We start from the raw sequence: 57,671 nt of genomic DNA, 5'->3' as shown, positions 1-57,671 counted from the left end.
AGTTGGTAACAGTCGCTCAAGGGCTTGTATTATTTCCATTTCCGACATGGGACAGTCCTGGTAAAAAGTCCTCAGAGTGACAGTTCTTCAAAGCCGTTCAGGGGCACTTCCACACCCACACCGAACGGGGCGGCGTTGAGGGAGGTCAGGTTGAGTTCGCCGTTGGTGATGTCGACGCGGGCGAAGCCGTTGTCCATCTCGGTGTAGAGATCGCCGTGCTGCTGTAGAATCAGTTGGCTGATTTGTTTGGGGAACGGGGTCAGACCATGGAAGTAGTGGTGGCCGTTGCGTTCGACGGAGGTAATGCCCAGGGCTGCCTGGGCGGCGAGGTCCTGCAGCAGGGCGACCGGGCCGATATTCACCAGGTCTTCGCCGCTCATCTGGTAGCGGTTTGTGTTTTCGGTGGCGTTGCGGTGATTGATCAGACAGCGATGGGCGGTTGCCTTCAGGATGCCTTTGCAGTTCTTGTGGCTCGTCCCCGCGTAGCCGAGCTGGAGTGCCTGTTCGAGTGCGCTGAGTTCGGCGTCGGATTCGTCAATGATCACCGGCGGCCCGTTTTCCCAGTCGGCAATGTGCGCGATGGCCGGGTCCAGGGCCACGCTACGATGCAGGGGCTGCTCGATGAAGATCAGGTTTTCGAAGAAGTTCGACAGAGCCGCGTCGGCCTGAATGCCGTCCCAGAGTTCGACGAAGCGGGGGAACTCGCGGTACTGCTCGTTGCCGTCCAGCGTGAAGGCGTAATTGTTGCCGCAATGCGCGGTGATGACCTGAGCGACGGCGCGGAGCCGATCCAGATCGAGGTCGACATCCCCCTGGGCCTTGAGTTTGAAGTGTTTTAGTCCGTAGGCGCGGATGCAGTCTTCGAGCGTTTGCGGCAGGCCATCGTCGATGCGGTTTTCGGGAGTGAGGTCGGCGGCGGTCAGGGGATCGGACAGTCCGACCGTGTGGCGGGCTATGATTTTCGTGAGCGGTTGTGCGGGGAGGAACTCAGCCGGCATGCGGCCTTTCAGTTCGGGATGGATGGCAGCCAGATCGAGGCCGACCCGGTTCTCCCGTAACAGCGTGGCCAGATTGCACTGTTCGGCCCGGGCGAGTGCGTCGAGCAGAGTGCGTTCGACCATCGTGACGCCGAACTGGGCCAATAATGAAGGGAAGCCCTGCTCCGCGGCCCAGGCGACCTGTGACTGATAGACCTGTCGCCAGAAATCAAACGCGGGCGCGGGTTCCGCCTGGCGGGCGAACGCGACGGCCTGCCGAATGACCTGCAGCATTTCGTCGATTTCCTGATCGGCCTGTTTTTCGGGGGACTTGTCGAACCAGCGGGGCAAAAGTCCCTCGGCGGCGATGCCGGTGACGACCTGCCCGCCGATTTCATAGCGACACTTGAGGAAGACGTGCGGGGCCGCGGTCATGACGGCGATGCCGAACCGAAAGGGCATGCGGGTCTGGGTGTCCGTGCGATGGAGTGTGGCGTCGAGGAGTTTGAGTTCGGAAAGCATGGGCGCGTTTTCGTTGGTGGTTGCGGAAGCCGTTGTGATGTCGTGGGTGCATTATGATTGATTTGCGAGGAAATGTAAAAAGAGTGCAGGTTGAGACTCCCCAATGCGAGTTGAAGGTTCCTGAATTAGCTGTATCCCCTGCTGGGTGACCGTGTAGAATACAGGAATGAACCTCAAGAAAGATTTAATGATCCTGACAGCGTTTTCCTACTCCCGGATATAGACGTAAGACATGAAACACGGACAAATCAACGCCACGGATCTCAAGGGCACCTGGCGGATCATTGTGATTGTGATCGTTTGCCAGTTTGTGGGAGGTGCGGTTTGCCTGGCGCTCTCCCTGCACCATTTCTGGTTCATGAACTTCTGGCTGGGAGCTGTCGCCGGCACGTTGCCGGGGTTCATCATCGGTGTTGTGTGGCAAATCAAGTCGGCGCCCACCAGTCGAGCGTGGATCGGAGTCGCCTGCCTGATGGGGCTGCTCGCGGTCATCATCACCGGCATGGCCTTTGGCGTTGCCCTGCCCAGAATGCAGCGCGAGATGGCGAACCTGAAAGCCCTGAACCAGTTGCAGGATGAGCAACTCAAACAAATCACCGTGTTTGATCGATCCGGAAAAAAACGCATTGCCCACTTCAAGGATCCCGAAACAATTTCGGCCTTCGCAACGGGCATCGCTGATGCTGTGGGGCACGCTCCGAACCATCCACGCTACACCGCTTCGTGGTACACTGTGGTGGATGGTACAACGCGACATGAATTTGAGCTGCACCTCAACCCCCGCTTCCCGCAGAGCGTGATCGGATACTTTGTTAAGAAGTCAGGCAATTCAACGTCCTACCAGGGATCGTTCGAAAGCAAGCGGCTTCGTTCCTGGGTGGAAAAGCACTTGCTTCAGGACAATACCGATTCCTGATTCCACCAGAATTATTCAGCGGAAACCTGCAACGGGGGTCGGTAGATTCGGAAGGCTTTGACGGGGAGTTTGCCTGGGGTCTGCGGCTTGAAGGTCAGTCTGTGGTCGCCGTTTTTCATGCCCTGGGCGAGGACCGTGGGATATTCTTTGGATGAGTCTGTGACCGCCGGGGATTGCCAGACGTCTACGAACAGTGGTCTGGTTTCCCAAGTGACTTTGTAATCTTTGGGCAGACTCTGTTTGCGATAACGCAGGGACCAGTTGACCATCCACATACGGGGTTCGATCACCACGCGACCGGAGTTGGAAACGAAACGCTGTTTGTGGTCGCCGGTGCCGTCGGGGCCCGTTTTGGAACCGCTGACTTCGTACCGCAGCACATCCTTTTCCAGATCGCATTCGAGGATGCGGGCGGTCCAGGTTTCCACCTGCAGCGGGCTCTGATGATCGATGCGATTGAAGGCCGGCCTTCCCGCGACGGGCGTGGGGCTGGGGCGACTGTGATAGTAGAGCGCGGGGAATTGTGAGGGGGATTTCCCGTCCAGCAGCACGTCGGCTTTCGCTGCGTCACCGGGAGCCACGATCACGTCGATGCGGTTGCCTTGAAACTTCAGCGTCAGGGAGCCGTCGTCTTTGTGCTGAACCCGCGGGTCATTCACGGGGACATCGGTAACGAGGTCTTTCCATTTGTCATTGGGGAAGCTGGGATCATAGCGGAGATGTGGTTTGACCAGCTCGGCGATGAGGAAGTTCCCTAATTTGTTCGGGTGCACCGTGTCGCGGAGGGTGTCTTTCACAACCAGGTTATTTTCTTTCAGATAACGTTGCATACCGGTGCGGACATCGGCCACTTCGCAATTGAGTTCCCGGCCCAGGCGAAAGTAGAGATCGGAAATCGCCTGATCCTGCGCGTCTTTGGCCAGCACGTCGGGATGTTGCGGGTCGCCGTCCGGCGGGACGGTACTCGGCCAGCGCAGGTTACTGGTCCAGAGCAGGACCTCGGCGGTGGTCCGCTCACGGATGCGGCGGATGATTTTTTCCTGGTGGCCGGTTTCCACCCCGGACCAGACGTGAAAGATCACCAGATCCGGGTAGAAGGGGTAGAGATCAAATTCGGCGGTGTTGATCAGGACCGGTCCGCCATAGCCGCCGATGGCACGATTTTCGATTTCGAGGTCGGCGTGCGGAAACCGTTGGCGGAGGTCATCCGCCACGTCTTCCCACCACGGATTGCGGGTAACGGACTGGCCGTAGAACAGGATGCGGACCCGATGGCGTTGTTCCGGCGTGCTGGTAGCCAGCAGTGTCATGGTCCGCTGAATGTTCGCACCGAAGGTGGCCGGATCGCCGGCGGGTTTCACCGGAGCGAATTTCGGGGTTTGCTGTGCGAAGAGGTTTGAACTGCAGGCGACCAGGGCCAGAGACAGGATCAACGTGAACCGTAACAGCTGCATCAGAATGTTCCTCAAGGCGCGTCGATTAACAGGGGTGCAGAGACGCACGGAGCAGGAAGTCGCCACGTGGTTTCTGACTGGGGGAATTACTTTGGCTGTGGTTCTATGAGAATCGAATTTGGTGTTGGGGGCAACTGTGGGGAGGGGATTTGGGCTGATTAATTGAATTGCTTTAGCAGTTCTACCATTACCGATTGAGCCCCATTAATGTCGATCACATCTTCTGCAATCGACCATTCGAGAAGCTGCTCAGATAAATATTCGTCATATTTTCGCCGAAACTTGGGCTCCACCATTTTAGCCAGAACCCTGGGTTCTTGTTTTGTTTTTGCAAGTTGATGTAAAAGGTCTATTGTTTGATTGAAAGACAAATCTAATTCGATTGCCACTCCATAATCTAGTAACTTTATTTTGTGTCTCTCAAGCATTGCCAGAATTGTTTGGTGAATTCTGGTGCCTGTCCAGGTAAACCAAAGTGTTTTGGTGAGAGATAATGCAAAAAGATCTTTGTGGATCAAATCTGCGTTGCTAAATGTCGTTCGCGCCTGTTCCAATAGTTGACTTGCTGACGGGTTTAAATAGCCAAATTGCTTATTTCCAGCTAATACCTGTCGCATCTTCTGTCGAACTTTTTGATGAACATTGGGACCAAGTGAATCCCATTTTGGTCTTTTTCTTCCTCGAGCAGGTATAACGCCAATTTCCCGTCGGTCGTAATCGATACCAACTACCTGCCAGCGTTTTCCCGCTAATAGAAAATGCTGATTTTCTGAGGGAAGATATGTCGTAGGCAGCATGCCAATTGCTTGCCCCTGATACACAACACGAAATTCTGGAGGAGTCGCGAAAGCAGAATAGAATTCATAAGAGCGAACAATCTTTTCACCTTTCAAGCCAAGTATCAGCTCACCTTGCTTAGTCTGTTCTATTAAATCTTCCTGTCCGATTTGGCGTAAAATATCAACAAACAAAGTTTGATTAATATGCCGGAATGCACCAGATACAATAAGTTGCTTAAATAATTCTGCAGCTTGAAGTCCTCCTGTCTCTGCAATGACACTGAGGATTTGCTGCACTAGAGTGCTCAAATCTCCCGAATTGGATTCGCATGGTTCGACCCAGGATTCAAGCATTAATTCGGTAAGTGCAATTGCCTGGACAAGTGGAGGATAAAGCTGGCCACTCAGATGTTGAGTAAATGAAAACAGATCCTCCGGTAGAAAAATGCGCATAATTTGCGGCTGGTCTTCCTCACGGCCACTTCTACCCAATCTTTGGACAAGCGAATTGACTGACCAGGGACATCCTATCTGGCCAACTGCACGCACATTTCCAATATCGATTCCTAACTCTAGTGTCGCAGAACAGACTGTGGAAAAAGGGATTTTCCCCTGCATCATCTTTTCGGTATGCTCGCGAATATCACGACTCAGAGCACCATGATGAATCAAGAACTGGTCAGGACGCCCCTCTTGAGCAGCCAGATGATTCAATTCATCCGTGTACCATTCGACATCCGGTCGTGTATTGGCAAAGATAAGATTCTTTCCCTTTGAAAATGAATTATAGAGATCCTGTGATAATTCATGCGAGTATTGAGAGTCCTGTTCTTCATCGTCCTTCGATGACTGATAGGCGAAGATGCCATACTGGATTGACTTTTTTGATAGATCATCCTTGATCAAATCAACTCGCTCGGTGGCATTGGGGCGTACCCATTCAGCACTGAGCTCTTCATCCCCGATAGTAGCTGATAAACCCACAATGCGTGGCGGATTGATTGCACACTGGTCAACCCGAAACAGAAGACTGCGAAGATGGGTCCCCCTTTCAGTTCCCTGCAAGGCATGAATCTCGTCGATGACCACAAACGAAAGGCTGTGAAAAAGACTATTGAGTGCTGTTGAGCGATTTACAAAAAGTGATTCAATTGATTCTGGGGTAATGAGCAAAACCCCTCTTGGATTGCTCACGAATTTCTGTTTTTTGGAAGCCGACACATCTCCATGCCAGCGATGGACCGGGATCTGGGCATACTCACAAAGTTCTTCCAAACGGCGAAACTGATCATTGATGAGTGCTTTAAGCGGACCGACATAGATCGCCTGAACTGAGCTGGCAGGATTTTGACAGATTACTGAGAGAACGGGTAGAAAAGCAGCTTCTGTTTTACCCGATGCAGTTCGAGCAGAGATGATTAAGTCATTCTGCGAATTCTGTATAAACTCAATCGCCTGTTCCTGGATCGGCCGAAGACTCTCCCAGCCAAGTTTCCACAGTGCTTTCTGAATCGGTTCAGCCAGCAGGGCATAACTACTTGAATGGTTCACAGACGGAACTCCGAAAGGCCATCTGGAGAATCACTCCCCGTTTCACTGACCTGTTGATTTGAGTTCGTACTCTTTCGCTTTAATATATCTGCCCACCCTGTCCCCGGATTTTGCTCCAAGACTCTCAGCAACCCAGTAAAGTCTTTAACGGTATCTCGAGGAGTCTGATAATAAGCCGCTCCCATTCTTTCGCTACACATCTGAAGATACTCAGCGATTCCTTCATCTGGAATCAGGTATTTATCGCGATCACCTGAAGCAAACACATTCCGGATATTGTGTAACAATACAAAACAGTCTTCGGGAGTCAGGCTATCTAGCTTAATTACTGGCCCTGAAAGGTCTTTTTGAGTCTCTGTGGCGAATCGATTTGAAGCCAGCCGAGTTGCTAATGCTTCATAGCTGAACAGGCCACGGCGGCGATCCTCCAGACAGTCATCGGTCCCTGCAAACAGAAAAGAAAGACCTTCTGTTTGCCCCTGCAGACAATCGTTTAGAATCCGCAAAATTGCTTCATAGTTATTATTTCTAGCCTGAGAGTTGTTCAATCGATGTGATAAAACTACAAGTTCGTCGAGAGAAACAAGCAGCCCTTTATAACCTGCCAGCCGCACGAACTGAGACATCAGTTTCATTGATTCATAAATATCAGCATCTTCAATAATTGCCCGTACACCGAGATCATTTCGAGCCTCAGTTTTGGTCCCATACTCTGCTCTCAACCAGCGCAATGCAGCATGTTGAAGTTCATCGTTTTGCGTTCGATAACCTTCGTAGTAAGCCGAAAGTACCTTGGCAAAATCATAACCATTCACCAGTTCACGCAATTCAGATAGCTGCCTTTGAATCTCTTTGGCAACGTCTTCCTCATCTCCGCCAGAGCTGGTAATGTTGTATTCCACATCTCCGACCCAACGTTCTACCAGATTAGGTAAAGCGCCTCCTTCTGGACGCGAAGGGGTTGCCAGATTTTTCATGAGTTCTGAATAGAGTGACCTTGGCTGCCCACCCGAGCCGTGTAATCTGCGATCTGTTGTGATGTCTGCCTGAACGACAACAAATTTTCGTTTCAGTGCCACGTTCTGAATCAGGTTCAGGAAAAATGTTTTTCCCGATCCAAAACGCCCAATAATAAAGCGAATGCTCGATGCGCCTTGTTCAACAATCTGTAAATCCCTGATGACAGCCTCAACCTCATCTTTACGGCCCACCTGAATGTGTTGAAGACCAATAGAAGGTACAACGCCAGCCCCGAGAGACTGAATAACAGCTGTTCGTTCTCTTGCACGTATCATCAAATATTGCCTCTGCTGATTGTCAGGATGATTTATTAGTATTTATGAGATCTGTGTAGACCTGCACTGTGTCGCCGGTTTCTTCAATCAACCAGTCACCTAAACTCTCCAGTGACCATTCATTGATTGCTTCTATAGCTCCCATTAACATCAAACCGTCTGTTCTTGCTTGCGTTTCAAGCTCTGAAAGTTGCCAGTGATTGCGAGACAGCAGCTCTTTTAAAAAGGCATGGTATCTAGCATCTAACCCATCACAATCGACATCAGAATCGTCAGCTGATTCGAAATGTACTGTAACTTCAGCTTCGTCAGATTGCCTCACCTCAGTGCCAGAATCAGACTTCTGTTCAACTTCCTGTTCAATCACTTCTGAAGAGTTAATCGGTTCAATCTCATCTGCCTCATCTTCCACCATCACCGTATGCAGAAACTCTGATACTTTTGATGTCTCAGCCATGATTTCACGTATTCGATCATGGTTCAGCACAAGTTCAGTTTCCGTTGAAGAATCATTTTCGACACTGACAACACCCTCGGTGAGCCGGTCAATTCGGTCAGGATCTAGTTTGAGATTTCTAAATGCCTTCTTCAGAGCCTTCGTTTCATCAGGAGTAATAATATCGTCTGCGGATGCAATCCCCACCAAGAGATCTCCGATAACATTCCGCTGATCTTCAGGCAGTTCATGCAGTTTCCTTGCCAGGCTGGTATCGTCTACAGGATGACGAGAGAGCAACAAAGCGAGATGTTCCAGACGGACGGATTCCTGTGGTGACAAATTAAACTGCTGCTCGAGATGAGCAGTAATCATCTCCAGTTCTTCCTCATCCACTGTTCCATCTGCAGCCGCAATAGACATTCCAAGCCGAAGAAGAATGGATGCAGCGTGATATGATTTCAGATCTTCTTCACTCTCCTCTTCCTCTTTAGGAAAGACGCTCACATGCTCATCCCAGCGATAGTTCTGGCCAGTTTCTCTAGAATCGGGCTCCAGGCATAAGTCCATACAATCAGCTGTAGTTAAAATTTGTTGTGATTGTTTTTTGGTCAGTCTTGAACGCTCAGCAATTCCTCGGGCATTTGCCAGTTCTGAAATGGGAATAAAAGACATCCCGCTTTCATCGGTAAACTTATCTATAATCTGATACCAGGTATCGAAATCTGGATGATCATCATTTCGCAGTTCGACTGGTAAAGCTTCATATACATCTGCAGTTAATACTTCATCGCCACTATACTTTTTCTGGACGCGATCAAAAGCTTTCAAGTCATCGATCACGGCTGACCAGATCTGTATCAGTGGTTTAAACTGAGACGGAATCCCGAGCGTATTTGGAAGCAAAATTCGATTCCTGCAGATACCGCTGCTGATCCCCGAAAGAGATTCACTTGCTGGTCGATAATCGAAATAATAATCCCGCTTTGATGTTTTGAGTCTAAAACCAGATTGATACATTTCGGAAAATCGAGAATTGAATAATTCTCGAAATTTCTCAGGGTGACGTTTGAAAACTACACTTCGAGGTGATCGAGAATCATGTTCTGTCACTAGAAATGCCACATCAGGTGGTAAAGGTAAATTCTGTTTCTGATAAATCGACAACAGCGCAGACAGGTTTGCTTCACTCCAGAATTCAGTTGCATCAATTATTTGTTTAAGAATTTCGTCAGTAAGCTCTCTGACATCTGAAGCAAGTAGAGCAGACATCCAAAGCAAACTTGAACAATAACGCTGGAATGATCTGGAAGATTTGTAGATTGGAAATAATCGAAGAAGCTCTTTGATTACTGCTAGTGAATCCTGGCGGTCAACTACAATACGTCGTTCCAGGCCATAGAAATAGATAAAGACGTAACCCAGTTCTACAAAAGGGTCTCTTCTTCCGCTGGTTAGCCAATTGAGGTAATTCCGACGCTGTTCCGGGGAGCATTGCCTATAACTGGGCCAATATGGCAACTGATATGCACCTCTCCCAGATTTTGCTACGGGCAAGCCCGTTTCTATTAAAGATGAATCATATGGCTGATTAAGAGTCCCTGAAACAAAATAGATTAAAGCACTGTCGAGAAGCTTGTCATCGACAATTGAACTTGAACCGGGACCGTAAAATACAACGTCATCTTCTGACGGACCAGAAAACCAACGGGATACTTTTTTAATACCTTTCACTTGAGAAGTCTGGGAGACTCTTACTACGTCCGTAGAAGAGTTACTTCGTTCTTGAATTTCGAAAAGATGATCAATGTCAACTGCTGCTTCACTGTTAGTCGTAGGGCTGGGTCTTGGTTCAGGAACTGGTTTTTGAATTTCTTTCGTCTTATTTTGTGACTCTTTCTGTTTAATTGATGCTTCAATTTGGGATTCCTGCTGCCACTTTTCAATCTGTGACGATACGAACTCTCTTTTCCAGATCAATACCGTTAATCCACCTGTAAGTAAGAAGAGGAAAATGGCTAGATTCTTACCAATAGCAATACTCATTACTCCAAAAAATAAGAGAACGATTGGTAGAGCCACAATCAACTTGAGCCAATCTGGAAAGTATTCATTCTCAGAATCTGAACTTGAATCAAGCGCTGGTACCTGAAGAGGTGCCTTACATTTTGGGCATCGAACTCTCCGTCCCGACAGTGTCGACGCAACACGCAAGTTACGGTTGCATTTCCCACATTTAAGGAAGACCATTTCCGTATCTGTTTGCGACATTGAACACCTTAAATAAATGATCAAACACTACTATATCCAGGAAGCATTTCGTCCACGTAGCACATGGCCACCACTGAATTCCAGTATCAGGTAGCGAAGCTTTTTTTTCAATCACGATCTCAATGCTTTTAAAAGAAAACAGAATCAATAAGAGTCAGAGTGTTGATGGAGAACCAGAAAATCACTTAATAGGGGTTCTGTTCGCTCAGCCTCGTCGCGGCGTTTTGATTAATTGCCAGTTGCTTCTGTTGCTGCTTTTCCCAGCGGTTAGTGCCTTGCCGCTCAGGGTTGGTGGGGGGTTGCTGAGTACTGGTGGTGAGGTGCGTGTGCCATCTGCTAGGATCGTTTCAACCGCGTCTAACGCTCTGCGGCTGATTGGTCTTTCCGGTTGGTAAGTCCCCCCAAAAACCAGATCCGTTGCCTGGCTGTTGGTTGGGTTCATCTTGTCTTACTCAGGGCTTCGCTTTTCGTTCGAGCAACAACCCCTGGTAGCCAGCGGGGATCAGGAGTTGGTTGTTCCAGAAGCGGCAGGCGCCGGGGTGGCCTTTTAGATCATATTCGCGGAGGGGTTTGGGGTGCTGGATGTCGGTGATGTCGAAGAGTTCGACCTTCTGATCGGGGCGGCGGGAGAGGGCCAGTTGTTTGCCGTTGGTGGTGGGGCGGCCGCGGAGACTATGGCCGGGCACTGTGATGGCGGGCAGCTGGCTGACTTCGCGCTGGTCGCCGGGATTTAACAGTTGCAGCTTGCCGTGTTTGATGAGCAGCAGTTTGTCATCCAGCAGACAGACGCCGTCGGTAAAGCTGTAACGCCGCTCGTCGGGGGTGTTGCCCTGGTAAACGGGTTTCTCGCCGGAGACGTCGTACCAGGCCGGTCCGCTGCGGTGCCAGTAGGCGACCAGGTAACGGCCCCCCAGCAGTTCGGGGACCAGCTGATCGCCGTAGAACAGGCCGACCTGGGAATCTTTCAAGACGACTTTGGGGTGGGCGGGATCCTGGAGGTCGGCGATTTCGACGGCGGAGCTGCCCCAGTGGTATAAGGCGAACCGCCCGGGGGCGGGACAGGCGACCTGTTTCACATTGCGGTTCTTCAACTGGAGGCGACCGATTTCGGTCAGTTTCCATTCGGGGCCGATGTCGTAGATGGCGAGCCCGGCGTCGTTCTCGGCGGCGTAGAGTCGCGAACCGGAGACGGCCAGGTGCATGACTTCGCCTTTCCCTTTGGTCACGCTGACCGGCTCCAGGGTTTTGCCAAGCCGCACCGCATGAATGCCGGCACTGCCGCAGGCGGCCCAGGCGATGTCGCCCACGACGGTCGCAGAGCGGACCTGACCGCCGGGCTGGTAGGTGAGGAAACGGGGATCGCCGGCCTGGCCTGAAGCGGGTTTCAGTTCGGGTGCCCGGTCCTGTTCGGGGATGACCGGAGTGGCGAGGCCGGGCGCGGGGACGACGTAGAGTCCGGTGAAGATGCCGGCGGCGTAGATCACTCCCTTGCCGAGGGCGATGCCGCCGACGGGGTCGGGGGTGTTGTCACTCTTTGACTTTGGTGGCAGGATGGCGTGGGCGACGATCTGCGGTTGCTTGATGTCGTGAATGTTGACGACGAAGAGTCCGTTCCAGGTGTCGGCGACGACACAGTGATCGCCGGCGACGCGGGCGGTCCACATGTCGTTCGTGATGTGATAGGAGGCCGGGAACTTGACGCGGGAGACGAACGTCGGCTGTTTGGGATCGGCGACATTGAAGATTTCGAGTCCGTGCCCTTGGCCGTCATCGCGGCTCCCCTGTGAATGGTGTCCGGTGGCGGCGAAGCAATAGTTGCCACGGAGACAGCCGCCGTCACCAAAACCGTCGAGGGGGGCTTCACTGATGATGGTGGGCTGGCGCGGGTTGCGGACGTCGGCGATGACGAGTTTCCGGGGCGCCCAGTCGCCGATATAGAGGATGCCGTCGCGGGACCAGCAGGACTGGGCTTCGCCCGTTTTCAGCATGCTGACATGTTGCGGGGCGCGGGGGTTGGAGACGTCGATGATCTCGACGCCGTACTGTCGCGTGGCGACGAAGGCCAGAGAGCCGGAGACACTGATGCCGGTGGCCATTTCGACGGTGTCGTAGTGGCTCAGCAGTTGTGGTTTGTTCGCAGCGGAGATATCGACGAGCCAGAGACCATCCTGGCGGGCGGTGATATAGGCGATGTTGTCTTTGATAAAGAGCTGGCGGGTGTTGCCCAGGCCGGAGAGTTCGCCGAGCGGGACCGGTTTTTCGGGCTGGGTGATGTCGAGCACGTGGAACTTGCCGCGCCCGGTGGCATAGAGGCGGTTGCCGGCCACGGCGACGGCCTGGCAGGCGCCGATGCCGTTGAGCTTTATGGGAGTCAGTGCGGGGCCGTAGGTTTCTGCTGGTGGTGCGGCGGGGAGGGAGTTGGTGGCGGTGATAACCAGGAGGCAGATGAGGAGTGCGAGGCGTGTGGGCATGAGTGTTTGCTCTGCGGGAGGGTTGCGGCTGGTGGGTGATATCTGGATTTGATTATGCGGGGCTGGGGGTGTGATGTCAATTTGTCTGGAGGTGGGGATTTTCGAGGGAGCGTTTGGATGAGTGCCCTGTCAGTTTCCTGTTCGCTGCGCTCACCCCGAATTGCATTCGGGGCTACCCGTTTGACGTGGGAGAGATGGATCTGATTGGCACAGTTGGGCAAGCCAACTGTGGCATTCGAGTTGTTCTGGTGGTTGGCTAACTGAAGCCTGACTGAGGGTGCCGTGTTGACTCTCTTATCTTAAAGGCGTTCATTCTGATCTGGCGTGTATCGAGCCATGATCTTGCTGGCGATGAAACCGAAACTGGAAGTCATCTTATCCATCGCTGACCGATATTCGTCAGGGAGCTTTTCGTACCGTCCAATTTCTTTTGTAAGATCACTGATTTCATAGAGAAACCAGAGTCGGGCTTTCTCACCTTTCCTGAATACGTTTGCCCCCTTAGCGTATTTCGTGAGCCAGAAATCAGAAGTGTCAGAGAAGCGATGTATTCTGGTTACCTTTCCCTCGCGCTTCGGCTCGATCAGGTCCGTGCAGGCATTGAAGCCGGTGCGGTCGGTCTGCAGGCTTTCCAGGTCCCGCCGCTGGCCGTCATTGTGCCAGGCAAAAACGATATTCCCGCCGAACATTGTAATTCTGGTTAAGACAACAATGTAATAATAGTTTCCGTCATGCTCGATCTCGAGCAGATCACCCGGCTGCTGCCTGATCATCGTTGTGTAACCTTTACCGTAAATTCAATTTGTAAATAGAAAGCCTGCTCATTGATCAGCTTACCAGTTTTCATCTCTGTGTGGCAGAGGCGATCGGGTAGAATGGCTGGTTTTGTGGTCGGGGTGTTCTCCCTGGCGGGCGGACACATGGGGCCGCGGTATATGGTTCTCTTATCACTGTTGGGCAAGTATTTAGACCGGACACATGGCACCCGTTTTTTTCAGGTGGGGATTTTTGAGGGAGCGTTCGGAGGAGTGCTCTGTCAGTTTCCTGTTCGCTGCGCTCACCCCGAATTGCATTCGGGGCTACCCTTGATTGCTGGTGAAGATTAGAACGGTTCATAAAAGTGACTCAGTTTTGTGAGTGCGTTGTCCAGGGCGTGTTGTTCGCTGTCGAAGAATTCTGCTTCCGTCTCTACCAGCTCTTCGACTGAGCGGATCATCTCGGTGGCAGTCGTGTTGTCCGAGAGGACATGCAGATCGCAATAAAAGGATCGTTCGACTGTGGCAAAGTATTGTGAAGTCCCCTGCTCTTTCCAGATTTCGATGCGGAACCGGTATTCCTGATCAAGGTTATTGATGGGGTGCATGCGGGGGGTGCTTACCGTTTGCATGAGGAGGTTTAAGTTCATCTTTGTTTTCCTGGGTTGGTGGTGTTTTTACCGGCGGGCGAACACATGGGGCCGCCCCTATATGGTTGAAAGTACCAGGCGTTTTGAATGTGAGGCGTTTGCTGATGAAGGAGATCATCGTGAATGGCGGGGGGAGGTCAAGGGGTTTCTGCTTCAATTGTGCTGTGAGTGGTGGTGAGTTTGCAGTGAGTGGGTGGCGAGTCTGGTTGAATGTGCTGCGAAATGATTTGAAATCATACGGGACAACGGGAACCGGTTCATTTTGTTCTGGTGAAAAACGGGAAAAATCGACGGCGATTCAGGTGGATCTGAGTCACTTAAGCGTCGTGTTCCAGTACACGCATCGTCCGCCTCGCGCGCGAAGCACAATTGCAATAAAATATTCAACGGGGAGAGGGGATCAAGGTCAGTTTGAGCACTTAGAGGTGGTGGAGGTTCAGTGGTTTGTTGTGGGAGAAGTGGGTTCGATCGTCACTGTTGGGCGAGCCAACAGTGCCTCCCGGAGTTTGGTGATAGTCAGGAGGTTTTTAATGATTCCATGCGCGCGAAAACAGGGAGTACGACATTCGCACTCCCTGTTTTGCTTGAGCAGATCTAACCGAAGCTCTGTTCTGGTATCAGTCTCCGAAGGCGCCGTCGAAGGCGATGTCGGAGGGGGCGAAGTCGACGTTCTTGGTGAACTGGCAGGCTTCGCGGGCGCCCATTTCGCGGTTCATGCCCATGTCTTCCCATTCGATGGAGAGGGGGCCGGCGTAACCGATGTCGTTGAGGGCGCGGATGATTTCTTCGAAGCGGACGCCACCGCGGCCGACGCTGCGGAAGTCCCAGCCGCGACGCTGATCGCCGAACGGGAGGTGACTGGTCAGGATGCCGGTGCGACCGTTGAGGGTGACCGAGGCGTCTTTCATGTGAGCATGATAGATGCGATCGGGGAAGTAGCGGATGAACTCAACCGGATCAACGCCCTGCCAGATGAGGTGGCTGGGGTCGAAGTTGAAGCCGAACTCTTCGCGGTTGTCGAGGGCCTTGAGGGTGGCTTCAGCGGAGTAGATGTCGAAGGCGATTTCCGTGGGATGTACTTCGAGGGCGAACTTGATGCCGCATTCCTGGAAGACGTCGAGAATCGGATTCCAGCGATCGGCGAGGAGCTGGTAGCCGGCGTCGATCATTTCCCGTGGTGTGGGCGGGAAGTCGTAGAGCAGATGCCAGATGCTGGAACCGGTGAAGCCGTTGACCACGCTGACGCCGAGCTTCTGAGCGGCGCGAGCGGTGTTCTTCATTTCCTCGATGGCGCGTTCGTTGACCCCGGCGGGATCGCCGTCACCCCAGACGTATTCGGGGAGGATGGCCTGGTGCCTTTGATCGATGTTATCGAGGACGGCCTGTCCGACGAGGTGGTTGGAGATAGAGAAGAGCTGCAGGTCGTATTTTTCGAGCAGTTCCCGTTTGCGGTTGCAGTAGGTGTCGTCGGAGAGTGCTTTGTCGACTTCGAAATGGTCTCCCCAGCAGGCCAGTTCCAGACCGTCATAGCCGAATTCCTGGGCTTTTTTGCACATTTCTTCAATCGGGAGGTCGGCCCATTGTCCGGTGAATAGCGTTACAGGGCGTGCCATAAGAAGATCCTTTCAAAATGTCACAACTGGGAATGGATTAATCGCTCTTCACACTAGACCAGCGGGGTCAGAAAGTCAAACGAACACGCACTTGTCGGAAAGAGGGGGTAAAAAAAGGGGATGGCAGACTCCAACCGGGTGAGAAAATTGATTATTATCGGGTCCACTTCCAAGCCGAATAACACAAGCTTACTTAGAAATTCGCTGCCCTGTGGGTGGCGTATCATCTCGAATACGAAGGTTCCATTATGTCAGAACAGAGTCCCCCGCTGGTGGGCGTGATCATGGGTAGTCAATCCGACTGGGATACGATGAGGGAAGGGGCCGCGCTGCTGGAGCAGTTCGGCGTGGCGCATGAGTGCCGCGTGGTCTCGGCTCATCGGACTCCTGACTGGATGAACGAATACGCCAAGACCGCGGAGGAACGGGGGATCGAAGTGATCATCGCGGGTGCCGGGGGTGCAGCGCATCTCCCGGGGATGGTTGCGGCGCAGACCGTACTGCCCGTACTGGGCGTGCCGGTGAAGAGCCGGGCCCTGCAGGGGCTGGATTCGCTGCTGTCGATTGTCCAGATGCCGGGAGGTGTGCCGGTAGGGACGCTGGCGATTGGAGAATCAGGGGCGAAGAACGCGGCGCTTTTGGCGATTCGGATCCTGGGTAACTCGCGGCCTGAGCTGCGGGAGAAGATGAAGGAATTCTGTCAGAATCAGACCGACAGCGTACTGGAAAATTCAGAACTATGAGTGAGCTGATTCCCCCCGGAGCGACCCTGGGCATGCTGGGCAGCGGCCAGCTGGGCCGGATGTTCGCCATCGAAGCCCGCCGACTGGGTTATAACGTGCACGTCTTTTCTCCCGAGCGCCTGACGCCGACCGGCCAGGTGGCCGATAAGGAAGTGGTCGCCGAGTATGACGATCTGAACGCGGTCGCGGAGTTCGCGAAGAACGTGGATGTGATCTCGTTTGAATTCGAGAACGTGCTGTCGGTGACGACCGATGCCGCTTCACAATATGCGCCGGTACGTCCGGGCGCGCATGTGCTGCATGTGGCCCAGAACCGAATCCGGGAAAAGTCGGACCTGCGGGACGCGGGGATTCCGGTGACGCCTTTCAAGGTGGTGAAGTCGGTGGAGGAACTGAAAGCGGCGATTGACGAACTGGGGTGCCCGGCGGTGCTGAAGTCGGCGACGTCCGGCTATGACGGCAAGGGGCAGGTGAAGATCGACGCGCGCGAGGAAGCAGAGTCGGCGTGGAAGGAAGTCGGTGCGGACGAGACGATCCTGGAAGCGTTCATCGATTACACGTGCGAGCTGTCGGTGGTGGGCGTGCGCGGACTGGACGGCGAGTTCGCCTGGTATGGCCCGATGAAGAACGATCACGCGAATCACATTCTGGATATCTCGGTGTTTCCGTCCGGGCAGAGTGAGAAGGTAAACACAGAAGCGGTTGAGATCACGCGGGCCGTATTTGAGCGGCTGGATGTGGTGGGCGTGCTGTGCGTCGAATTCTTTCTGACCGCAGACGAGCGGTTGATGATCAACGAGATTGCACCGCGGCCTCATAACTCGGGGCACCTGACGATTGACGGACACGTGTCGTGTCAGTTCGAGCAGCAGGTGCGGGCGATCTGCGGACTGCCGCTGGGTTCGACTCAATCACTGGGACCGGCGGCGATGGCGAATCTGCTGGGCGATCACTGGGAGCCGGGTCCGCCCGACTGGAGTGCGCTCAAGCAGTTCCCCGATGTGAAAGTGCATCTGTACGGCAAACGGGAATCGCGAATTGGTCGCAAGATGGGACACCTGACGGCACTGGGTAAGACGCCTGAGGCAGCCGTCGAACGGGTCAAGCAGGCACGGGCCGCAATCTTTCACGGTTGAAGTTGTGGGCGCGGAAATTATTTCCCGCGGACGTTGCCCCAGAGTTCGATGTGCATCCGGCGGGTGACCTGACAGCCGAGCTGTTTCGCGATCTCTTCGATCCAGGGCATGCGTTCGGCGAGCATCTCGGCGGTGGTGCCCTGGGGCATCAGGTACACATTTTCGCGGTTGATTTCGGGGTAGCGCTTTAGATAATCCTCGATCTCGCTGAGGTCTTCCCGATGATCGACGACGAACTTGATCTGGTAGGGATGGCGTTTGATCAGTTCGTGAATGACGGTAGGCTGATCGCGGCGGGCGTCGTGACGGTGTGCCCACTCGGGGTTGTCGACGGGCGTTGAGTTCGAGAGCTTGGGACTGATCGACATCAGGTCGGCGTGAACATCGCTGAGGATGGTGCCTGCGGTTTCGATGGTGATGATCTTGCCGTCCGCGTGGAGCCTTTGGGTGAGCGATTCGATTTCGTGGCTCAGCATCGGTTCGCCGCCGGTAACGACGACGTGTTCGCAGTCGTACTGCTTGATGTGTTCCAGGATCTGATCGACGGACATTTTTTCGCCCTCGGGATTCCAGGAGGTGTACGGGGTATCGCAGAACCAGCAGCGGAGATTGCAGCCACTGGTCCGAATGAAAATCGAGGGAACCCCGATCCAGTTCCCTTCGCCCTGGGGTGAGTGAAATATTTCCGAGATCAGCAAGAGAGACGCTTCCTAAATTGAACGTGGTTTGAGTATGACGTCTATCTTATCGGAAAGCGTGAGATCTTGCATTGAAATCTGCGGTCAAAGCGTGGTAACTTTAGCGAAAATTTCAGCTGAACACCGATTACAATGACACTTCAAGCAGACAGGATTCTTCCATGCGACACGATTCTCGCCAGACCGATCAACTCCGTCCCATCAAAGTCGAACGCCGGTATACGAAAGCGACCCCCGGCAGCATTCTGATCTCTGCGGGAGACACTGTCGTACTCTGTACAGCGAGCCTGGATAACAGTGTGCCACCGTGGAAGAAGAACGACGAGAACCCGAGCGGCTGGGTGACCGCGGAATACAACATGCTGCCGGGCAGTACGTCACCGCGCAAACAGCGGCGGGCGGACGGACGCTCGAGCGAGATTCAGCGACTGATCGGTCGGAGCCTGCGGGCCGTGGTCGACTTTGAAGCACTGGGGCCGCGAACGATTACCGTGGACTGCGATGTGCTGCAGGCGGACGGGGGAACGCGGACGCTGAGTATCACAGGCGGGTTCCTGGCGCTGCTGGATACGGTGCTGGCGATTCCGGAAACGTGCGAACTGGCCGAGGGGGAAGTCTTTGATCCCAAGAAGGTATTCACAAACAGCGTGGCCGCGGTGAGCGTGGGCGTGGTGGAGGGCGAGCCGGTACTCGACCTGGATTACGTGGAAGACAGCACCGCGGGCGTGGATATGAACGTGGTGATGACGGGTGGCGGCGACTTCGTGGAAGTTCAGGGAACGGCGGAAGGGCTCGTGTTCAATCGGGGAATGCTGGACGCACAGCTGGAACTGGCGACGCTGGGAATTAAACAGCTGACAGCGATTCAGCGGGAGTGCATTGGAGGGGACTGGCCTCTGTAGGGGGGACCGCGAAATGTTTTTTTTGCTACCACGAAAGGCACTAAAGACACGAAAAAAGGGAGTCCAGGATTTAAGCCGGAGAAGGAATCAGTGAATCGGATTCAGTACTTAATTTTTGTTTTCATGCTGATAGTAACGGCTGCGGGTTGCGGCGGAGAAGTACCACCACAGGTGGAAGCCGTGGATGAACCTTCGATGCTGGAATTGACCGATCACGATGAAATTGCAGCCTGGGAGGCGAGTCCTGAAAACTTCGATCATTCAAAAATCAAAGTTGTCGAGCTGCGATATTTTTACGGCACACTGGGAAATGACGAACCAAAACCACTTCGCACCGTCGCTATTGAGATTTGCGAAGCCCAAAAAAACGGTATCACTCCAGAACAACAGCAGGCGCTGGATGATTTCGTAACAAATGAAAAAGCCATTCACGCTGTGGTCCGCGAAGCCATTTATCAGGATTATCAAAAGTGGTATTCAGTCAACAAGGAAGCGTACCAACATGCGGCTGCGCTCTACGGTAGCCTGGAGAATATCGAAGAAGAGCTACCTCCCATCGTTGACGGAACAGAACTGGATGAGATCACTGATTTTTCTCAGATTCTCATTCACCCTGTCATTGATGGTCAAGTTCAGATTGGCATCGAACTGTTTGGTAAGTGGGATCCGTTAGAGGGTATTGGGCTTCGATTACAGAATGGGCAAATTGTGGACATCGGCAATGCTTATGAAGCGCTTCCCGCCCCAAAGCAGAAATAAGGTGAAAATATGAGACAGACTGGCCTTTGTGAAGGTAGCCGGGAATCGCTTTTTTTACTACCACGAAGAGCACGAAAGCATACGAACAGAAGTGGGAATGAGACATGAAAAAATCCCGACCGGAAATTCTTCGTGGAATTAAACGCTATCATCTGGAAGAATTCCAGGATAAGATACTGGACGGTTTGTTGCCAGCCATCGATCTGGTACCGGGTAAACCAGTGAAACGCAAGCTACCTGCCGGTCGTTCCAAGTTTGGTGGCGAGCCTGACCTGCATGATCCTGAAGACTGGCCCTACGAACCTGCGGGACGACCGTTACACTTCCTGGCTCAAATTCGCTTAAGTGACCTGCCGGCAAAACATATTCCCCGTTCGATCCTGCCGGCAAAAGGCTGGCTCTGGTTCTGGTATGACAGCCTGGGAATGTGGGAAGAACATTATTCGCTGCGGACTGACTGGATGACGCACGGTTTTCAAGTGACCTTTTCGCCTTCTGAGAGAAAACCGGTGCAACGCTGTTCCTTTCCAGATTTTTTAGAGCGGAAAATTCCGAAAGCAATCACCCGGAAAGGATACTTCAGGCCAGCTGCGGAAATTTATCGGCCTGACCCTGAAGCATCGCTCCGTTTCAAGCCTATGTATTCCTTAAATAGCCGGGCTCTGGATACACTCTATGAAGCAGCAGATGACTGTGAAACAGAAGAGCTTGAGAATCTGATTACCGGGTTTATCTATCCTTTTTTTAAAACCAATCACCAGTTGCTTGGAGATTATGACGACCGTTTTGATGGAGACTGTCGTGAAAGTTGCCATCTGGCCATGAAAGCAAAAGCCAAAGGAGAGAGCGTGCTTCATTTCCGTCAAGATCCTGAAAAACCAGTCACCAACAGACAAAAAAAAGACTGGCGGTTACTACTGGATTTAGGGAGTGATAATCAATTCAACTGGTGCTGGAGCGATTTTGGTAGTTTATTATTCTGGATCCGAGAGCAGGATCTAGCTAAGCAGGATTTCTCTAAAGTGCATGGTATGATCTGCTCCGGCTGATCCCGCACCGAAGAAACCTGACCTATTATCTTTCTACCACGAAAAGTACGAAAGACACGAAAAAGTTGATCTCCGGGGTTCTCTCCCGCGTTGTGAATGTTGAAAGCAGTGCAGACAACACTATTCTTACGTACCCTGCCCTTGTTTCTGGAGTGGAGAAATGCCGATGCTGTTGACGCTGGGGAAACGACTCGCACAGGGCTATGGACTGTTGCTGGCGATGGCTGCTGGCGGGCTGGTTTTTGCGAATCTGTTTGGACTGGGGGCCTTTCTGATTCAGGAAATCGGTTCTGACAATCAGCGTGCTGCGTCTCTGGAACTGTATCGCTGGTGGATGCATTGCGGCTGGTGGGTAGGCGTGGGACTCGCGCTGACAGGAGCAGTCACCCGAAAGCGGGCGACACAAACAAAGACCGCCGGTGAACAGACGACCGCAGATGCTGATGCTGAGTCCGCAGATCTGGCGACGCCGGAATCGGGGAAATGGAAGACGGTTGGCAAACGGAGCGGTGTGCTTTCTTCGATCGCGTTCTTTGGTTGCGCCGGTGGATTCGCGGGGCTGATGCTGGGAGGCTCGCTGCTGCTGCTCTGGTTCTCGCTCGCTTACAGTCCGTTTGCCCCCGCGGGCTGGGCCGGTTCCGTCAAAGTGGAACAGAGAGCGAATGGGCATCTGATTGAAAATGAAAGGGTGATGACGACGACTCACCCGGTGGCCCTGTATGCGTTTGGCGTGCCGATCGGACTGGGAGCGACTGCGGGTGCGATCATCGGTGGTGTGGGAGCAGCGCTGGGTAAGGTTGAAGATGTGGAATGAAGCGGGAGAATATCGCTCGACTACCTTTTGTGAGGCAGGTCATTTCAATACTAATGGGAAAGTTCTGGCAGAGGCGAAGAAAAACGAGGTTTAACCAGTATCTCTTTTCCCTCATTTTTCTTTGCTCTCAGTTCTAATGCGATTCGCCAGATGTGTTGCTCGTTTTCTGTAACATTCGTGCCATCGAGATACAGTCCCTGCAATTGACTGAGCCCATTCAGATTAGAAAGGGCAGCATCTGTTACGCTGGTATTATTCAGATTGAGAATGGTTAGGTTTTTCAAGCCCTTTAAATGTACCAGCCCCTTGCCGGTAATCGCAGTTTTTGCGAGAGAGAGATTACGTAAATTTTTGAGTTCCGACAGATGGATGAGACCTACATCAGAAATTTCCGTTTCGCTGAGAATGAGACGCTCCAGATTCGTCAATCCTTTTAAATGAACCAGCCCTTTATCTGTAATCAGGTTGTCATGCAGATTCAAGATCCGGAGATTCCTCATATTTTTCAGATAAGCCAGTTCAGCGTCTTCTATGTTCGTATCGCAAAGCGTTAACTGATCCAATTGAGTAAGATCTGACAGGTAGACGAGTGCATCACCCGAGAAGCGGCTGAAAGAAAGATCCAGATGAGTCAGGCTGGGAAAAACATCAATCCCTCGCAGTGTATCACTAGATGTTGAATTATATATAAATTTGAATCGAACCTCTTTGAGTTCTTGAGAGTGAAGCCAGTCTGGAAGCTCATTAGATCCTTTGACAGACACTGGAATCAGTGGTTTTCGTTGAAAGGTCAGTTCTGCATGAGTTGTATACTTTAGCCGTAGAACAAACTCATCTCTGACTTTCCTTTGAAACGAACTTTTGATCCCATGAAACAACAACAGAAGAAAGATGAGAATGCATCCCCATCGCACATAATGTAAGGGAGTGATTCTTTCAGGCTTTATTTGAAAATACTTGCCCATGATGATCGCCAGATCAAATGTTATCGGGGCAACTGGCTGACACTCCCACGACTAGAACTGTTCTTAAAGGGATGTGATGTGTCAGACTCTGACTTCTTTAAATACATTTTACAATAAAAGACACCAGGTGCACTATTTAATTACTAACCAGTCGTTGCCAGCGGGCTTTGAGGGAGGAGATCTGGAAGGCGTGGCCGGCTTCGTGTTCGATGAGGTGGAAGACGGCCCATTCGGGAGTGGTTTCGTAAGGCTGGTCATTGATGGGAGGTCGGAGCCGGTGCCATTCGTCGGGGGTCATCGGTTGAAATCGGGAAAGTGTGATTTCGCGTGTGGTCGTGAGCCGGTGCAGGTGTTCTTGCAGAGTGACGCCGGAAACGTGACTGACTTTGCCGGCGTCGTCCGCCATCGGAAAGGGAAAAAGATCGTTGACCTCAGGTGGAAACTCCTGCTGCAGGAGGTCGAGATAGAGCCAGGACATTTCGACGAGGGCGATGTGATACAACAGGGAGCCGACGGAATTCTCAGCACCATCAGAGCCACGCCAGTCGAGCAGGCGTTGATCGATGTCGGCGACCACGCGGCGTGTCTGCTGGCGGACTTCAGCGAGAGCCCAGAGCCAGCGACCGATTTCGGGGGTTGCAGCGAGGAGCGGGTTGATTTTCAGTTCGGTGGTCATGGTGGGCCTCTCTGGTCTGGGGGGAGTTTGTTTGATTCTACCACGAAAGGCGCGAAAGACACGAACAGAATTGATCTCGTAATACTGAACCTGATTTCTTTCGCCGGTGTCGTCTTTTCTGATTGAGAACAGGAACAGACAAGATGACACTCCAATATCGAGTCAGATCTCAACATGAAGAACAAATCTGGGATCGTAGAATCTACCTGACGGAAAGGTTATTGCTGGACGCGATTGATTTCTGGGTGTGTTCTACGGAAGATTTCCCCTCTGAAACAGTCATCGCTGTCACGCTGAATATTTTCTCAGAACGCTGTAATCCAGATGAGGTGAATGAGCATAAATTTCTGACTCGCCTGCAATCTTCAGTCGATCAACCATTAAGAGAATACTTGCTCACATGGCCCAAAAGAACCGAGGAGGATGGCCTCGCATTGATCGAAGACCTCCTGGATCTTATCGCTTCTGCAGTCGCTGTGTGGGAACAACAGAGTGTTCAAAGTCTGTCAGCCCAGTTAGTCGCCAGTCAAATCGCGAGGCTGATCGTCAAGTACCAGTATGTCGTGTTTCATCATCATGAAAGTACCTTGAGAGACAAAGGTGGTTTTGGTCGATTTGGACACGTGAGCTGATGAGCAATGAATTATGCTGGATACATCAAATCGAATCACATGTAATTTGACCGGGAGAACACAATGCGGGCGTATGTGCAACAGGCACAAAAGGGGGATCCGAATTATCTGAACCTGGAGCGAATCGCGTATACGTTTTGGGAACGGGGTTACGAAGTCACCCGGTTTGATGCGCCCTCATTATTTGATGGCGCCCTGGATCGAGGGCTGCTGTCTTTTCCCGATGAAACCATCGTTGCGGGTGGCGTGGGAACGGTGCGTTCTGCAATCAAGCGGGCCCAGCGTCCGTTACCGGACCTGCAGGATCTGCCTGACTGTCTGAAAGAGTGGATCGGTCGCGACTTCTGGATTTCGACACTGGAAGAAGTGCGCCAACCATTCGAGAAGGAAGAGGAAACCCGGGCACTGCACGTGAAACCGCTGTGGGAACATAAACGATTTACGGGAAAGGTTTTCAAGGAGTTCAAAGATCTGATCCCCTCCGCAGCGGTCGACGGTGAAACAGAAGTCCTGGTGCAGGAAGTCGTGGAATTCATTTCGGAATGGCGCGCGTACATTTTTCGCGGTGCAATCAAAACGGTTGCTAATTACCAGGGTGATCCGCTGGCTTTCCCCGACAGAACGCGGATGCAGTCTGCGCTGGATGCGTTCGAGAGCTGCCCCATCGCCTGTAGCATGGACTGGGGAATCACTTCGACCGGTGAAACGTTGCTGGTGGAAGTGAATGACTGTTATGCGCTGGGTAACTATGGAGCCGACATGTATCTCTATACGGCGATGATTGAAGCCCGCTGGCGAGAAATCATGGGGCTGGAAGATAACGGAATCGGAATCAATCTCTGAACCGGAATCGACTATCGTGAGAGATACGGTTCCGTTTTTTTACTACCACGAAAGTCACGAAAAACACGAAAAGAAAGTGCGTTGAATCTTAGTCGGTGTCCTCGTACGTCCCTGCAACCGGTCTGCCCCAGAAAGGGACTTTGGAGTGATAGCCCGGGCACCAGAAAAAATACTGGCGGCCGGGCCCCGGACAGATATCACAATGTCGCATATCGACTTCCAGACTGACGATGCCCGGACAGGGGGCACAGGGATAACCGATCAGATACCAGTTGCTCTCCAGATCTGCGGGACGGCGATCCGTATAAATGCGGGCGCTGGCAGGCAGCCCTTTGCTGTTGAACTTCACATAAGCCTGTTGCACCTCAGTCGTGCCCCAGAACCAGGTCAGGACCCAGTAAGCGATCAGCAGCAGAAACGGGATCGTAGAGAGCTGCATCAGCCGCCGGCTGTAAGACCGTTCTGTTTTGTTTTCGGAATTCATGAATGCGGTATCCCCTGTACCGTGCCTGCAGTTTTGATTGTAACCGGTTCTGTGATGTTCGCGAGCGGTTATCTGTAATCCTTCACCACGAAAAGCAGAAAAGACTCGAAACAGGCACCTTGATTTCCTCGCGTATTCCTTAGAACATGAAGTGAGAATCTTTGAATTTCTGCCATTCATCTCTCGAGGGGAGTTTCAAATATGAAAGCCGTTGGTTTGACCCGTTATCTGCCGATTGAGGATCCCGCATCATTAATGGATGTCGAACTGGATCAACCGAAGCCGGGTGGGCGGGACCTGCTGGTTGCGGTGAAAGCGATTGCCGTCAACCCGGTGGATACCAAAGTCCGGGCTCCCCAAGAGGGGGAGGAACCTGCTCCCAAAGTGCTCGGCTGGGATGCAGCGGGAGTCGTCGAAGCGGTCGGACCGGAGGTGGAACTGTTCCAGCCGGGTGATGAAGTGTTTTATGCAGGTGACATTACCCGCCCCGGATGCAATGCCGAGTACCAGTTGATCGACGAGCGGATTGTGGGAACGAAGCCGAAATCACTCGACTTTTCTCAGGCAGCCGCTATTCCCCTCACAGCCATCACCGCGTATGAATCGTTCTTCGATCGGATGGGCATTGACGTGGAAGGGGGGAATGCGGGTGAGACGATTCTGATTACAGGCGGTGCCGGCGGCGTCGGTTCGATCGGCATCCAACTCGCGAAGCTGGCGGGACTGACAGTGATCACCACCGCATCCCGGCCGGAGTCGATTGAGTGGGTCAAGCAACTCGGGGCCGACCATGTCATCAATCATTTCGAGCCGCTGCGTCCGCAGGTGGAAGCACTGGGTTTAACACAGATCGATCACATCGCGCTGTTCAACAATACCGACCAGCACTGGGATCAGGCCGTCGATCTGCTGCGTCCCGAGGGCAAGATTGTACTACTGGTGGATAATAAGCAGCCGCTGGATCAGTCGCTGATGAAACGCAAGTCAGCAACGATGGTCTGGGAGTTCATGTATACGCGTTCGATGTTCGCGACGCCGGATATGATCGAGCAGCATCACCTGTTGAATCGGGTCTCGGAATGGCTGGATGCGGGGAAACTGCAATGTACGGTAAACGAGGTCCGCTCTCCAATCAATGCAGAGAACCTGCGCTGGGCGCATCAAACCCTGGAAGCGGGGCACACGATTGGGAAGATTGTTCTGAGTGGCTGGGAGTGAACCACGAACGTTATAGCAAGTACGTTTTTGCTACCACGAAAGGCACGAAAAACACGAAATATTTGGACAAAGACCGATCGATCTACAGTAAAAAACGTTAACAATTAAATTGTAATATCGAGAAATCAATTATGTTTAATACCAATAATCAAACTGACCCCGAGTGGCTTACAAACATCAACCCGCTGGATAAGGGAGTCGGTGTGTTTGCAATAGCTGATGTGGAAAGTTCCGAATTTGGCGCAGCCAAAATTATTAAAGTTCCAGAGATCACTTATCCAGATTGTGTTAAACGAGGTATTTTCACACTGGGCTTCAAATGGATTCCAGATACTCTGTCTGATCAGATTCGTAATCACGAATGTGCAGAAGAATTTGGGATCGATACTCAGCCGACACCGGGCGAGTGTCTCATTGTCATGGGACAATGCGTGAAAGCATAATTGGGGAAGCCCCTTTCTAAAATACCGCAAAAGGCAAGCATTTTTGACTACTTTAAGTCGTCGATGATCTCCTGTTCGCCGGGTCGGAGTTCGCCTGGTGGAGTGCGGTACCAGCCGACGAGATAAGCGGAGAGGGCGAAACAGGCAACAGCGATCACGATAATGACAATCGCAGGCGCGAGAATGATCTGTCGGGCGACGAGCGGCGGGACGACGACGATCAGCAGGATCTCCAGAGGTGAGATGCCAACAAAAGCGAGGCCGTAGTCCTGCAGGGTTTTGGATTTGAGTTGCGGGTCGACAATCCGCAGTAGCAGCACACCGATGCCGACGACACCGGTCATCCAGCCGTAGGCGAAGATGCTGCGTTCAAACCAGAAGTTGTGAAACAGGTGTCGACCCAGAAACCAGAGCATGCCGATCGCGTAGAGAAAACCGAGCAGCGACATGACAATCAGCGGGGCCATGTATTCAACAACGACGCTGATTTTGATCGAGGCGACCGCGAAGGCAATCAGGTAATCGGAGACCGAAGAACCAATGCGGGCCATCACCTGACGATCGACATATTTGCCGATGTGACAGAGTTCGAGTACCAGTTGTAATACCGCACTGACCAGCAGCGCCACTGCGAACAGGGGCAGAATGATTTTGGATTCGAGTACGTGCCGAAACAGGTAATCGATGCCGTGTGCACCACCGAACGCGGTCATCACGATCGCGAAGTGCCAGGTAAGTGGATCGAGGGACATGGCACTGACAGTGCTGGTGCCCATTGAGGTCTGTTCTTCCGGAGTGAGGAAACCGGAGCGGGTACTCTCGGGCAGTTCCTGTGCGGAAGAGACCAGATGCGTCCAGCCCCGTCGGGTAGCGATGTTGATCAGAGTCAGACCGCCGAAGATTCCGATCAGCAGACCAATCGTGGCAAACGTGAAGCCCAGGCTTTGTGCGTCATTGAAGCCACCTGCCTGCAGGGATTCGCTGACCGCGGCTGCAGTGCCGTGTCCCCCCGCGAAGCCGGCGGGCATCATCAGGGCAAAGCCGGGATTGAGATCAGGAAACATCAAAGGCAGGGCATACAGACCGAACAGGAGGGCGACGCCGAACTGTCCGATGTAGGCAGCGAAGTTATAGAACCAGGTATCGCCGACATCGCGGAGCATGGTTCGCAGCGTGGGACGGTGGGGTTGATGCCCGAGAAAGAGGGTCGCAAACAGAATCGCGATCAGTTCGTAGGGATAACGCTCCATCGCAATCTTGCCATCCCCGGTGAGACTGAAGGGGAGCCAGCCCAGCAGTTGCGGGCCGCCGATCAATCCGAGGAAGCCCGCCAGGATGGGTGCGGGGATCAACAGATTCTGCAGGAGACGCAGTCGGGAACGTAAAAGATGCGCGATGACCAGCAGAACCGAGATGAGAGCGAAGTCGGCAAACATCGTGTGGTGTGGGTTTCCAGTTTATTGATCAGGATAAATTATTCAAACAACTCCGGTCGGGCGAAGCGTTGCATGAGCATGCCGCCGGTGAGGTTGTGGACGTTCTCGAAACCCGACTGCTGCAGGATCCGGGCGGCGATATAAGCCCGCATCCCGGAATGGCAGACGGTGATGATCGGCCGCGATACATCGAGTTCATCCAGGCGACCGCGGAGTTCGTCGACGGGGATGTGCGTAATCTCGGGGAAGCGGAACGCGTCGACTTCCTGTTGGGAACGGACGTCGAGAATCTGATATCCAGAGAGGTCGGCATCGACTTCGATGATGCGGGTCAGTTCATCCAGGTCGTTGCAGGCAACGAACCCCGCCATGTGTACCGGGTCCTTGGCTGAACCGAAGGGCGGAGCATAACAGAGGTCGACGCCGGCCAGATCGCGGACGGTGCCTTTAAACTTCATCGCGGTGGCGATCACGTCGATACGTTTATCGACACCTTCACGACCGACAGACTGGGCGCCCAGGATCCGCCCTGTTTCGGGATCATAGGTCAGCTTGAGAAACAGCTGCTGAGCGCCGGGGAAATAGCCGGCGTGATGTTTGCCGACAACGATGATGGAACGATTTTTACGTTGAGTGAGTTCCGCGAACTTTTTACTGAGTCCCGTCAACGCTGCGGTGATGCCAAAGACACGAACAATGGCCGTTCCCATGGGGGCGATCATCGGGTCGGCCGAGGTGCTGGCAGCATGTTGACCGGCGATACGTCCGGCGCGATTCGCGGGACCGGCGAGCGGAATGCGCTGGGGTGTTCCCAGAACGCCGTGCTGATATTCGACAGCGTCGCCGACCGCGTAAACGTCCGGATGCGATGTCTGCATGAAGTCATTCACGGCAATGCCGCCCCGCGCGCCGATGTCAATGCCTGCGGCCTGGGCCAGTTCAATCGCCGGGGAAACGCCAATCCCCAGAATCACCAGGTCTGCAGCGATCTGTGTTCCGTTACCGAGTTCGACTCCGGTGGCTGTGTTGTTTTCAGTCTGGATCGTCACGACGGCTGTTCCCAGATGCACCTTGATGTCGTGATCGATCAATTCGTTCTGAACGAGGCGGGCCATTTCCGGATCGAGTGGAGGCAGGACCTGGGGCTGCAGTTCGACCAGATCTGTCTCCAGTTTCAGATGGTGCAGCTGCTCCACCATCTCCAGTCCGATGAAGCCGGCCCCCACGACGACCGCTTTCTGGCAGCCATGCTCCGCGATAAAGGCCTTGATGGCATCTGCGTCATTCAGATTACGGAGTGTGAACACGTTTTCGGATTCGATGCCCGGCAAGGGGGGCGTGATCGGAGCCGCACCGGTAGAGAGAATCAGCCGATCCCAGGTCTCTTCGCTCACCTCACCCGATTCCCGATTGAGAACCGTGACGGTTTTGTTTTCGACGTTGATGGATTGCACCAGATGCCGGGTACGGACATCGATGTTAAAGCGATTTCGAAACAACTCGGGGGTCGCGACGAGCAGCTTGCTGCGTTCGGTGATTTCCTCGCCGATAAAATAGGGCAGACCGCAGTTGGCGAAAGAGACGTATTCGTCCTTCTCAAACAGAATAATTTCCGCGTGTTCATCGCAGCGACGTGCCCGGGCTGCTGCACTCGCGCCCCCCGCGACTCCTCCGACGACGATGATTCTGTTTCCCTGCGACTCTGCCATTGCATCCCTTTCCGATCATTCACTGTGTGTCATTAGATCACTGCAGAGGCATTATAGACGCCGCGGACGAATCCCTCTACTGACAGGTCATCACGATCGCGATGAAGCCACCCACAAGCCAGAACGCACAGAGTCCCACACAGAAAATGATCGAGCCAATGATCCAGCGAATTGAACAGGCGCAGGCCAGAAACAGGGCCGGCAGGGCGGTACAGATCCCCAGTGCGTAAATGGGAAACTGAAAGACGAAGAAGCCGAGGATATCGGGAAAGTCCTGGCAGCCGTCAGTCGAGAAAGCCAGCATGAGCAGGATCATCAATCCGCTGCCGGCCGCTGTGATGTAAGATGCGGTGAGCAGACAGAAGGCAAGCAGCAGTCGCTTAAGCAGGCTCCAGCTGCGGAGGCGTTCATCGAATGTTTTCGGTCGTGCTGGCTCCGGTGGGGTAGAATTCGGTTCGTCGTCCACGTCGATCCTCGTTGGGGTGGGAGGTCAGGCTTCCGGTTCGGCGATGAAACTCATGTGCAGTTCGGCGTGTCGACGATGCAGCAGATCCCACTCTTCACGGGTCAGTTCCTCGAGCACGGGGCTGGGGTGACGCTGCGATTCGTTCTGCAGACGATGAATTGCCTGCAACAGATGATCGAGCCCCGCCTGGTCTGCGACTGGATCTGGAAGGAGGACTCTGCCGGCATCCCCTTTCAATTTGAAACCGGCGGGCATGCCTTTCTTGAAAATCAGTGGTTTGAAGATCCACTTCGAAATCTTGCGTAACGGCCAGGCAGCGGTGAAGTCGAATCCATCCAGAGAGCCATCCATCAATCGTGCCAGATGATCATAGATCTGGCCCTGCGACCAGTTTCCCGTGGTGGGGGTACCAGCAGCATGGAGACGTTGTGCGTCGTCAGCAATTTCCTGTAATGACGCGTAAGATACGGTTCTGCGGGCTTTGGTCGGCGCAGACATGACGGGTTCTCCAAAAGCGATTTGAGTCAGCAGCGCTATTGTGAGGCGCTGAACGAAAAATCACAAGCGTCTCCCATGGAAATTCAGGTCTGTCGGGTCCAGCAATCTCCCAGACGGGGCAGCTGCGAGACATCGGGCAGATAGAAGTAAGCCTGCACTCCCGTGGAAATCAGCGGCGACTCAAGCTCAATGCTTTCTCGGGCATAGAGTTGTTCGGCAACCCCTTCGACTTCATCAAGGACTTCCAGCCCCCGTGCATCCACGCGCCACAGTTCGCCCTGAATGCGGATGCCTGTGGTGTTATCTTTCACCAGTGCGGGGTACGCGCCACAATCATAGAGTGCGTAACGGGGCGCGGTGCATGCTTCTTCCAGAAACTGTTGATCAGACAGAAACGGAGCCCGACAGAACCCCCGCTTGAGAGTGCCGTAGACAAAGATCAGAGTCTGTGATTCATCATTCATGCCAGTGCCTTCCCCGGATGGAGCGGGATCTCGTTCAACCGGTGCCGACAGATCCGCTTGCTCGACCGGTAGCATTGTTGGCAGGTGGGCGTCTACTGTAAAGTGGCGGCGCACATTCATTTCCTGAATTGGAAGATTTGCAGGAGGCGAGTCGCTTCGCTTCGTCCTCGATTTCACTTAAAATTGGTGTCTATCAACAGTTCGGTCACCTGCGTTCCCGGCTGCTATTCCGCATTTCGTCGAAAGTCCACCATGGATTGGTTCACCTTTCTGATATTACTGCTGACTGCTTCGCTGACGGCGCTGGCTGTCTGGTGGGCCATTCAGAAATGGTTTCGCGACGAGTCTGAATCAATCGTCGAAGACTCCGTGTCGAACGCCGGCCCTTATGTAGCACCACAGCACGCGCTGTACTGGAACTTTACGACCGTGTTGATTGCCGTCTGTATTCTGCTGCTGGCACTGGGAATCAGTGTGCAGACAACCTCACTGCGGAACCCGATCACCTGGACTCTGGGAGCGGCCCTGCTCCTGACCTGGGGTATGGCACTCTGGTCGGGCATGTTGTCCGCACCGAAAAAGTCGCAGACCGCACCAGTGTCCTCTGCTCCTGAATTGACGATCTATGCGGAACATGAATCAGCTTCCGCCGATGATTCGAATCTGACGGAGGCCACCTGATGCTGTGGCAGATTCCCCTGTTCCTGATTAGCACGCTCGTGTTTCTGTTGATCTCAATGCTGCTGGCAGAGACGGCCTGGTCTCCCCTGAACGCCTCTGTCAAAACGCGACTGCAACTCGCACTGAAGCGGGTTGCCCGTTCCCAGGCAGAGATCACTCAACGGAGCGAACGCTGTCTGTTGCTGTTCTCACTGACCTGCGGTTTGCTGACCATTGCTTTTCTCCCCGGTTATATCACCAACATGTGGTCCATACGGAGTGAACCGGTCGAAGCGACCGGGCTCGTGACGTGCCGCTATGCACCGATGATGTATCTGGGATTGTTCGTACTGCTACAAGCAGCGGGGCATATCAGTCTGGCGGTAACCGAGCGACAGAGGCACCCGCTGTCGGGATTGCTACTCAACGGCTATTTCTGGCTGCCGCTGCTGCTGTCTTTCGCCTCGGTGGCCGCCTATCTCCCCGTGCATGCGGAACAGGCTACGAGCGGTGCGACCTCCACTGTCTGGCTGCTGCTGATACAACCGGTGGGAATGCTGGCACTGTTCCTGTCGCTGACCGGCCCTGTGATTCTCGTCAATGCCCAGGCACCCAAACCTGTCCGGCCGGTACAGCACTGGATTCGCGAATTGCATCTCTTCAACACCGTCTTCGTGATGTCTATCATCATCCTCAGCCTGACCTGCTTCGCTCCGCACGAGGAGATGAGCGTGCTGCAGATTGTCATGCGATTTGGTTTGTTTCCCGCCCTGCCCCTGGTGCTGGTGGGAGTCCATTATCGACTGATCCGTTTTCTGAACCGACGTCCCGGCTATGATCCGGAAGCGCTCTGGAAGTTGTTGCTCTGGCTGTCGCTGGTTGCGATTTCCGCTTCGTTTCTGGCGTTTCATGTGCTGGGTATGTCAGACCATTACATGCATCTGCTGCTCAACTTCAGCCTGCTGGCGATCTGGTGGGGCTTTGTTCTCCCCCGGTTCCCATTCCCTGCTTCCACGAACACACATACGGAAGTGCAGCCTGCAGGGGAGGTTCAATCATGATCGACGAACTGTTATTCTACCTGCCCGGCACCGCGGATAACCTGCTGTTTTTAACATTGGCGGTCCTGATTCTACTGATGCTGACCGGCGTGTATGGTTACCTGAATTTAACGACGCATCAGGCACCAGAGACAGCGCACCGCTGGGGCTGGCCGTTGCTGTCGATCGGGGCACTGCTGATCCTGCTCTACTGGTTCGGCTCTCCCTTCTCTTTCAAGACCGAGGGCAAGGCGGAGTCGCTGCTGGCGTTATTCAGTCCGATTCCCGTGGGTACGCTGGTTATCGTCAGTGGTGCCGCCGCGGTACTCGTTTCGCGAATGAGATGGGCCCTGGCAGCTGCGTCGGTTTCTCTGCTCTCCAGTGGATTATTATTTCTTCAGGCTCACATGCCTCCGCTGATGATTCTCAGCTGGCTGACTCTGGGAGGCCTGATCCTGTTGCTCTGTTATCACAACTGCACTGACGAGGAATCACCCGAATCAGCCTCGGCAGAGCAGGACGAAGAGGGCGCGTTCCGCGAACCGCTGCTTGCCTGCCTGGCGTGTGGATTTCTGTTATGTGTCTGTCTGTGGGTGGTCCAGCGGGACTGGGGGCCGGGAGCCGAAGTGACCCCCGTACCGAAATCAGAATGGACCGGGCTCTCCTTACCGGAACTGCTGCCCCGGTTATTCAGTCAACACTGGCCGACGTTGCTGCTTCTGCTCTGCTTCGTGCTGCTGGTTTTTGTGGGCATGACCTGGCTGGTCTTTTCCCCGCGGGCGTCACGCGTTTCACAGACAGAGGAACCGGGAGGGAACGCATGATACTGTTGCAGGCCACCGCCGTCCTTCACCAGAGTCTGATGATCGGGATCATCCTGATCGCTGTCGGCTACCTGGGAATGCTGCTGCAGCGGCATCGCCTGGCGACTGTCTTTTCGTTGCTGATCTGGCTGCAGGGAGCGGGCCTCATGCTGGCGGCGTTTGCAGAGTATCAGGGTTCGCGGGCACAGACCGTGTTTTTTCTGTTCGTCCTGTTCCTGGTGATGCTGCCAGCCGCTGCGCTGGCGGTACTCAGCCTGCGCCGTCAATCACCTGATGCTGATACCGATGCCACTGCGGAAACGAAGTCCCCCGTGGAAAGGGGGGCCGGGTCTGGTGGATAGAACAATCACCCTGTTACTGCAACTCGGACTGGTCGTGCCCTTCGTCACGGTGGTGATGTCGGCCCTGGTTGCCTGTCGCATTCTCAAAGGGAATCCGCGCTGGCCCGCACTGCTGGGAGTCTCAGTCACGACACTGGTCGCGTTGGCCTCGACTGGTTACTTCAGTCCCCTGTTGGGAGAACAGTCTTATTCGTTCCCCCTGGTTCGCTGGCTGACGCTTCCCGACGAAACGTCTCTGCCTCTGCAGATCGGTGTACTCTACGATTCACTGAGCCTGACATTCTATACGCTGGTCTCGGCAGGCATGCTCTGCGTACTGTTGTTGAGTCCGCCCAATTCAGCTGAGTCTGCAGATACTGTTGCGCCACGCTACGGGGGTTTGCTGTTACTGATGGGCTTCTGCGCCACGACTGGCATCATCCTGGCAACAAACTTTCTACAACTCTTTTTCTGCTGGTGCCTGCTCTCGATGAGTCTGAACCTGCTGCATGAAGTGCACCTGCGGACGACGCTCGCTCCGGAAACGGCACGCCGACACTGGTGGGGCTGGAATGCGCTGGGGGATGGCATGCTGCTGTTGGGACTGTTTCTCGTTCAGACCAATTTCACCAGTCTGGATTTTCTTACGATGCTGCAGCCGGTGGCGCTGACCCAGGTTGCAGAAACCAATCGCACTGCCCTGCCCGGCATCAGCGTGCTGCTCTTCTTTGCCGCCCTGCCTCGCCTGAGCCTGTTTCCTGCTTCGGCCCTGCTGGTGAGTCGGGAAGAGAACTGGTCGGCACGTTCGCTGGCCGGGATCAATCTGCTGGCGATGTCCGCGGGACTGTTCCTGTTGCTCCGCTGCGCGCCTCTGATTCAGGCTGTCCCTGCAACCCGTACGCTGATGGTACAACTGGGAACGCTGTCTGCTCTGCTGACTCTGTTTTCCGCTTTGAGCCTGCCTCGCGATGCGCACCCGGATCGCAGTCTGAGCTGGTTGACGGCAACGCTCGCGGGACTGGCGGTCGCGTCTGTGGGACTGGGTCAGGTGGGAACGCTGTCCAGCACACTGGCACTGGTGGTTCTGGAACTCCTGGTCCTGGTGATCCTGATTTTACTGGCAGCCTGGCGAGAACAGAATGGGATCCCGAGGGCAGCGCTGTCGTCTGTTAAGCTCTGCCTGATGCTTTTGATTCTGCTGGCGGTCTGTGGACTGGTGGGTCTGCTGCCGGCGCTGATCCTGTCCCGCGCCGCGACCGACGATTTACGCGTCAGTTTCTTTATATGGCTCACCGTACCTGTAGCAGCAGGATATGTCGCAGGCCTGATGCGATTTTATTTCTCGCTGGCGGATTCACACTCATCATCGAAGACTGGTGCATCCTTCCCGGTGCTCGCCCTGTGGAGTGCGACACTGGGGGTGAGTCTGCTGGCAAGTCTGTTACTGATTCCCTTCCCTTTTGTGCCGTCTCTCTGGCCGGGACCTCTGCTGGAAATGCTGCCTCCGCTGTTCGAACATGACTGGCTGCTGTGCAGCCTGTTCGGTCTGGCTCTGCTGGTGGCGATGATCCTCATCTGGATGACCGCGGGACGTTCCCGTTCTAACGCGACTACGGAACCGCCGGCTCTGCTGCAGTTGGGACGTTCGCATTATTACCTGATGTCGCTGCTGGACCGTGCATTGATTCAGCCACTGGAGTTGCTGGCCCGAACGGTGTCCCTGATTGAGGAGTGGATCGTTTCCCGTCTGAGTCGGTTCTCGCTGGAGCGACTGCCGCGGGCCTGGGGCGATCTGCTGCTGCACATGCAGAACGGCCAGGTCACCTTTCCGACATTGATACTGGTGATGACCCTGTCTGTGTTAATTCTGGTGTTGATGGTGTTACAGATTTAGCGAGATGCGTTTCCCCGGTTACGATTTTGCCTGGATTGATTTGATTTATTTGATTGAGCCCCGTTCATGGACCTGTTTCTGAATTCCCTGATTTCGTTTTCGCCTGTACTGCTGGTGGTGATGCCAGTCGCCGGAGCCTGCTTTGGCCTGGGCAGCGTGAAACTGGGTCTGGAATTCCATCGCTGGACCGCGTTCTCGAATACGCTCGTCTCCTGCCTGATTCTGGCGCTGGTTCTCTTCGCCCCCGAACTGCAGGGAACCGGAGCGACCCGCATCATTTCAATAACGCTCAAGCTACCGGTGCTGAGTACGGCCGGTCCCGACGCCGCCACACCCCGGAATTTTCAGTGGGGCCTCGATGCGCTGTCCGCCTGGTTTCTGCTGTTGATCACCTGCCTCTGGCCGCTGTTAGTCTTCTTTTCCAATCGACTGACGAGGGTCTCGCATCGGCATTACTTTCTGTTACTGATTCTGCAGTCACTGCTGGCAGGACTGTTGATCTCGCATGATGTGATCAGTTTTGTGACGTTCCTGTTTCTGTCGACGGTCTGCACCATCGGTCTGCTCCAGGTCTGGAACGGTTCGCGGGCCCGCTCGGTGCTGGAAAGCACCTTGTATCTGCAACTGCTGGGGGACACTTTGATTCTGGCGGGACTACTGCTGGCGGCGACATCGTTTTCCTGGATGCAGGGTGTGCTGCTCGAGGCGCCGCAGGCACTCACCTTTCAGTTTGACGCCTTGTTCAGAGAGAGCAGGAGCGACGTCCGGCTTTACCCTTTAGCTGAGGCTTACTGGAGCACCAGTGCCCCGTGGATCCTGTTGCTGTTACTGGCCGGTTTTGCCTGCAAAGGTTTTCTGTTCCCCGCTTATTACGGCATGACTCAGTGGCTGAAACAGCAGACGACACAAACCGCTTCCCCCTCTGTGATGACGGGCTGGTCGCTGATTCTATTATTGATCCTTACCAAGCTGAGCGTCTACGGCATGCTGCGTTGCCTGTTACCGCTGCAGCAGAGTGTGAGTGAGAGCCTGTATTCCCTGCTGGCATTGTGGGGAATCGTCGGATTCCTGATCACGGCGTTACTGGCATATGCCCGTCGAGAACTGCTGCAGACAGTCGTCTGGCTCCTGGTGGGACAGGCGGCCTTAACGCTGACGATTCTCTCTGCCTCCCAGGAAGTCGTTGCTTACTTCGCTGTGTTGAATGTGGTGCAGGGGCTGGCTGCGGGAGTGTTGCTGCTGGTGATGCCCTGCCTGTCACTGACACAGGGGCATCCCTCAGAACGAGTGATGTACTGGCTGGGCTGGCTGTCGCTGTTGACGCTGATCGGAGCTCCGGGCCTGGGTGGTTTCACCGCTTGCTTTGCGTTCCTATGGAGCCTGACCAGTCAGCAGATGCTGCTGGCCCTGGGCTATCTGCTGGGAACATTGCTGTTCAACCTGGCGCTGATTCGCGGAGGCTGGCAGTTGTTGACCGTTTCGCATTCCGCTCCCGACAATGCCGACAAAGAAACAGCGCCCGCAGAGAAACGGGCGCTGGTCTGGCTGGCTCTGGCTCCAGCCGTGTTATTGATTGTCAGCCTGGGGATCACGCCCGCCTATCTGCTGGAGCGGACGCTGTTCCCACTGGTCAGCTATGAGGCCGCCCCGTCTACCGAGGCGGCCGTTGAAGAGTGATCAGTTATCGGCGGCTTCGTAAAGTACGCCTTCCGGATGACCGGCTTCGGGCAGGAACTCAAAATGCGAACCGGAGGCAAGCGTGAAGACATGCATTTGCCCATCGACTTTGCGTCGATAGGTGAGTGGCATCGCCGCATCGAAGGCATGCGACTCGCCGGGCTTGAGCTTGTACGGTCCGCCCCAGTCACTGTAGGGACTTTTCAGTTCGTATTCGATGTCCTGTTTCGTACCGTTGGTGATCTTCAATTCGGGTACAGAGAAGGTCGCCAGCAGTTGGGGTGCGGACCACTGGATCTGCTGGATGCGATAACGGCCGAAGCCGAGTTCGATGTCGGGGATCTCTGCAACCGAAGCGGGGCCCTGTTTCGTCCAGCCATCCCAGGCCGCCTGGACCAGGGAACGCAGTTTTTCCTGATCGATGTTCTTCTCCTGCGGTTTGTAATCCGGAGCGAAACGGGCGAGACCACCAATGCGTGAATCACCTTCCCAGTCCAGGCGAATGGCCCGTTTTGAGAAGCTCTGGTCGACGATCTCGGGATCGACGTCCTGACTCAGTGAAAGTGAGAACTCGGCGTACGGCGTCCACTGTTTCTCGGAGGCCGATTTTTTGATCGCCATCGAAATCGCCGCCCGGGGAACGACGAAGCGAAAAGGATCATCGCTGGCGGACTTGGGTTTGTTGCTGTCTTCTACCTGAATCGGTCGCGTGAGTACCAGCTCAGACCAGATCTGCAGTCCGTCGCCGTACTGTTTCAGATCGGGGAAGACCTGCTGCAGAGTTTTGGGATCTGCCAGTGGATCGAACGAGTGACCGGGAATATCCAGAACGGGAATTCGCGCGACATCCTCTTTGACGAGCATCTCGGTCAGCGGTTTGAGAATCCCGGGTGCGACGCCGACCTGCAGATCGGTGACCTTGGGAATTTCATCCACGGGGGTTCCGAAGGCGTTGACCTGTTGAACGGTGGCCGGTGGATTGGTCGGATCAAGGGCTGCGACGGTCAGACCGAAATTGAGTGAGACCCCCTGCTTATCGGTGACGACTTCGCGGGGCCAGAGTTTAATCCGTGGCTGATAGACGGGGAGTGGCCAGACGGCATCAACGACCTGGCTGGCTTCGCTGAAGCTGAGCTGCTTTTCGAGCTCTTCCACCAGACCGGGGACGATCGCTTTGACTTCATCTTCAATACGGCCCTTGCTCCCGTAAATACCGTCAATCAGTCCACTGGAGACCTTTTCAGAAGTCATACCGATCCCGCGGGTCGAAACGCCCGCCGGCCCGGAGACGTACCAGTTGTCCTGGGGAATGGTGAACCGCGTGCGGATCAGTTTGAGCTTGAGCTGGTCTCCCTGGATAAAGGGCCGCACATCGAAGCTGAGCCAGACCGGCCGTTGATGACCGATGCTGACCGAGATCGGACCGGCGACCGCGGAATGTCGATTGCCGGTAACGTAGGTGTTGCTGATATAGAGGTTCACATCCTTGATACCCAGCTGAATGTTCAAGGTGCCGGCAGCATAGGCTTCCACGGCGGCGCGTTCCAGTGCTCCCTTATAGGAGATCCCGGAGAACTGCACACTGAAGCTGCGTCCCTGGGCGGTGGTCCAGTCCTGAATGTCGGCGATGCGTCCTTCGAGCATATCCGCGGGAACCATGCTGGGAACCGCATCAGCGAGGGACTGCAGAAAACGATTACCCAGTCGCACTGAGACAGCGTCGTTGATCATCAGTGCCGGTACGAAGGGAGTTTCACTATCGACCGCCGCCGGTTGTTTACGATCCGGCTTGACCAGTAAGGGTGCAGCGGGATCAATCTGTTGAGTCGGATTCTGCATCCAGTCGAACAGGGGCTGAGAGTAGGCAACTTTCCAGACATCGTGTCCGGCATCGGGAACGAGGGTGAAGCGCGGTTCGCCGCCTGCTTTCTTGACTGCGTCGATCATACGCTGAGATTCTTCCGGCAGGACTACCCGATCTTTGGCACCGTGAAACGCCCAGAGAGGAACGTCTTTGAGTTGCGCCGCCGATTCAGTTTTACCACCGCCGGAGAGAGGTACTACGGCCGACCAGCGATTGGGAAACGCGGCCGCCATGCTCCATGCGCCGTAGCCTCCCATAGACCAGCCGGTCAGGATCTGTTGATTCGAATTGGTTGAGTATTTCTGCAGCACCTGGTTGAGGATCTGCAGGGCCCGTTTGCCGTCGGAGGAGTCGGCCAGCCAGCCTTCGAGCAGACGTTCTTTCATATTCTCTGCCTGCGGGAAGACGGCGATGAAAGGAAATGTTTTTTCCTGCTGTTTGATAACCGGTCCCAAGCCGACCTGGGTCTGTTTGAGTCCGTCGTTACCCCGTTCGCCGGCACCGTGGAGAAAGAGGATGACCGGATATTTCTTCGCAGGGTTATAATCGAGGGGGACGAAGACAACGTAGCGATGTTCGCCTGCGTCATCTTTATAGACGGCATTCACAAAACCGGTTTTCACCGGAGCCGTTTGTGTGGACTCGGGTGTTTTGTTTTTAGTTTGAGCCTGTAAAGCGGGGCCTGCCGTCAGGAGGCTGACGCAGCAGATCAGAAAAGCGGTGCGGAACGCAAACAGGAAGCGAGTTCGGAGAGTTTGCATCGGTCAATCCATTTCCAGATTCCGGAGAATCAATGGGACATATCATTCCTTGATTGAAGCGAAATCAGCGCCAGTCGTTTATGACGGCGACTGCTGACTACTACGTTGATTCTTGTGAGCGCAGGGTGGACTGTCAACAGAACGCCTGTCCGAGAGCCTTGTGAACGTATTTTCGGAGAGGCGACACCTGGTTTCATTTTGACAAAAAACAGATCAAAGCCAGTGGATTCCACGGTGCTCAGCCCGTTATTCAAACAGGTGAGAAGAATCCGTGAATTTTTCTGGCGACGAATCGGGCCTGGTGAAAATGAGGTAACCCCTTGAATATGCGACTGCTTACGCTCTGCTGTTTCGCGACGCTCGGATGTGCCGCCCCCCTCCCCCTGTTTGGATATCCACCTCCCGGGTTCGGACCCGCGGGTTTCGGATCCTCGAATACCAGTGCGACGAATCAGGTCAAGGTGGTCATCAAGGGGAACTACCGCTACATCTATTCCAACGGGATTCCCGATCACCAGCCGGGCCGGTTTCCGAATCGGAACAATCCGAATACGATTCGACCGCAGCAGTATGAATTCCGTGTAACCATGGAACCAAAGGCGACCCGCAACCCCACGCCCGTATCGCATTCCCCGTTTGGAGTCGCCAGCAATGGTGTGGTCTTCGATGCAGCGACCGCGGAGTTCTGGAATCGGAACCGCAGTTCAGGCTGGAACTATGAAGCCAAGTCGGGAAAGATCAATCTCGGATTGGATCAGAGCAATGCCCATGTCCAGCCGACCGGCAGCTATCACTATCATGGTCTGCCGACGGGACTGATTCAGAAGCAGGGGAAAACAGGTGAAGTCACGCTGATCGGTGTGGCCGCAGATGGCTTTCCAATTTATGCCCAGTTTGGCTATAGCGATGCGAACGATGCCACGAGCGCGGTTCGCAAAATGAAATCGAGCTATCGAATCAAGCAAGGGAATCGACCGGGTGGCCCGCGCGGCAGGTATGACGGGACCTTTGTGGCTGACTATGAATATGTCGCGGATGCGGGTGCCCTGGATGAATGCAACGGACGCGTGGGTGTGACCCCCGAATACCCGGAAGGGATCTATCACTACTACATCACCGAAGATTTCCCCTATATCCCCCGTCTGTGGCGCGGGACGCCGGATCCGAGTTTTATGCGACGCGGCCCCGGACCGGGACAGCGTGGTCCCAGTGGACGACGTGGCTTTGGTCCGCCCCCCTTTGGTGGTCCTCCTCCGGGATTCGGACAGGGCCAGGGATCGGGACGGAGCTTCAGTAATTGAACCAGCAATAGAAACTGTCGGCGCGTAACGTGAGCATCAGACTGAGTAAGAAGGAGGTGAACTCTATTATGAATTAGAGCGTGCGTGTCCGGGATTTATTTTCCCGCATGCGATTGCGTGCCCGAGTGAGTGTGGGGCCGATCGAATTTTCCGGGATGTCCAGATCACTGCTGATCTGCTGGTAAGACTTTCCCTGCAGGTGATATTGCTCCACAATCTGAGCGTCTGCCGGAGGCAACTGGCGAATCATGTTCTGGATCTCTTCCTGATCCTCAAGGGCCTGCTGTTGACGGGTCTGTTCGTCGGAGACACGTTCGATGCGCGAAGAGGTAGAGACATGCCCCAGAGCTTCAGCCATCCGTCGCTCGACCATTTTTTTTACAATCACGCGACGGGAAACCACGGTCAGATAAGTGGCCAGAGAACTCTGTCCACGGAAGTTGCGGAGCACACGGTAGTCATTGGCCAGCAGAACCAGAAAGACTTCGGACAAGAGATCGTCAATGTCGTTGTCGGTCACACGAATACTGCGGGCGTGAGCGGTGTGGTGGATGACGTGTGTAAACAGGCCGATAAACCGGTCTACGAAGTCTTTCCAGGCACCCGGCTCTTCTGCTAAGCAGCGTTTGAGCAAATTTTTATCAATATCCGTGAGAGCCACAAATCGCCTCGATTCATTTTGAACACTGCCGTACTGGCAGCAAGCGAGTTAAAGCCTGCAACTCATTATACACCGATGTCCCACATTCGTGTTGAAAAAAAACGGCTGAATTCAAAATGTGAATTCCGCTCTGGTCATCAGTAGTAAAATCTGAGTATTTGGCACGCGGACTTTACAAGGATCTCTGATTTAAGGCAATACGATCCCGCAAAATAGACAAAAGGCCACATATTTTCAGCCTGCGAGTGTATTTATAGACGTTCTGTGTACACTTTTCTAACAGGACAGATACATCCACATTCGCTGTTTTTATGCCTTCGCGGCCGGTTCTCGCGGCGTCTGCAGGGCGATTTCTTCTTCCAGAGGGGGTGCTGGCCTGCGATAAAGCAGGAATAAGATGCCGGCAATCACGAGTGGAATACTCAGCATCTGCCCCACACTGAGGGGGAGATTTTCCGCGAATGCTGCCTGACGGAGCTTGAAGAACTCCAGCACAAAACGGGCGGTGAAGACGGTGATGAAGAAGAGTCCGATCAACAGTCCGCGAGGCGTGCGTTCCTTGTACTTCCGGTAAACGAGCAGCAGCAGAACAAAGATGAAGCCGTAACACAGAGATTCGTAAAGCATCACCGGATGACGGGGAATCAGCTTCTCTTCGGGACTGAGTCCGAGCCCATCTCTGAAGACCACAGCCCAGGGAACATCGCTGGCCCGCCCGAGAATTTCCGAGTTAAAGAAGTTACCGATGCGGATAAAAAAGCCGGCCAGCGCAACGGGGATGGCAAGTCGATCCAGCAACCAGAGCAGCGGTTGATCGCGGTGTTTGCGTGAGTAGAGCCAGGCCGAGAGGGTAATCCCGACGGCGGCACCGTGACTGGCCAGCCCTCCATTCCAGATCTGAAGTAAGCGGATCGGATCGCTGAGATACTCCATGGGATGATAGAACAGACAGTGACCGAGACGGGCACCGATAATCGTTCCCAGCACCATGTAAATCAGCAGCGATTCAACATCGTCCAGGTTGCGTTTTTCGGTACGAAAGATCCAGCGAAGCAGCAGGTAACCACAGATAAACCCGGCGGTGAAGAAGAGCCCGTAATAACGGATCTTGATCGGACCGACTTCAAACAGCACACGGTTAATGTCCCACTGGAGATAGGCAAGCGTTGGATATACGTGACTCATATTTCCCAAATTCCAAAATGGGGGGATCTGCGATTCAATTCTGTGATTTCAGAACACGGTTAATCTGCTATCATAATCAGACCGAAAGATAGACCATTCTGCCAGTTAAGCCTAGTCCGAATTGATGTTTCCTGCGGTGATGACGCCTGATCACCCCATTCTGACCTCTCCTGCTGAAAGCTGAATCAGACAATGAACACGGTTCTGCCACGCATCATCTCGGGTGTCGTTGCCTGTGCCGCCGGCCTGGCACTCTGGGAGATTGTGGAAATCAAGGGAACGATGCTGGTGGCGAGTTTCTCGCTTTCCACAATTGCCGCTGCCTGTTGCATGCTGGCGGTCGTGATGGGGACCGCCGGTTGCCTGGCTACGAATTATTTCTGGGAAGCAGTTCTGCCCGTCCTCGGGAGATTCCTGAAACGCCTGTCTGCGCCCTGGCAACAGTTGGATCACTGGAGCGGCAGTCTGCTGCTTTCGTTTTCGCTGATTGTCTATTTTGTCATCATGCTGAATCTGCTGCCTGACCAACCGCTGCCGGAAGGCAATGATCAGGCGGCGTTTCTGACCCAGGCCCGGGATGTGCAGGGAGCGGGCGGTCCTTCTGTATTACTGCAGCAACTGTTTGCGGGTGAGTATACCGAAGCGAATCAGCACCCGCTCTATGTTGCCATCCTCTCGTACCTGCCCGACTATGAAGCGGGAAAACGTCTGTCGGCGATGCTGGGGCTGGCGGCTTTATTACTGTTCGCTTTTGGAATCTCACGACGCTATGGAAACCTGGTGGGAGGACTGACGGGACTTCTACTGGCCGTCAATGCAGCCTGGTGTCGACTGACAGGTCAGGTGGTCTGTGAAGCACTGCTGCTGCTGATTGTCGCTGGCTTGTGGCTGGTTCTGTTACGCGTCCCCGCTGAAAGCACCTCTGAAACGCGTCCACGGTTTCTCTGGCTCGGCATCGGTCTGCTACTGGGTCTGGCCTGGTTGACCAAGGGGACGGCACTGCTGCTGCTGTTGGGAGTGCTCTGCTGGCAACTTTCGTATGCGGTCGACTGGCGACGGTGTTTCCCTGCCCGCTTCAAAGTGGAGACGACTGAATCGGAAACGGAGCCACAAGCAGGTCGCCTCTCCTGGAAACAGGCGCTACTCAGCCTGGCACTGGTAGTGGGAAGCTTTATTGTGATCGCGGCCCCCCTGCTGGTTCGCAATGCGCGGGTGTATGGCAGCCCAACATTCAATGCGAATTCGTATCTGCTCTTTGAAGATGAGTTCACGGAACCACATGCGTTGATCGAGGAACGGGGATCGCTGGGGAATGCGGTCCGTCGCTACTGGCAGACGCATTCCCTCGCGCAGATGATCAAGCGGGAGGTCAAAGGGTTGGCATGGCAGGTTTTTATTTTTCTCCGCAGCCTGGGTCCCTTCCCTTTCCATGAGGGACGACTGTTCTTTGGCGTGCTGCTGCTTCCGTTTCTACTGACGGGACTGCTGACGGAGTCCGGACCGGCGCGGCGATTATATCTGGTCTGGCTCGTGTTGTTCTGGCTGGCGTTCGCCTGGTATCTGCCGATCGCTGCCGGGGAACGCTTCCTGATGCCGCTGCTGCTGCCGACGTTCGCGTTTATCGGCCTGGGACTCGCGCGGGCAGGTCAACTGCTGAAACCCCTGCCTGCTGAATCGGGTGAATGAGACTTCAGGTTGTGGCGGACTTCTTGCGGATCAGAGGCATGATCACCGGCACCAGCCAGAGCGCGATGCAGAACAGTCCCAGCCCCGCGGAGATAGGACGATTAAAGAACGAGAGCAGGCTGTCGTCCTTAGTCAGGTTCTGCACGAACGACTGTTCCAGTTGCCCCCCGAGGATGATTCCGAGCACGACCGGACCGAGGGGAACATCGAAGACTTCAAGTACAAAACCGAGCATGCCCATGCCGAGCATGACCCAGACGTCGAAGTAACTTCCGTTGATCGAGTAGGCACCGACGACGCAGAACATCAGAATCATCGGCATCAGAATGCGGCGAGGGATGCGCACCAGTTGTGAACCGCTGCGAATTGCCAGGAAGCCGAGCGGAATCAGCAACAGGTTGGCGATGATGAACGTGAGATAGATGCCATGCACGAGCACCAGTTGTTCGGTGTTCTGAAAGATCTCCGGACCGGGGGTGATGTTCTTCATCAAAAGGACGCCGATCACAATCGCAGTGACCGAGTCGCCGGGGATCCCCAATACCAGGGCGGGAATCCAGGCGCCGGCGAGTGCCGAGTTGTTCGCACTGGTGGCATCGCCGACGGCATCAAGGGAACCTTTACCGTACTCCTCGGGTGTGTTCGAGAACTTCTTGGAGACCGCGTACGAAATCCAGGCCGCGATGTCGGCTCCCGCGCCGGGAATCATGCCGATGGTAGAGCCAATGCAGCTCGAACGGAGCCAGCTGAATTTTCGCTTCCAGAACTGGGGCAGCACGCCGCCGAAGACCGGCTTCAAATGTCTGAGCAGTGAATGGTCGTCGTCTTCTTTAACTGCTGACTGCAGTTTTTCCGCAGCTTCGTCGGTCTTCGAGGTCAGCGTATTGCGGAAGACTTCCGAGAGACCGAACAGACCGATCATCGCGGGGATGAAGTTGATGCCGGTAAAGAGTTCATCGAAGCCGAAGGTGAAGCGAGGCACGCTGTGAACTTCGCTCAGACCGACGGTCGCGAACATCAGGCCGATCATCAGCGCCAGAGCGCCTTTGAGGCGGGAGCCGGTCGAGACGATGGCGGCACAGCTTAAGCCGAGCACGTAAAGCCAGAAGTATTCATAGGTGGTAAACTGAAACGCAATTTTCGCCAGTTGTGGGGCGGCGAAGATTAACACCAGTGCCCCGAAGAGGCCACCGAACACGCTGAATACCAGTGAGATGCCGAGCGAAGTCTCGTGCAGTCCGCGACGGGTGAGCGCATAGGCATCGTCGGTATAGGCGGCTGAAGAGGGTGTCCCCGGTATGCGGACCAGCGTGGTAGGTATGTCTCCGGCGAAGATGCTGCAGGCTTCAAGCGTCACAATCGCGGCGATGGCGGAGAGGTTATCCAGATAGAACGTCAGCGGGATCAGCAGCGCGACAGCCATGGTCGCCGTCAGTCCCGGGATGGATCCCACAAACAGACCATAGACGGCCGAGAGAAAGATCACCAGCAGGACTTCGGGAGTTGCTATATTCTGTATCGCGGTAATGAATGTCGATTCCATGATGTTTCTTCAGAGCGCCAGAGAAGGAGACAGAATTCAATACGATATGTAGCAGCGTTACCAGCCCAGGACGCCGCGTGGAAGCGGAACGCGAAGCAGGTTGGCAAACAGGGTATAGATGCCGGGAATCAGGCAGACTGTGATCAGGGCACTGATCCACCAGCGGGTCCCCAGTTTCCAGAGCAGCAGGAACATAATGGCCCCCGCTGTCAGCAGGAAGCCCAGTTGTTCGGCGAACAATTGATAGGCCACGATCCCCAGCAGCACCAGCGCGGTATTGACGATGCCCTGTGACGTGACGGTATCTTTGGAGACATCAGGGGCCAGTGCGTGAACTTTCTTCTGAACGGCCAGGCAACCGAGAATGACGCACATGGCAATCGCCAAAAGTCCGGGGAAGACCAGTGGCCCCGTCCCCCGGGAAGACATCTTCTTGAAAGCGTCGCTGGTCAGCAGCTTGCCCAGCGTTTCGTCGTTCTCTTCCAGGAAGACAGCAAATTCGTCATTGGCGCGGTAGCGGGTGCTTAGACCGGCGTCCCGCATTGATTCGGGAAAGGTTTTGCCCTGCACGGTAATTTCGCCGTCGGTGATTTTTTTGACCGCGGTGGAGATCTTCTCGACAATGGGTGCGGGCGTCCCTTTGGGAACCGCCAGTCCGTTCCAGCCGGAGATGTTCCAGTCCATGCCCTGAGAGGCGAAGGTGGGAACATCCGGAAATTCCGCCAGTGGCTCTTCGGCCATGACTCCCAGGCAGCGGACCTGACCGGACTCATATAAGGTCTTGGCTTCAGGCAGGCTGCAGCAGACGAGGTCCACACCGCCACTGGCCAGTTCCTGCAATGAAGGGCCGGCACCGTTCATGGGAATCCATTTGATATCGCTGGCGTTGAGTCCACAGAAGTCGAGCCAGCCGGCCAGTGCCAGATGCCAGATCCCCCCGGCTGCGGTTCCGGTTGCCGTCAGCTTGCCGGGATTCTGTTCCACAAAGTCGCGGAGTTCCTTGATGGTTTTGAATTGAGAATCCTGTTTGACGAACACGGCCCCTGCCCCATCGACGAGCGACATGATGGGTTCTGCATCGTGCCAGGTCAGCGAAGTCAGATCCTGCCAGTGCAGCATGTTGAGTTCGCCGGTGATGATGGCCAGCGTGTAACCGTCGGGACGGGCATTCAGGCCGCGACTGTGTCCGGTCACGCCGCGTCCGCCGGTGGCATTGATGACGTTGACGGGAACTTTGAGTTCCTGTTCGAGGAAGACCGCCAGTTGTCTTGAAGTGCGATCGGTGGCACCTCCGACTGACCAGGGACAGATGACGGTGATGGGTCGATCGGGATAATCATCAATTGATTCCGCAGCACATCCACTCATTAACAGGAGCAGGCAGCAGAGGATCGACCTGGACAGGACACTTACTCTAATGATCGCGCGCAGATTCATCAGTTCAGTACCAGAATGCTTTCTCAGGCTATTTTTTTCAGGAAAAGTGACTGCCGGTGCAGTGGACTGGAATAACCTAGAATGCAGGGAGCAGAACCGCCTGTCAACGACCAGCAGGACCATGATCACCGGTTTCGTTAAGTTACCATGAATAACTTAAGAACCAAAAATATTGAAACGCATCAGGGTGTGGATGAGTACAATATATAACAGGCGGTTTCAAGAAGATAAAATCGCCTGTCAGCAGGAGATCTGACGAGGACTGATCTTGCAAAATGGTCTCTCGGCAGGTTACGCTATATGTAGAGATTCCTGCCAACTTATATCCTCCCTCAGACTGATCGTGTGCTGACGCAGTGCTCCTTGCCTTCGATCTGGAGCGATCTGTTTGATCAACGTCTGAGTTTTCCCGCCTGAAGGTTTTAATTGAATGCGATTGTTGCCCACGTTAACTCGAATTCCCCTCCCCTGCTCTCCGCGAGAAATCTGTTTCGCTGTCTGTGGTCTGTTGTGCGTTTTCGCTGTCAACACGGTGCAGGCCGAAGTGTCGAGTGTCGAGAAGTCGGAAAAACTGTTCAACACAAAAGTCAAACAGTTCATCAGTAAGTACTGTCTGGACTGTCACACGGGTCAGGGATCAGAAGCCGGGCTGGCGCTGGAGAAGTTCACCACGCGGACCAGTATTCTGGAGAAGCGTGAAGAGTGGGAAAAAATCGTCCAGCGGATTCAGATTCAATCGATGCCTCCCAAGGATGCCGGCGAGCTGCCGACTGATAAAGAGCGCGAAGATGTTCTCGCCTGGTTCGACGACGCGTTGTACGGCGTTGACTGTTCGGGCGATATCAACCCCGGTCGTGTGACAATTCGTCGTCTGAACCGCAATGAATACAACAATACAATCCGGGACCTGGTCGGCGTGGACTTCTCGCCTGCCGAAAACTTTCCTTCGGACGATGTTGGCTACGGCTTTGATAACATCGGCGACGTCCTCTCACTGCCGCCGCTGTTGATGGAAAAGTATCTCGATGCCGCTGAGCAGATCTCCGAGAAAGCAATCTTCGCGAATACGCCGGACAGCTATCCCTGGAATAAAATTTCTGACAAACAGTTTAAAAAAGAAGGTGCCGTCACGGTTCGTAAGAGTGGCGCCGGGTTCCATTCGCGGGGTACGCTGAAAGCGTCCTTGAATCTGAAACAGGATGGCGAATACGAAATCCGCATCATTGCCGGTTCGACACCAGCCGGAGATGAAGCCGCCAAGATGGAAGTCAAACTGGATGGTAAGCCGCTGAAAACGTTTGAAGTGGCCGCGGACCGGAATTCTCCCGAGAAGTACATGCCGCCCAAGGCAATCAAGCTGCCCAAGGGAAAGCATGAACTGGAAATCTCGTTCCTCAATGATTTTTACGATCCCGATGGCCCAGCCAACAAGCGGGACCGGAACCTGTACGTGAATGAAGTCGCGGTGCGGGGACCGATGGGTAAACTGCCCGATAACGTGCCTGCTTCGCATCATCAGATCATCACCTGCACGCCGGAGAATGGTCGTTCAGAACGTTACTGTGCCGAGCGGATTTTCAAACCGTTCATGGAGAAAGCCTTCCGTCGCCCTGTCTCTCGAAACGAGATGAAGCCGATCGTGGAACTGGTCAACGCGACTGTGGAATCGGGTCGGACGTTTGAGCAGGGTGTGCAGGTCGGTATCCAGGCGGTTCTGGTTTCCCCCCACTTCCTGTTCCGCATTGAGGGACTGCAGGATTCAGCAGATGAATCGTACAGCATCGAGAATGTGGCTCAATACGAGCTGGCTTCGCGGCTGTCTTACTTCCTGTGGAGCACCATGCCCGACGAGCGACTGTTCAGCCTGGCCGGACAGGGACGACTGGACGATCCCCGCACGCTGCGTATGGAAATCAAGCGTATGCTGGCCGATCCCAAATCGAAAGCGTTTGTGGAAAACTTCGCTGGTCAGTGGTTGAACCTGCGAAACCTGGATGAACTGAATCCCGATCCCCGGAAGTTCCGGGGCTTCAACTCGCAACTCAAAGCAGACATGCGTCAGGAGACCGAAGAGTTCTTCGCTTACATCATGCGGGAAGATCGCAGCGTGGTGGAATTCATCAACGCTGACTACACCTTCATGAATGAAAACCTGGCGAAGTTTTACGGTAATGACAAAGTGAAAGGGGAAAAGTTTCAGAAGGTCAGCCTGGACAAATCCCGACGCGCCGGTCTGATAACCCAGGCCAGTATTCTGACGCTGACTTCAAACCCGGGGCGAACTTCTCCGGTTAAACGGGGTAAATGGATTATGGAAAATATTCTGGGCACCCCGCCTCCAACACCTCCGCCGAATGTGCCTGAACTGGAAGAAGCGACCGAGGGCAAAAAGAACATGAGTCTGCGTGAACAACTGGCGTTGCACCGCAAGATTCCCGGCTGTGCGTCCTGTCACGATCAGATGGATCCATTAGGCCTGGGCTTTGAAAACTTCGATGCAGTCGGCCGCTGGCGCACTAAAGAAGGTAAGCATAAAATCGATGCCTCGGGTAAATTACCCGATGGTCAGACATTTGAGAGCCCCGTAGAATTAATCGGGATTCTGGAACAGCAGAAAGACGGATTCTGCCGATCTTTAACAGAGAAGATGTTGACGTACGCCATTGGTCGAGGCACCGAGTATTACGATAAATGTGCCATCGATGCGATCACCGCGAATTTTACCGCCAAAGGGTATCGTTTTTCGGAGCTCGTCACCGAAATTGTTCTCAGCGATCCCTTCCTGAAACGTGAGAAAGGTTCTCGAAAATGACAAATCTTCTACAACGTCGTACATTCCTGAAAGGTCTCGGGACGACACTGTCGCTGCCGCTGCTGGATATCATGCAGCCTCAGCCCGGCATTCTGTCAGCCGCCACCGCTGCGGGAAAACCACCGGTGAGAACCGCGTTCATCTTCTTCCCGAATGGTGTGATCGGACCATCCTGGTTCCCCACATCAACTGGATCGGGTTACGAAATGCCTCAGTCTCTGAAGCCGCTTGCCGATCTGAAATCGGACATCAATGTGATTTCGGGGCTGGCCCAGATCAATGCCCGTGCTCTGGGTGATGGCCCAGGTGACCATGCCCGTTGTGCCTCGGTTTACCTGACCAGCGTGCACCCGACCAAGACCAGTGGTGCCGACATTAAAGCCGGTATCTCAGTCGACCAGGTCGCCGCACAGCAGGTAGGTCATAAGACCCGCTTGCCTTCGCTGGAACTGGGACTGACGCGCGGTCGTAACGCCGGCCAGTGTGACTCGGGTTACAGCTGTGCTTACTCGTCCAACGTCTCCTGGCGTTCGCCTTCCACGCCGACCTCGAAAGAGATCGTGCCCAAACTGGCATTCGAACGTCTGTTTGGCGGCGGTGCCGAGCGGGAAAAAGAACGTGCCCGTCACCTGAAGGATCGCCAGAGTATTCTGGACCTCGTCAAGCACGACGCTGATCAGTTGAAGAAACAGCTGGGCAAAAACGACAAGCGGAAGATTGACGAGTACTTCACCAGCGTGCGTGAAATCGAACAGCGGATTGAACGCAGCACACAGCATGAAAAGATCAAACCGCCCGAAATGCGGCTGCCGGATGGAATCCCCACCGAGCTGCAGGAACATGCCCGCCTGATGTACGACATCCTGTTGCTGGCGTTCCAGACCGATTCCACCCGCATCGCCACTTTCATGGTGGGGAATGCCGGTAGCAACCGGACGTATCCGATGGTGGGTGTCAATTCCGGTCACCATGCACTGTCACATCATCGCAACGATGATAAGAAGATCGCCGATATTCAGAAGATCGATGAATATCTGATTTCTCAGTTTGGTTACTTCCTGAAGCGTCTGAAAGCGACTCCCGAAGGAAACAGCAATCTGCTGGACAACTCGATGATCTGCTACGGCAGTGCCATCGGCGACGGGAACCGGCACACGCACCACGATCTGCCAATTATCCTGGCAGGTAAAGGGGGCGGAACGATTAAGACCGGCTTCCATCATCAGGTCAAAACCGAAACGCCGCTGGCGAACCTGTATCTCTCGATGCTGGATCGGATGGGCACAGACGTGACCGCCTTTGGTGACAGCACCGGACGTCTGAGCATTATCGATTCCTGATATCCAGTCGTTTTCGACTTTAATAAAACTTCAGGCCGCTGATCACTGCCGATCAGCGGCCTTTTTTATGGGAAATGATTCCTATAGACACAATTTGATATCTGCCATAACATTACGACCCCGAACACACTTCCTGTACAGACAATCCCAACTCTCCAGAACATGCAACTGGTATGGAAACCTCCCTGCATCGTCAATTGAAATCGTATTACGCTCCCAATGCGGAGTGCGAAGAAGTCACGCTGGGCGATTACCGCATTGATGCGATCGACGGTGATCGGCTGATTGAAATTCAGCACGGTTCCCTGGGTGCGATTCGGGACAAGGTACGCTGTCTGCTGGAAGATTACGATGTGCATGTGGTCAAACCAATTGCCATCCGCAAGTACCTGGTTAAGCGCAAGAAAAAGAACGGCGAGACCATCTCGGCCCGGTTCAGCCCACGTCGGGGTTCGGTGTTTGACCTGTTTGAAGACCTGGTGCATTTCACGAACGTGTTTCCGCATCCGCGGCTGACTCTGGAAGTCGCGCTTACGATTCAGGAAGAACATCGCATCGCGAAAAAGCCACGTCGCTTTCGGGGCAAAGATTACCGGATCGAAGATCGCGTTTTACGTTCGGTTGAAGAACAGATCGAATTAAATACGGCTGGCGACCTGTTGAATCTGATTCCCGGTAAACTGCCGAGCCCCTTCCATACGAAGGATCTGGCGAAAGCAGCGGGCATTCAGCGGTGGCTGGCGCAGAAGATGGCATACTGCCTGCGAAACACGGGTGCGATCAACCTGGTCGGTAAAGAGAAGAACGCCCTGCTTTACGAAGTGGCGTCGGGAGATCAGGCCGCAGCCTGAGCAAAAGAAAAAGGAAACTCCCGAAATGAAAAATTGTGAGCTTCAATCACAATAGATTTGACTACCAACCAACTTACTCAAAATCCGTACAGAGCCATTAAGTCCTAGGCTGCCGCTGACACATCTGGCCATATTTTTCGGCAGTCAAAATAACCCAAGTCGCCATCCGTATTGGCACAAGCGGTCTCTTTTTCGGGAGTTTCCCTGTTGAATCACATTGGCCTCCCCGAAGTCAAACCTGTCTGTCTGACCTTTGCAAACACTCATCAATGTCTAGAACGCGAACGCAGTTATGAAGGTCCGTGGACCTGAAACACACGAAAGCGAAACAGAAGTACGATGAGTGAAGTAACACCTCAACCTGGTTAAGAGTAATTCTTAAAGTAGAAAATTCTTAGTGGGTTCAAGTATCATAAAAAGGTATCGACTGAAGACAGTCTCATTCGGAATGGCTTATTGTTTATCGTTTTTCTTAAGCATCCCCAATCAGTAATTGTGTTTTGATTTCAGCAGAAATCAGAATGAATTACATCAGTTGTCGGGTGCTAATTCTCAGATTAACTTTTCTTCACAGAGAGTCAACAAAGATGAGAAGAAAAACCATGTGAAAAAAATATTCGCTTTTTTCCGCTACACCATCTTACCGAAGATTGACATTCACACTCCCTAACGAAACGGGAACGACTTATGAATTCGTTCCCGAAAAGTTGGTGTGCCTGAATGAAAAAACGGCGATCCTTTTAGAGTACGCCTTTGGAAGAAGGCACTCCCTGTTGACGCGGATCAATGCTGACTGCTTGCCGCAGTGCTCGCGCGGTGCCTTTAAAAATGCCTTCCGAAATGTGATGGCTGTTCGCACCATGATGCAGAACGTGATGCAGGTTGAGCAGACCGTTGGAAGAGAACGCCTGCCAGAATTCGCGGACGAGTTCGGTATCGAACTGCCCGATTTTTTCGGTGGGGAATTCAACCTGAAAAACAAACCAGGGACGCCCACTCAAGTCGAGAGCCGCGGTGACCAGGGTCTCTTCCATGGGAATCGTCAGCGAGCCGTAACGGGTGATGCCCTGCTTGTCGCCGAGTGCCTGACAGAGTGCTTTGCCCAGACAGATCCCGACGTCTTCGACTGTGTGATGGTAGTCGACTTCCAGATCGCCGTTCACTTTGATTGTCAGATCGAACAAAGCGTGGCGGGCCAGCAGGGTCAGCATGTGGTCGAAGAAACCGACGCCGGTCTGGATATCGGACTGGCCGGTACCATCCAGTTCCAGTGTGAGTTCAATCTGGGTTTCAGCTGTTTCACGTTTGATCGATGCTTTGCGGCTCATCTCTGTCAGTTCATATCTAAAGGGAATAAGTGGGTCGTTTATCAAAGTTTACCGTGCAGCAGACGATTCACCAAAATGCTTCAGAGAGACAGGCCTGCCTGCCGCGAATTCCCCGGTGAAGGAACGGCGGGAAATGCATAACCGTTTTAACCGCACCTCAGTGAGAGTAAAGCTGTGCCTGTTTTAACAGTCGCTCAGCCGATCTCCTGCAGTGCATCCAGCACGTGTTGAATCTCGGCATCGGTGCCGACGGTGATCCGCAAGCCGTCCAGGGTTCCCTCTGTCAGAGAAAACTTCATGTAACGCACGAGAATCTTCCGCTGCTTGAGTTCCTGGTAACGCCGTTCGTGCTGTTTGTCGGCGTGTGTGCACCAGACAAAGTTCGTCTGGCTGTCAACCGCTTCAAAGCCCAGTTTGCGGAGTTGTTCGACGAGGTAGCGACGGGTGGTGCGAATCTTCTCGGTGTTCTCCTGCATCCACTCCTGATCCTTGAGGGCTGCGGTCGCTGCAGCCAGGGAGAGGGTGTTACAGTTGTAACTGTCTTTGACTTTCCGCATGCCGCTGATCAGATCGGGGTGCGCGACGGCGAAGCCAAAACGGATGCCTGCCAGGCTGTAGGACTTACTCAGGGTGCGGGTCACGATCAGCTTCTCGCCCTGCTCCGATTTGAGCAGGTCCCCCTGGTGCGGCTGATCACAGAAATCGCCGTAGGCTTCGTCGAGGACGAGCACTCCGCGGGCAGGAATCAGTGAGAGCAGTTGCGCGTCGGACCAGCGATTGCCCGACGGGGCATTCGGGTTGGGAACGAACAGAATCTTACTTTCGCCGATTTGGGTCTGTGCGGCCTCGGGCCAGTTCCAGTCGGGATTGAGTTGAATCTTCTGAAAGCGGGCGCCCTGGATCTCAGCCAGCGTTTCATACAGTGTGTAGCTGGGATAAGGAGCCGATACCAGTTCGCCGGCATCGACGAAGGTTCGCATCAGGATCGTCAGAACTTCATCGCTCCCGTTGCCGGGCAGGATCCAGTCGGGATCGACATCGAACAGTTCTGCAGCGGCTTTGCGAAACTCGGTTGCCAGCGGATCGGGATAGATATTCAACCGACCTGACAGTGTCTGCTGCACTGCTTCGAGGACGCGTGGCGAGGGAGGATATGCGTTTTCGTTGGTGTTCAGTTTGACCCAGCCGGACTCCTGGGGCTGTTCCCCGGGAGTGTAACCTTCCATCTGCTGAACCTGTGGTCTAAAGAGACTCATGATACTTCTTCTCGAATGTTAGCGTGTCAATTGTGTACGTCCCTGTCTTCACCTGCGGTCATCCTGACTGGAACCTGTAACAGGACAAGCCGACCGCAACGGGAGTTCTCTCATTTCACAGGATTTCGTCACCTCAGCACAGAGATTCCTCCGTCCGGACGAGACGAATCCCGGGAAATTCAGACGTTAAACAGGAAGTGACAGATATCGCCATCCTGCATCACATATTCTTTGCCTTCCACGCGAAGCTTACCAGCTTCGCGGATCGCTTTTTCCGACTGGTACTGTTCGAGGTCAGCCACCGAGAAGATTTCCGCTCGAATGAATCCGCGTTCGAAGTCCGAGTGGATGACGCCGGCTGCCTGGGGTCCAGTCGCGCCGATCGGAATTGTCCAGGCGCGGATTTCAATTTTCCCGGCAGTGAAATAGCTCTGCAGTCCCAGTGTGTGGTAGGCAGCACGTGCGACTGCGGCCAGTGCCGGTTCTTCCAGGCCGACACTCTCGAGCATTTCGTTGCGGTCGGCTTCATCGAGTTCCGCGATTTCGGCTTCGAGGCGACCACAGACAACGACGACTTCGCCCCCCTCTTCTTCGGCTCGTCCCCGTACCCGCTGTACGAGTTCACTTTCGCCTTGGAGGTCGTCCTCATCCACGTTCGCCAGATAGAGCACCGGCTTGGCGGTGAGGAACTGATAGCCTTTGAAAATTTTCCGTTTTTCCGGATCATCGAAGGTCAGCCCGCGGAGCGGTTTTTCTTCCGCCAGTCGTTCTGCGCAGGTTTCCAGGACGGCCAGCCGCATTTTGGCTTCGGCATTCCCGGAGCGGGCGGTCTTGGCGGCCTTATCCTTAGCCGAGTCGACCGTCTGCATGTCAGCCAGCATCAGTTCCATATCGATGGTTTCGATGTCGCTGATCGGGTCGACCTTGCCTTCGACGTGGATCACGTCGCTGTTCTCGAAACAGCGGACCACGTGCAGAATGGCATCCACGTTGCGAATATGAGAGAGGAACTTGTTTCCCAACCCTTCCCCCTCGGAGGCCCCCCGGACGATACCGGCAATGTCGACCAGCCTGAGAATGGCGGGGATGACTTTGTCGGTGGTAATGTATTTATGAATGATATTCAGCCGCGGATCGGGGACGTTGACGATTCCCACGTTGGGTTCAATCGTACAGAAAGGATAGTTCTCGCTTGCGATCCCCGCCGCCGTTAAGGCGTTGAATAACGTTGATTTACCTACATTCGGCAGGCCAACAATACCAGCTTCCATAGCTCTTTTCAGTCATCAGAGAATATTGATATCAAACCGACCCGGCGGACGCTCCCGGCCGTAGACCTTTCAGGTTCTTTGATTTAATTCCGGCCCATCATAGCGAACTGGGGAATCAAAAGGAAATGATCGCCCGGCGTCCTTTTTGGCCTTGGTGGCGGGAATCGGGACAGTACAACCAACATAAACCCTCTAACGGGAGTTGAAATCTAAGACATGTTAAATTATTGCTATCCATCTCTCACGGTGCCAGTTAAAATAGGAGCGGGCTATTCGCACTAAATCGATTTATATCTGAATGACTTTCCGAACAGAGAGACCTCAACGAGCACCCT

General features: G+C 54.1%; 49 protein-coding genes and 1 pseudogene (1 of these 50 cut by a window edge). 22 read left to right on the top strand and 28 right to left on the bottom strand.

The features are described 5' to 3' along the window. A protein-coding gene (locus tag RID21_RS21735) for a hypothetical protein (protein ID WP_350192537.1) crosses the window boundary here: on the bottom strand, positions 1–48 show its 5' portion. 306 nt of this gene lie to the left of the window's left edge; the window shows 48 of its 354 coding nt (coding positions 1–48); it begins with the start codon at positions 46–48; the stop codon falls past the left edge of the window. A gap of 23 nt (positions 49–71) precedes the next feature. Further along, complete coding sequence (locus RID21_RS21730; protein ID WP_350192535.1) at positions 72–1,499, bottom strand: enolase-like domain-containing protein; 1,428 nt, start codon at positions 1,497–1,499, stop codon at positions 72–74. Positions 1,500–1,731: 232 nt separating this feature from the next. On the opposite strand from RID21_RS21730, the gene RID21_RS21725 reads away from it, so the two are divergent. Continuing rightward, on the top strand, positions 1,732–2,415 hold the full coding sequence (locus tag RID21_RS21725) for a hypothetical protein (RefSeq protein ID WP_350192533.1): 684 nt from the start codon (positions 1,732–1,734) through the stop codon (positions 2,413–2,415). Positions 2,416–2,426: 11 nt separating this feature from the next. On the opposite strand, the gene RID21_RS21720 is transcribed toward RID21_RS21725, so the two are convergent. The 9 genes and pseudogenes from RID21_RS21720 to RID21_RS21680 form a co-directional block, all read right to left on the bottom strand. After that, the gene (locus RID21_RS21720; protein ID WP_350192531.1) at positions 2,427–3,869 is read right to left on the bottom strand and encodes an SGNH/GDSL hydrolase family protein; all 1,443 of its coding nucleotides are present in this window, start codon (positions 3,867–3,869) and stop codon (positions 2,427–2,429) included. A 158-nt stretch (positions 3,870–4,027) separates the two neighbouring features. Next, a complete protein-coding gene (locus RID21_RS21715; protein ID WP_350192529.1) occupies positions 4,028–6,199 on the bottom strand; it encodes a DEAD/DEAH box helicase in 2,172 nt (723 codons plus the stop codon). Further along, a complete protein-coding gene (locus RID21_RS21710) occupies positions 6,196–7,494 on the bottom strand; it encodes an ATP-binding protein (protein WP_350192527.1) in 1,299 nt (432 codons plus the stop codon). The genes RID21_RS21715 and RID21_RS21710 overlap by 4 nt, the downstream gene beginning before the upstream one ends. Positions 7,495–7,516: 22 nt before the next feature. Next, positions 7,517–10,201, bottom strand: coding sequence for a tellurite resistance TerB family protein (locus RID21_RS21705; RefSeq protein ID WP_350192525.1), 2,685 nt, complete (start codon positions 10,199–10,201; stop codon positions 7,517–7,519). Between the two features lie 452 nt (positions 10,202–10,653). After that, on the bottom strand, positions 10,654–12,189 hold the full coding sequence (locus RID21_RS21700; protein ID WP_350192608.1) for an LVIVD repeat-containing protein: 1,536 nt from the start codon (positions 12,187–12,189) through the stop codon (positions 10,654–10,656). A gap of 51 nt (positions 12,190–12,240) precedes the next feature. Continuing rightward, positions 12,241–12,672, bottom strand: a pseudogene (locus tag RID21_RS21695) (hypothetical protein); the annotation flags it as partial. Positions 12,673–12,971: 299 nt separating this feature from the next. After that, positions 12,972–13,445, bottom strand: a complete 474-nt coding sequence (locus RID21_RS21690) for a hypothetical protein (RefSeq protein WP_350192523.1) — start codon at positions 13,443–13,445, stop codon at positions 12,972–12,974. A gap of 329 nt (positions 13,446–13,774) precedes the next feature. Beyond that, positions 13,775–14,077 carry a hypothetical protein gene (locus RID21_RS21685; RefSeq protein WP_350192521.1) on the bottom strand — a complete coding sequence of 101 codons (303 nt, stop codon included), beginning with the start codon at positions 14,075–14,077 and terminating at the stop codon, positions 13,775–13,777. Between the two features lie 617 nt (positions 14,078–14,694). Further along, the gene (locus RID21_RS21680) at positions 14,695–15,690 is read right to left on the bottom strand and encodes a sugar phosphate isomerase/epimerase family protein (protein WP_350192519.1); all 996 of its coding nucleotides are present in this window, start codon (positions 15,688–15,690) and stop codon (positions 14,695–14,697) included. 248 nt (positions 15,691–15,938) lie between these two features. Here RID21_RS21680 and purE point away from each other — a divergent pair, with 248 nt between their 5' ends. Together purE and RID21_RS21670 are read left to right on the top strand one after the other, a co-directional pair. Beyond that, positions 15,939–16,433, top strand: a complete 495-nt coding sequence (purE, locus tag RID21_RS21675) for a 5-(carboxyamino)imidazole ribonucleotide mutase (protein ID WP_145180856.1) — start codon at positions 15,939–15,941, stop codon at positions 16,431–16,433. After that, positions 16,430–17,569, top strand: coding sequence for a 5-(carboxyamino)imidazole ribonucleotide synthase (locus tag RID21_RS21670; RefSeq protein WP_350192517.1), 1,140 nt, complete (start codon positions 16,430–16,432; stop codon positions 17,567–17,569). The genes purE and RID21_RS21670 overlap by 4 nt, the downstream gene beginning before the upstream one ends. Before the next feature lie 17 nt (positions 17,570–17,586). Here RID21_RS21670 and RID21_RS21665 read toward each other — a convergent pair whose 3' ends face one another. Further along, positions 17,587–18,267 carry a 7-carboxy-7-deazaguanine synthase QueE gene (locus tag RID21_RS21665; RefSeq protein WP_350192515.1) on the bottom strand — a complete coding sequence of 227 codons (681 nt, stop codon included), beginning with the start codon at positions 18,265–18,267 and terminating at the stop codon, positions 17,587–17,589. Between the two features lie 161 nt (positions 18,268–18,428). Between RID21_RS21665 and rph the strand changes: the two genes are divergently transcribed. From rph to RID21_RS21645, 4 genes are all read left to right on the top strand, one after another. Further along, entirely contained in the window at positions 18,429–19,169 is a 741-nt protein-coding gene (rph, locus tag RID21_RS21660) for a ribonuclease PH (protein ID WP_350192513.1), read from the top strand. A 90-nt stretch (positions 19,170–19,259) separates the two neighbouring features. Then, complete coding sequence (locus RID21_RS21655; protein ID WP_350192511.1) at positions 19,260–19,928, top strand: DUF6985 domain-containing protein; 669 nt, start codon at positions 19,260–19,262, stop codon at positions 19,926–19,928. Between the two features lie 104 nt (positions 19,929–20,032). Beyond that, positions 20,033–20,977 (top strand): DUF1963 domain-containing protein, encoded by a 945-nt coding sequence (locus tag RID21_RS21650; RefSeq protein ID WP_350192509.1) that lies wholly within the window; start codon positions 20,033–20,035, stop codon positions 20,975–20,977. Between the two features lie 160 nt (positions 20,978–21,137). After that, positions 21,138–21,791 carry a hypothetical protein gene (locus RID21_RS21645; RefSeq protein ID WP_350192507.1) on the top strand — a complete coding sequence of 218 codons (654 nt, stop codon included), beginning with the start codon at positions 21,138–21,140 and terminating at the stop codon, positions 21,789–21,791. A 50-nt stretch (positions 21,792–21,841) separates the two neighbouring features. On the opposite strand, the gene RID21_RS21640 is transcribed toward RID21_RS21645, so the two are convergent. After that, positions 21,842–22,756, bottom strand: coding sequence for a leucine-rich repeat domain-containing protein (locus RID21_RS21640; RefSeq protein ID WP_350192505.1), 915 nt, complete (start codon positions 22,754–22,756; stop codon positions 21,842–21,844). A gap of 136 nt (positions 22,757–22,892) precedes the next feature. After that, a complete protein-coding gene (locus RID21_RS21635) occupies positions 22,893–23,432 on the bottom strand; it encodes a DinB family protein (RefSeq protein WP_350192503.1) in 540 nt (179 codons plus the stop codon). Positions 23,433–23,575: 143 nt separating this feature from the next. Here RID21_RS21635 and RID21_RS21630 point away from each other — a divergent pair, with 143 nt between their 5' ends. Together RID21_RS21630 and RID21_RS21625 are read left to right on the top strand one after the other, a co-directional pair. Continuing rightward, complete coding sequence (locus tag RID21_RS21630) at positions 23,576–24,064, top strand: hypothetical protein (protein WP_350192501.1); 489 nt, start codon at positions 23,576–23,578, stop codon at positions 24,062–24,064. Positions 24,065–24,127: 63 nt separating this feature from the next. Next, the gene (locus RID21_RS21625) at positions 24,128–24,907 is read left to right on the top strand and encodes an ATP-grasp domain-containing protein (RefSeq protein WP_350192499.1); all 780 of its coding nucleotides are present in this window, start codon (positions 24,128–24,130) and stop codon (positions 24,905–24,907) included. 88 nt (positions 24,908–24,995) lie between these two features. Here the strand turns inward: RID21_RS21625 and RID21_RS21620 are convergent, their stop codons facing one another. Beyond that, entirely contained in the window at positions 24,996–25,391 is a 396-nt protein-coding gene (locus RID21_RS21620; protein ID WP_350192497.1) for a hypothetical protein, read from the bottom strand. A gap of 201 nt (positions 25,392–25,592) precedes the next feature. Between RID21_RS21620 and RID21_RS21615 the strand changes: the two genes are divergently transcribed. After that, entirely contained in the window at positions 25,593–26,609 is a 1,017-nt protein-coding gene (locus RID21_RS21615) for a zinc-binding alcohol dehydrogenase family protein (protein ID WP_350192495.1), read from the top strand. Between the two features lie 131 nt (positions 26,610–26,740). Beyond that, positions 26,741–27,052 carry a hypothetical protein gene (locus tag RID21_RS21610; protein ID WP_350192493.1) on the top strand — a complete coding sequence of 104 codons (312 nt, stop codon included), beginning with the start codon at positions 26,741–26,743 and terminating at the stop codon, positions 27,050–27,052. 47 nt (positions 27,053–27,099) lie between these two features. On the opposite strand, the gene RID21_RS21605 is transcribed toward RID21_RS21610, so the two are convergent. The 5 genes from RID21_RS21605 to RID21_RS21585 form a co-directional block, all read right to left on the bottom strand. After that, the gene (locus RID21_RS21605; protein WP_350192490.1) at positions 27,100–28,488 is read right to left on the bottom strand and encodes a sodium/glutamate symporter; all 1,389 of its coding nucleotides are present in this window, start codon (positions 28,486–28,488) and stop codon (positions 27,100–27,102) included. A gap of 38 nt (positions 28,489–28,526) precedes the next feature. Beyond that, on the bottom strand, positions 28,527–30,197 hold the full coding sequence (locus RID21_RS21600) for an FAD-dependent oxidoreductase (protein WP_350192488.1): 1,671 nt from the start codon (positions 30,195–30,197) through the stop codon (positions 28,527–28,529). A gap of 76 nt (positions 30,198–30,273) precedes the next feature. Then, complete coding sequence (locus RID21_RS21595; RefSeq protein ID WP_350192486.1) at positions 30,274–30,663, bottom strand: hypothetical protein; 390 nt, start codon at positions 30,661–30,663, stop codon at positions 30,274–30,276. 24 nt (positions 30,664–30,687) lie between these two features. Next, on the bottom strand, positions 30,688–31,161 hold the full coding sequence (locus RID21_RS21590; protein ID WP_350192484.1) for a DUF1569 domain-containing protein: 474 nt from the start codon (positions 31,159–31,161) through the stop codon (positions 30,688–30,690). An 83-nt stretch (positions 31,162–31,244) separates the two neighbouring features. After that, complete coding sequence (locus RID21_RS21585) at positions 31,245–31,739, bottom strand: gamma-glutamylcyclotransferase family protein (protein ID WP_350192482.1); 495 nt, start codon at positions 31,737–31,739, stop codon at positions 31,245–31,247. Positions 31,740–31,877: 138 nt separating this feature from the next. Here RID21_RS21585 and RID21_RS21580 point away from each other — a divergent pair, with 138 nt between their 5' ends. The 6 genes from RID21_RS21580 to RID21_RS21555 all read left to right on the top strand — a co-directional run bounded on the left by RID21_RS21580 (position 31,878) and on the right by RID21_RS21555 (position 38,040). Continuing rightward, positions 31,878–32,306 (top strand): hypothetical protein, encoded by a 429-nt coding sequence (locus tag RID21_RS21580; protein ID WP_350192480.1) that lies wholly within the window; start codon positions 31,878–31,880, stop codon positions 32,304–32,306. Continuing rightward, positions 32,306–33,346 (top strand): hypothetical protein, encoded by a 1,041-nt coding sequence (locus tag RID21_RS21575; RefSeq protein WP_350192478.1) that lies wholly within the window; start codon positions 32,306–32,308, stop codon positions 33,344–33,346. The genes RID21_RS21580 and RID21_RS21575 overlap by 1 nt, the downstream gene beginning before the upstream one ends. Further along, on the top strand, positions 33,343–34,149 hold the full coding sequence (locus RID21_RS21570; RefSeq protein WP_350192476.1) for a hypothetical protein: 807 nt from the start codon (positions 33,343–33,345) through the stop codon (positions 34,147–34,149). Before RID21_RS21575 ends, RID21_RS21570 begins: the two co-directional genes overlap by 4 nt. Continuing rightward, positions 34,146–34,490: an NADH-quinone oxidoreductase subunit K gene (locus RID21_RS21565; RefSeq protein ID WP_350192474.1), complete on the top strand. Its 345-nt coding sequence runs from the start codon at positions 34,146–34,148 to the stop codon at positions 34,488–34,490. Before RID21_RS21570 ends, RID21_RS21565 begins: the two co-directional genes overlap by 4 nt. Next, positions 34,483–36,363: a hypothetical protein gene (locus RID21_RS21560; RefSeq protein WP_350192472.1), complete on the top strand. Its 1,881-nt coding sequence runs from the start codon at positions 34,483–34,485 to the stop codon at positions 36,361–36,363. The genes RID21_RS21565 and RID21_RS21560 overlap by 8 nt, the downstream gene beginning before the upstream one ends. Before the next feature lie 66 nt (positions 36,364–36,429). Continuing rightward, the gene (locus RID21_RS21555; protein WP_350192470.1) at positions 36,430–38,040 is read left to right on the top strand and encodes a hypothetical protein; all 1,611 of its coding nucleotides are present in this window, start codon (positions 36,430–36,432) and stop codon (positions 38,038–38,040) included. On the opposite strand, the gene RID21_RS21550 is transcribed toward RID21_RS21555, so the two are convergent. Continuing rightward, the gene (locus RID21_RS21550; RefSeq protein ID WP_350192468.1) at positions 38,041–40,665 is read right to left on the bottom strand and encodes a carboxylesterase family protein; all 2,625 of its coding nucleotides are present in this window, start codon (positions 40,663–40,665) and stop codon (positions 38,041–38,043) included. It lies immediately after the preceding gene. A gap of 326 nt (positions 40,666–40,991) precedes the next feature. Between RID21_RS21550 and RID21_RS21545 the strand changes: the two genes are divergently transcribed. After that, positions 40,992–41,966: a YHYH protein gene (locus RID21_RS21545; RefSeq protein ID WP_350192466.1), complete on the top strand. Its 975-nt coding sequence runs from the start codon at positions 40,992–40,994 to the stop codon at positions 41,964–41,966. Positions 41,967–42,039: 73 nt separating this feature from the next. On the opposite strand, the gene RID21_RS21540 is transcribed toward RID21_RS21545, so the two are convergent. Then, complete coding sequence (locus RID21_RS21540) at positions 42,040–42,627, bottom strand: RNA polymerase sigma factor (RefSeq protein ID WP_228030657.1); 588 nt, start codon at positions 42,625–42,627, stop codon at positions 42,040–42,042. Positions 42,628–42,936: 309 nt separating this feature from the next. Beyond that, entirely contained in the window at positions 42,937–43,812 is an 876-nt protein-coding gene (gene lgt, locus RID21_RS21535) for a prolipoprotein diacylglyceryl transferase (protein ID WP_350192464.1), read from the bottom strand. Positions 43,813–44,004: 192 nt separating this feature from the next. On the opposite strand from lgt, the gene RID21_RS21530 reads away from it, so the two are divergent. Continuing rightward, on the top strand, positions 44,005–45,498 hold the full coding sequence (locus tag RID21_RS21530) for a hypothetical protein (RefSeq protein ID WP_350192462.1): 1,494 nt from the start codon (positions 44,005–44,007) through the stop codon (positions 45,496–45,498). A gap of 4 nt (positions 45,499–45,502) precedes the next feature. Here the strand turns inward: RID21_RS21530 and RID21_RS21525 are convergent, their stop codons facing one another. Both RID21_RS21525 and RID21_RS21520 read right to left on the bottom strand, forming a co-directional pair. After that, positions 45,503–47,041 (bottom strand): tripartite tricarboxylate transporter permease, encoded by a 1,539-nt coding sequence (locus RID21_RS21525; RefSeq protein WP_350192460.1) that lies wholly within the window; start codon positions 47,039–47,041, stop codon positions 45,503–45,505. A 57-nt stretch (positions 47,042–47,098) separates the two neighbouring features. Then, positions 47,099–48,478 (bottom strand): tripartite tricarboxylate transporter substrate-binding protein, encoded by a 1,380-nt coding sequence (locus RID21_RS21520; RefSeq protein ID WP_350192458.1) that lies wholly within the window; start codon positions 48,476–48,478, stop codon positions 47,099–47,101. A gap of 430 nt (positions 48,479–48,908) precedes the next feature. Between RID21_RS21520 and RID21_RS21515 the strand changes: the two genes are divergently transcribed. The 3 genes from RID21_RS21515 (at position 48,909) to RID21_RS21505 (ending at position 53,481) form a co-directional block, all read left to right on the top strand. Beyond that, positions 48,909–51,290 carry a DUF1592 domain-containing protein gene (locus RID21_RS21515; RefSeq protein ID WP_350192456.1) on the top strand — a complete coding sequence of 794 codons (2,382 nt, stop codon included), beginning with the start codon at positions 48,909–48,911 and terminating at the stop codon, positions 51,288–51,290. Next, positions 51,287–52,630 (top strand): DUF1552 domain-containing protein, encoded by a 1,344-nt coding sequence (locus tag RID21_RS21510; protein ID WP_350192454.1) that lies wholly within the window; start codon positions 51,287–51,289, stop codon positions 52,628–52,630. Before RID21_RS21515 ends, RID21_RS21510 begins: the two co-directional genes overlap by 4 nt. 173 nt (positions 52,631–52,803) lie before the next feature. Then, a complete protein-coding gene (locus RID21_RS21505; RefSeq protein ID WP_350192452.1) occupies positions 52,804–53,481 on the top strand; it encodes a DUF8091 domain-containing protein in 678 nt (225 codons plus the stop codon). A 740-nt stretch (positions 53,482–54,221) separates the two neighbouring features. Here the strand turns inward: RID21_RS21505 and hisB are convergent. From hisB to ychF, 3 genes are all read right to left on the bottom strand, one after another. Continuing rightward, positions 54,222–54,809, bottom strand: coding sequence for an imidazoleglycerol-phosphate dehydratase HisB (gene hisB, locus RID21_RS21500; RefSeq protein ID WP_350192450.1), 588 nt, complete (start codon positions 54,807–54,809; stop codon positions 54,222–54,224). A gap of 194 nt (positions 54,810–55,003) precedes the next feature. Further along, positions 55,004–56,065, bottom strand: coding sequence for a histidinol-phosphate transaminase (gene hisC, locus RID21_RS21495; RefSeq protein WP_350192448.1), 1,062 nt, complete (start codon positions 56,063–56,065; stop codon positions 55,004–55,006). 179 nt (positions 56,066–56,244) lie between these two features. Then, a complete protein-coding gene (gene ychF, locus RID21_RS21490; RefSeq protein ID WP_350192446.1) occupies positions 56,245–57,336 on the bottom strand; it encodes a redox-regulated ATPase YchF in 1,092 nt (363 codons plus the stop codon). Between the last annotated feature and the right edge of the window lie 335 nt (positions 57,337–57,671).

This window comes from Gimesia sp., assembly GCF_040219335.1.
GTDB lineage: Bacteria > Planctomycetota > Planctomycetia > Planctomycetales > Planctomycetaceae > Gimesia.
This window is presented reverse-complemented; position numbering and strand designations above follow the sequence as displayed.

Coding starts and splice junctions, on each gene's coding strand:
- RID21_RS21590 (WP_350192484.1), bottom strand. CDS start 31,161: ATGTCTGCGCCGACCAAAGCCCGCAGAACCGTATCTTACGCGTCATTA.
- RID21_RS21625 (WP_350192499.1), top strand. CDS start 24,128: ATGCGGGCGTATGTGCAACAGGCACAAAAGGGGGATCCGAATTATCTG.
- purE (WP_145180856.1), top strand. CDS start 15,939: ATGTCAGAACAGAGTCCCCCGCTGGTGGGCGTGATCATGGGTAGTCAA.
- RID21_RS21610 (WP_350192493.1), top strand. CDS start 26,741: ATGTTTAATACCAATAATCAAACTGACCCCGAGTGGCTTACAAACATC.
- RID21_RS21710 (WP_350192527.1), bottom strand. CDS start 7,494: ATGATACGTGCAAGAGAACGAACAGCTGTTATTCAGTCTCTCGGGGCT.
- RID21_RS21570 (WP_350192476.1), top strand. CDS start 33,343: ATGATCGACGAACTGTTATTCTACCTGCCCGGCACCGCGGATAACCTG.
- RID21_RS21575 (WP_350192478.1), top strand. CDS start 32,306: ATGCTGTGGCAGATTCCCCTGTTCCTGATTAGCACGCTCGTGTTTCTG.
- RID21_RS21550 (WP_350192468.1), bottom strand. CDS start 40,665: ATGCAAACTCTCCGAACTCGCTTCCTGTTTGCGTTCCGCACCGCTTTT.
- RID21_RS21545 (WP_350192466.1), top strand. CDS start 40,992: ATGCGACTGCTTACGCTCTGCTGTTTCGCGACGCTCGGATGTGCCGCC.
- RID21_RS21640 (WP_350192505.1), bottom strand. CDS start 22,756: ATGGGCAAGTATTTTCAAATAAAGCCTGAAAGAATCACTCCCTTACAT.
- RID21_RS21670 (WP_350192517.1), top strand. CDS start 16,430: ATGAGTGAGCTGATTCCCCCCGGAGCGACCCTGGGCATGCTGGGCAGC.
- RID21_RS21520 (WP_350192458.1), bottom strand. CDS start 48,478: ATGAATCTGCGCGCGATCATTAGAGTAAGTGTCCTGTCCAGGTCGATC.
- RID21_RS21615 (WP_350192495.1), top strand. CDS start 25,593: ATGAAAGCCGTTGGTTTGACCCGTTATCTGCCGATTGAGGATCCCGCA.
- RID21_RS21525 (WP_350192460.1), bottom strand. CDS start 47,041: ATGGAATCGACATTCATTACCGCGATACAGAATATAGCAACTCCCGAA.
- RID21_RS21600 (WP_350192488.1), bottom strand. CDS start 30,197: ATGGCAGAGTCGCAGGGAAACAGAATCATCGTCGTCGGAGGAGTCGCG.
- ychF (WP_350192446.1), bottom strand. CDS start 57,336: ATGGAAGCTGGTATTGTTGGCCTGCCGAATGTAGGTAAATCAACGTTA.
- RID21_RS21720 (WP_350192531.1), bottom strand. CDS start 3,869: ATGCAGCTGTTACGGTTCACGTTGATCCTGTCTCTGGCCCTGGTCGCC.
- RID21_RS21565 (WP_350192474.1), top strand. CDS start 34,146: ATGATACTGTTGCAGGCCACCGCCGTCCTTCACCAGAGTCTGATGATC.
- hisC (WP_350192448.1), bottom strand. CDS start 56,065: ATGAGTCTCTTTAGACCACAGGTTCAGCAGATGGAAGGTTACACTCCC.
- rph (WP_350192513.1), top strand. CDS start 18,429: ATGCGACACGATTCTCGCCAGACCGATCAACTCCGTCCCATCAAAGTC.
- RID21_RS21580 (WP_350192480.1), top strand. CDS start 31,878: ATGGATTGGTTCACCTTTCTGATATTACTGCTGACTGCTTCGCTGACG.
- RID21_RS21515 (WP_350192456.1), top strand. CDS start 48,909: ATGCGATTGTTGCCCACGTTAACTCGAATTCCCCTCCCCTGCTCTCCG.
- RID21_RS21505 (WP_350192452.1), top strand. CDS start 52,804: ATGGAAACCTCCCTGCATCGTCAATTGAAATCGTATTACGCTCCCAAT.
- RID21_RS21680 (WP_350192519.1), bottom strand. CDS start 15,690: ATGGCACGCCCTGTAACGCTATTCACCGGACAATGGGCCGACCTCCCG.
- RID21_RS21630 (WP_350192501.1), top strand. CDS start 23,576: ATGACACTCCAATATCGAGTCAGATCTCAACATGAAGAACAAATCTGG.
- RID21_RS21620 (WP_350192497.1), bottom strand. CDS start 25,391: ATGAATTCCGAAAACAAAACAGAACGGTCTTACAGCCGGCGGCTGATG.
- RID21_RS21730 (WP_350192535.1), bottom strand. CDS start 1,499: ATGCTTTCCGAACTCAAACTCCTCGACGCCACACTCCATCGCACGGAC.
- RID21_RS21605 (WP_350192490.1), bottom strand. CDS start 28,488: ATGTTTGCCGACTTCGCTCTCATCTCGGTTCTGCTGGTCATCGCGCAT.
- hisB (WP_350192450.1), bottom strand. CDS start 54,809: ATGAGCCGCAAAGCATCGATCAAACGTGAAACAGCTGAAACCCAGATT.
- RID21_RS21725 (WP_350192533.1), top strand. CDS start 1,732: ATGAAACACGGACAAATCAACGCCACGGATCTCAAGGGCACCTGGCGG.
- RID21_RS21635 (WP_350192503.1), bottom strand. CDS start 23,432: ATGACCACCGAACTGAAAATCAACCCGCTCCTCGCTGCAACCCCCGAA.
- RID21_RS21685 (WP_350192521.1), bottom strand. CDS start 14,077: ATGAACTTAAACCTCCTCATGCAAACGGTAAGCACCCCCCGCATGCAC.
- RID21_RS21530 (WP_350192462.1), top strand. CDS start 44,005: ATGAACACGGTTCTGCCACGCATCATCTCGGGTGTCGTTGCCTGTGCC.
- RID21_RS21690 (WP_350192523.1), bottom strand. CDS start 13,445: ATGATCAGGCAGCAGCCGGGTGATCTGCTCGAGATCGAGCATGACGGA.
- lgt (WP_350192464.1), bottom strand. CDS start 43,812: ATGAGTCACGTATATCCAACGCTTGCCTATCTCCAGTGGGACATTAAC.
- RID21_RS21705 (WP_350192525.1), bottom strand. CDS start 10,201: ATGTCGCAAACAGATACGGAAATGGTCTTCCTTAAATGTGGGAAATGC.
- RID21_RS21510 (WP_350192454.1), top strand. CDS start 51,287: ATGACAAATCTTCTACAACGTCGTACATTCCTGAAAGGTCTCGGGACG.
- RID21_RS21650 (WP_350192509.1), top strand. CDS start 20,033: ATGAAAAAATCCCGACCGGAAATTCTTCGTGGAATTAAACGCTATCAT.
- RID21_RS21555 (WP_350192470.1), top strand. CDS start 36,430: ATGGACCTGTTTCTGAATTCCCTGATTTCGTTTTCGCCTGTACTGCTG.
- RID21_RS21700 (WP_350192608.1), bottom strand. CDS start 12,189: ATGCTGAAAACGGGCGAAGCCCAGTCCTGCTGGTCCCGCGACGGCATC.
- RID21_RS21645 (WP_350192507.1), top strand. CDS start 21,138: ATGCCGATGCTGTTGACGCTGGGGAAACGACTCGCACAGGGCTATGGA.